Raw genomic sequence first — 51,689 nt, forward strand, 5'->3', positions numbered from 1 at the left:
TCCGACAGCGATTCCGACTCTGACAGCGATTCGGACTCCGACAGCGATTCGGATAGCGACAGCGATTCGGACTCTGACAGCGACTCGGATTCGGACAGCGATTCGGACTCCGACAGCGATGCCGATTCGGACAGCGACTCGGATATCCCGCAAGCCAACGCGGATACCAATACCGCTCTGATCTTCGAGAATCATGACAACCTCGAGGGCCTGAACGGTACGATTACCCAACTGACAGGCGTGAACTTGCTTGGCGTGGTCGATGTTTCGTTGCTTAGCGGGAACAACTTTGATTTTACGGTTGCGAGTGGAACGACTCAGGATGTGGCGCTGGATATCTCCGGCGGTACAACGCTGAGCTCGGCGGCGCTGATCAATACGCTACTGCTTCTGCTGGGTGGGACGGATACCTTCAAGGCCGATCTCGCGGTGATTAATACGGTGACCGGAGAAGTGGTTGCGCTAGCATCGAATGCGGTGACTATTACGGCGGGAGGCGTCAGCCTGGATTACAGCGGCAGCGCCAGCTTCAGCGACCTGCCGGAGGGGAACTACACGGTAGTGATATCGTCGCCGACGAATACTGGCCTGCTGCCGACGTTGGTAAACTTCCTGGCGAATATCAGCGTAGCGACAGCGGTCGATGTGGCGGTAACCGACTCTGTAGGATACGAATCCGCGATCATCAGCGGTAACGTACTGCAGACGGATGCTGGCGGAGACGTAGGTGATATCGGTACGGGTATTACTGTGACCAGCATCGTTGCATCCTCGGTTTCGGGGGCATCGGCGCAGCAGGTTAGCTCAGGAGGAACGATCGTTGAGGGCGCCTACGGTAAGCTGGTGATCTATGCCGATGGTACTTATACCTATCAGGCGACCGGAGATGCTGATTCAGTCGGGCAAACGGAGGTATTTACCTACACCATCACGGATGCGGATGGCGATACGGCTACCACAACGCTGACCATTAATATCGGCCTGGCTGATGATACGGATAGCGATGCCGATTCTGACTCCGACAGCGATTCGGATTCTGACAGCGATTCGGATTCCGACAGCGATTCCGACTCTGACAGCGACTCGGATTCGGACAGCGACTCGGACTCTGACAGCGATTCTGACTCCGACAGCGACTCGGACTCTGACAGCGACTCCGATTCCGACAGCGACTCGGATTCAGACAGCGATTCTGACTCCGACAGCGATTCGGATTCAGACAGCGATTCTGACTCCGACAGCGACTCGGACTCTGACAGCGATTCGGATTCAGACAGCGATTCGGATTCCGACAGCGACTCGGATGCTGACAGCGATTCTGATTCGGACAGCGACTCGGATTCGGACAGCGATTCGGATTCGGACAGCGATTCGGATTCTGACAGCGACTCGGATGCTGACAGCGATTCTGATTCGGACAGCGACTCGGATTCGGACAGCGATTCGGATTCTGACAGCGACTCGGATAGCGACAGCGATTCCGACAGTGACTCGGACTCTGACAGTGATTCGGATTCCGACGGCGATTCGGATTCCGACAGCGATTCGGACTCGGACAGCGACTCGGATTCGGACAGCGACTCGGATTCGGACAGCGACTCGGACTCTGACAGTGACTCGGATTCCGACAGCGACTCCGATTCCGACAGCGATTCGGACTCTGACAGCGATTCGGATTCCGACAGCGATTCGGATTCTGACAGTGATTCGGATTCTGACAGCGACTCTGACTCCGACAGCGACTCTGACTCCGACAGCGATTCCGACTCCGACAGTGACTCGGATTCGGACAGCGACTCGGATTCTGACAGCGATTCCGACTCTGACAGCGACTCCGATTCCGACAGTGACTCGGACTCCGACAGCGACTCGGACTCGGACAGCGATTCTGACTCTGACAGCGACTCGGATTCGGACAGTGACTCGGACTCTGACAGCGATTCGGATTCCGACAGCGACTCGGATTCCGACAGCGACTCGGACTCTGACAGCGATTCGGATTCTGACAGCGACTCGGATTCTGACAGCGACTCGGATTCTGACAGTGATTCGGATTCCGACAGTGACTCCGACTCCGACAGCGACTCCGATTCCGACAGCGACTCGGATTCTGACAGCGATTCGGATTCAGACAGTGACTCGGACTCTGACAGCGATTCTGACTCCGACAGCGACTCGGACTCTGACAGCGATTCGGATTCCGACAGCGATTCCGACTCCGACAGCGATTCCGACTCCGACAGCGATTCCGACTCTGACAGCGACTCGGATTCCGACAGCGATTCCGACTCTGACAGCGACTCGGACTCTGACAGCGATATTGAGGCCAACCCCGATAGCAACAGCCCGGACGTTGTCGCGCTGGAAGGTAACCTGAACAACGTCAGCGGTACCAGCGGTCAACTGGTTGGCCTGACCTTGCTCAGCACCGTCGATGTCTCGCTGCTGGCGGGCAATAATCTGCGCTTTAGCGTGGGATCCGGCACCGTGGAGGATATGACGGTATCGGTGAACGGCAACTCGCTGCTGACGGCGAGCGGATTGCTGACCACTATCGTCAATCTGCTGGGGGCAGGAAATACCCTGAAGGCCGATCTGTCGGTGGTGAATACGGTCACCGGTGAAGTTGTGGCGATAGCGGAAAACAGCGTCTCTATCTCGGCGAGCCTGCTTGGCGGGCTCTCCTACAACGGCACGGTCTCCTTCGCCAATCTGCCGGCCGGTGACTACACCATGGTTATCTCTGCGCCGGAAAGTAACGGCACCCTGGTATCGTTGATCAACGCGCTGGCAGCGGCACAGGTGGCAAGCTTCGTCAACGTGGATGTGACGGATTCGGTTGGCTACAGCGTCGACGCCATTGAAGGTAACGTGCTGGATACAACCGCCAGCGGCGATATGCAGGATAGCGGTCAGGGCATCTCGGTCACCAGTGCGGTATCGGATTCCGTCGACGGATCGACCCCGGTCAATGTGACCAGCGCTGGCGTCGATATCACCGGAGCTTATGGGGTGCTGACGATTCACTCTGATGGCAGCTATAGCTACCAGTTGACCAAAGGCGGGGCCGCTATCGGTAAATCGGATGTCTTTAGCTATACCATTACCGATGAAGCGGGTAATACATCGACGACGAACCTGACGATTAATATCGGCGGCAATATCGAACCGGCGCAGGCCAATCCGGATGCTCAGGAAACGGATCTGACCGCGACGTTCGATACCCTCAACGGAGAAAGCGGTACTGTCGGGCAGCTCGTCGGCGTCTCGTTACTCGGTAACGTCAATGTTGGGTTACTTAACGGTAATAGCTTTGACTTTGATGTGGCCGCCGGCGCGAACGAAAAAGTGCTGCTGACGGTCTCAGGGAGCACCGGACTGAGTCTGGGCGCGGCACTGACGACGCTGCTGAGCCTGTTGGGCGGCGCATCGTCCTTCACGGCGGATCTCTCTATCATCGATAAGGCTACCGGAGAAGTCGTGCAGGTCCTGACAAACGCCGTCAACATTAACGTTAACGGCATCGGGCTCAGCCTCGGCTATAGCGGAGGCGGCTGGTCCTCGATGTTACCTTCAGGATCGTATACGGCGGTGGTCTCCTCACCGAATACCGGAGGCCTGCTGGGGGCCCTGCTGGACCTGAACCTGGGGACCTTTGTCAACGTCTCGGTCACCGATTCTGAGGGCTATCACACCGACAGCCTGACGGGCAACGTGCTGCAAAGCGATGGTGCAGGCGACGTAGCGGATACAGGAGTCAATATTAAGGTGACCAGCGTCACCGCCACCTCGGTTAACGGCGCTGAACCTAAGGAGGTCAGCGGCAGCGGAACGACGATAGAGGGCGCATGGGGATCGTTGACCATCCACAGCGACGGTAGCTATACCTATCAGCCTTATGGCGGAGTGAATAGCGTCGGTCAATCGGAAGTCTTTACTTACACCATTACTGACAGCCTCGGCCACACGGCGAGCACCACGCTGACGATCGATATCGATAGCCCGGCTTCGCTGGCGGTCAATGACCAGGTCACGCTGAACGTAGCAACGGCGCTGGCAACGGTGAATGTTCCGGCGATTGACACTGCGGGGCTGAACACAAGCGGTAAATCAACCACGGGAGGCGTATCAGCAACCAGGACCATCAACTTCAGCGTTGGGGCCGATCGCGAAATGGATACGCTCTCGGTGAAAGTGAACTACACCGCGAGTGGCTCGGTGGTCAATACCGTCAAAATAGACAGCACGGTCAGCATTTATCACGTGCTCAGCGATGGCAGTAAGGTTCTGGTATGGCAGGGCACGCCGACAGAGAGCTTGACCACCGTTATCGGCACTACAACAAACGCTGCGGATACGTTAACGCTGACGAATGTGGCATTGAGCGAAGGTAATTACGAGATGGTTCTGGTGTCTAAGGCAACCGCCACTCTTGATACTTTCTTAACGCCGGCACCGAATTATACCGTCGGGGCTTCGATAACCGGTACGACCATTGACACCGCGACGCACTACACGGTAGCGGGAACTAACGTCAGTGGAAATATACAGAACGGAAATAACTCAGGCGGTACGGAAGATTTCCATGGCGTACTGTACTCGTCTTACAGCGTCTCCGGACACACTTCCAGCGGCGCTGCGGAAACCTGGACTTTCCACAGCAATGGCAGTATCACGACCAGCAACGGGACTAACGTAAGCGCAACCAGCGTCACAATTTACGGTGACTATGGCACCCTGACGATGGCGAATAATGGTTCTTACACCTACAGTCTGAAGGCAGGAATGGATGTGTCGACCATCACGCATAAGGAAGTCTTTGCCTACTCGGTAAACGACAGCAATGGCGCTTCTTCCGCGGCGACGCTGACTATCGATCTGCATCCGCAGATTACCGGCAGCGTGAACGGCGACGACATCCACAGTACCGCTTACGACGATACCTTCACCCTGGGCATCGGGGCCGACACGGTAATCTACAACCTGCTGGCCGATGATAATACCGGCGGCAACGGAAGCGATACCTGGAAGGACTTCTCGGTTGCGCAAGGGGATCATATCGACGTATCGGCGCTGCTGGTCGGCTGGGATGGTAACAGCAGTAGCCTGGGCAATTATGTCACCTTGAGCTACGTGGGCAGTAATACGGTGGTATCTATCGACCGCGACGGTGGCGCAGGCGGCCATCAATCGACAACCTTAATCACGCTGGAAGGGGTGCATATCAATTCGCTCAACGAGCTGCTTGATACCAATAACTCCAATTAACTAGCTTAAATCGATGACGGCACAGGGAAGCGCCGTACAGATTATTTTATCGCGGAGGAATCATTCAGGTCAGTGAAGCGGGAGATCGCCGACTATCATTTAATAAAAATAATGATGCGGAAATTATTATATCCGTTTTTTCAGTGCGTGTTTTCTGAAGGGTAAATTTGATGCGTCTATTTATACAAAAAAGGAATGTCATAACCTGTGGCTATACAGCTCTATTAATCACGTTAAATCCGTCGCTTTCAGCTCATGCGGAAAATTCATATTTGCTACCGAATGATATTAGCAGCCAGCGTTTAACCGATAATCAGCAGGTCGCGGGGTATAACGACGAGATTATTAACAGTCAAACCCGAATATCCAGTCCGCTGGATATTAAAAAGGCGGTAAAAAACGCGGTGAACTGGCATCCCTCTATTACGCAGGAGGTCAGTAAGCTTCAGGAGATGGCGCAAAAAGTTGATGTGGCGAAAGCAAAATATTACCCGCAAATAAGTGCGGGTATGAATAATGGTTATACAAACACTTATTCTGATGCCGGATATACGCCATCGCTGGTCGTCTCAGTGTCGCAAATGCTTTACGACTTCGGCAAAGTGTCCAGTTCGGTGAGAGCAGCAGACTCCGGCGTGGCTCAGCAGCAGGCCACCGTGATGCTGAATATCGATCAGGTCGCTCACGATACCGCCGCGGCGGTAGTCCAGGTGCAGGGCTATCAAAAGCTGGTTGAAATCGCCAAAGCGCAGGTTAACTCGCTACAGCAGATCGGCGATCTTATTCGCCAGCGCAACGATGCGGGGGCATCTTCATTATCGGACGTTGTGCAGACCGATACCCGCGTGGAAGGCGCGCAATCCACGCTCCTGCAATATCAGGCGGCCCTTGAACGCTGGAAAGCCACGCTCGCGACCTATATCGGCATCGGCGGAATCGCGACGGTAACGGATGATGTCCCGCAGGGAATGGATGCCGCCTGCGCGGTATCCAAAATCGATTACCGTTCCGTTCCAGCGGTACTGGCGGCGCTGGCCCAGGCCGGTCAGGCGCAGGCGCAGCTGGATAACGCCAACGCGCAAATGCTGCCGACGATTTCCCTGGAACCGGAGGTGACCCATTACCTTAACGATAACTACGCCAACAGCGCGGTGCTGAATAAAACGCAATATTCCGCTTGGGTAAAAGTGCAAATGCCTATCTACCAGGGCGGGGCGATGACCGCCTCCCGAGACGCCGCCCAACAAAGTCTGGCGGCGGCGAATGCGGCGATCAAAACCGCCCAGCTGGACGCCAGCCAGAAGCTGAACGCCTCTCGCGATGAAGCGGTCAATCTTGCCCAGTCGCTGGGGATTCAGAAACGACAGCAGCAGCTGGGCGAGCAAACCCGGGCGCTGTACCAGGATCAGTATCTCCAGCTCGGTTCACGGCCGCTGCTGGATCTGCTCAACGTCGATCAGGAAATTTACCAGGCCAGATTTAGCCAGGTCCTGACGGAATCACAACTGCGCTCGCTGGAGCTGGACTGCCTGTTCAGCACCGGCAAGATGCGCACGGTGTTCGCGCTGGAAAATCAAAATATCCAGGGCGTGGAGATCCGCCCATGACCCCACAAGATGAACGTGCCGGAATACCGCACTTGTCCGATTGGTCGAATGCGATTGCCTTTATTGCCAACCACTATCGACAAAGTTTTTCTCCCGGAACGCTACATGCGGCTGCCGAATGGGCGACGCAGAAAACGCTGCCCGAAGCGCTCCGGCACCTGGCGCGCCACGCCGGATTACACTGCCAGTTTTTATCCGCCACCGATCAGAAAATGTCGGCCTGGCGGCTACCGCTCGTTATCCAGCTGCGCGATGGCCAGGTGGCGATAGTTGAAAGCTTTGACGTCAATAATGCCGTCGGGGTGCGGTTCGTGAAGGAGCTGTCGCTGCTCAGCTACTGCCCGCTGGAAACTCTGCTGCCGGAAATTGACAAGACCGTTGCTTTTCGCCCGTCGGCTCCGGAAAGGGATATTCGCACAGAAAGCTATCTGACCCGCTTTCAGCCGGACTGGCTGCGTAAAATTGTGCTGAAAGATCTTCGCCCCTATATGCACGTCATGCTGGCTTCGTTCGCCATTAACGTTCTGGCGCTGAGCGGGATTCTGTTTTCGATGCAGGTATACGATCGGGTGATCCCGGCCCAGTCTTATCCCACTCTTTATGTCCTGTTCAGCGGCGTATTGCTGGCGGCGGTATTTGCTTTTGCGCTGAAAATTATGCGCGGACACGTCACGGATCTGCTCGGCAAACGTGGGGATATTCGGGTCTCGGACCGGGTTTTCGGCCACGCGTTGCGCCTGAAAAACAGCGCAGTGCCGCGCTCAACGGGGAGCTTTATTTCGCAAATCCGCGAGCTGGAGCAGGTGCGCGAAATGATGACCTCAACGATGATGACCATCGTGGCGGATTTACCGTTCTTTTTGCTGTTCCAGGTGGTGCTGTTTATCGTCTCGCCGTGGCTAAGCTGGATAGCGCCGGTGGCGACGGTTCTGATGATCCTGCCCGGCCTGCTATTGCAGCGCAAGCTCGCGGCGCTGGCCAACAAAAATCAGCACGAAAATACCTTACGAAACGCCATTCTGGTGGAGAGTATTCAGGGTTTGCAGGACATCAAAATGATGCAGGCGGAAAGCCGCTTTTTGCATCAGTGGAATAGCTATATTGCGATTACCGCCGAGTCGGGGGTCAGAACGCGCAGGCTCACTCACGGCCTGGTCAGCTGGGGAATGTCGGTACAAAACCTGCTATACGCCACGGTAGTGGTGGTCGGCGCGCCGCTGGTGATTAATGGCGACATCACCACCGGGGCCATGGTGGCGGCATCGATGCTTTCAACCCGCATGGTCGCGCCGATGACCGCGCTGTGCGGCGTGCTTGCTCGCTGGCAGCAGGTGAAAACGGCGAAGGCCAGCCTCGATAATCTGATGGCGCTACCGGTCGAAGGCGGCCAGGACGAACCCCGGGTTCACCGCGCCGTGCTGCACGGTAACTATGAGTTCCGCCAGGCGGAATTCCGCTACGGCCTTAACGACGCCGCGATTCCGCTGCGAATTAACCAGCTATCGATTAAAGCCGGTGAGAGAATCGCCATCCTTGGGCGAATCGGCGCCGGTAAATCGACCCTATTGCAGGCGATGATGGGCAACGTCGAGCTGGTCGCCGGCGAACTGCGGCTGGATGATTTAAGCCTGCCGCAGATCGACCTTGCGGATATTCGCCGCAACGCCACTTTGCTCACCCAGGAGGCGCGGCTGTTTCACGGCACCCTGCGCGAGAATTTAATCCTTGGGCGGCCAGCGGCGACGGATGATGAAATCTTCTCGGTGCTTACCCTGTGCGGCGCTCTGGAGTTTGTACGCAAACTGCCCCTCGGCCTCGAACATATTGTCATGGAAGGCGGGGTGGGGCTTTCAGGCGGCCAGCGCCAGTCGCTGCTGCTGGCCAGAACCCTGCTGCGCGATCCGAACATCGTCCTGCTTGATGAACCGACCTCTTATTTCGACGAGCGAACGGAAAAGGCCTTTGTGGAACAGCTGGCGCTGTGGGCCGGCGAGCGAACGATGATTATCGCCACGCATAAAGCGGCGGTGCTCAATATCGTTGACCGGATTCTGGTCATCCAGGATGGACAGCTGGCGCTGGATAAACCTAAAGCCACCGTCTTTGAACAAGAGAAAGCCCGCGGCCAGGTGGTGAATATATGAATAAGCTTCCCCTGATGGCGGATCATGACCCGGTGGCGCTGCTGCCGGATAACGAACAAGACGAAGCGAAGATCGTAAAATCGCGGCGGCTGATACTGCTGCTGGCCGGTATGCTGCTGGTGGGCGCTGTCTGGGCCTGGTTCGCCGTGCTGGATGAAGTCTCTACGGGCACCGGAAAAGTGATCCCCAGCTCCCGGGAGCAGGTGATTCAGACCCTCGATGGCGGCATCTTAACCGAGCTGAACGTGCAGGAGGGCAGCAAAGTGCAAGCCGGACAGGTCGTGGCGCGCCTCGACCCCACCCGCAGCGAATCTAACGTGGGGGAAAGCCAGGCGAAGTATCGCGCCTCTCTGGCGGCGAGCATTCGCTTAACTGCTGAGGTCAACAATCAGCCGCTGGTGTTTCCCGACACCCTGAAAGCCTGGCCCGCGCTGTTGGCGGAGGAGACCCGCCTTTACCATAGCCGCAAGGAGCAACTGAGCAAATCGACGCGTCAGCTGGATGAGTCGTTAAAGCTGGTCAATAGCGAACTGGCCATTACTGAAAAACTGGCGAAAACCGGGGCGGCGAGCAACGTCGAAGTGCTGCGTCTTCGTCAGCAGGTCGCGGATATTAGTTTTAAAAAAATCGATCTCAATACGCGTTATTTTGTTGACGCGCGTGAACAGCTGTCAAAAGCCAATGCCGATGTAGCCAGCCTGGCGGAAGTGATTAAAGGGCGCGCCGATTCGGTGACGCGTTTAACCGTCCGCTCGCCGGTACAGGGAATTGTTAAAAATATTAAGGTCAATACTATTGGTGGGGTTATTGCGCCCAATGGCGAATTGATGGAAATCGTGCCTGTAGACGGCCGTTTATTAATCGAAGCGCGGATCTCCCCTCGCGATATTGCTTTTATCCATCCCGACCAGCAGGCGCTGGTCAAAATTACCGCCTATGATTATGCCATCTATGGTGCACTTAACGGCGTGGTGGAAACCATATCGCCGGATACCACTCAGGATGAAGCTAAACCCGATATTTACTACTACCGGGTATTTATCCGTACTGATAATGATTACCTGGAGAATAAGAGCGGCAAGCGCTATTTAATTGGCCCGGGGATGATCGCTACCGTTGATATTAAGACTGGTGAAAAAACGGTTATGGATTATCTGGTAAAACCATTTAATCGGGCCAAAGAAGCATTACGGGAGCGCTAATCAAAGTGCGAACATCTTGTCGGCTACGGGTTCTCCGCCGTTTGCGGTCCGGGAGATGTGCCGGGGCTGATACCCCGGCGCGGTATACGGGAATGACAGGTCGGATAAGGCGTCATACGCCACCCGATAATAATGTGGCGCAATCTCTAAAACGAGTTTGTTTGCAGTCTCTGATAATAATTTTTAAACATCCAACGCATTCTTGAATAAATGGAGAGGGAAAGATGGCGCTAAGTGACTTACTGCAACAAGCTTGCTTTCAGGCCAAAAAATTGAAATCCACCGTGTTGCCCTCTGACTATCCGGCATGGGTGATCTTCTTTAGCGTCAGCGATGGCAAAGAGCGGGCGCATATGCATATCGCCAGCGGAACCAGCTTCGATCTCGCCTGGCTGGCGGGGGCCAGAGCGCTGCAGGAGTGGCGTAAAAAGCAGGCCAATGAACCGCAGTGGCTGCGTATCGACGTTGTGGACAGCGTGGAAAAGCTCAGCTGGCACTCCCTCAATGAGAAATTCAGAGTCACCAAGCGCAACTATTTTCGCTTTGGACTCGCGTTTGACCCGCAGTTTAGCTGTGCGATGCTAGAACAGGAAATCGCCGGCAACGCGCTGCTCTACGACGGCGATAATGGCGTCGTCGCGCCGAATAGCATCAATTTGCAAAACTACGGCCAGCGGCGGTTTAAGCAGACGCTTAGCTGGCCGGAGGATCCGCAGCAGCCTCTGTGGCGTTTTAAAACCCAGGCGGTCTTTTGCGATCGCTTTGGCGTAAAAGTCATTGAACATGCCGGGAGGGGCTCCGGCTATCGCGCCATTGGGGAAAACTGGCAGGAAGCGTGCCTGGCTGAGGTGATTAAAAAAGGCAGCGATTATCTGGCCCGTCAGGTCAGGAAAGACGGGCTGTATCATTATGGCTGGTTCCCCTGTTTCGATCGCCCGGTCCGTTCCTATAACGCGCTGCGCCACGCCAGCTCAACCTATTCGCTGATCGAAGGCTGGGAAGCGACGCGCCAGCCGTCGGTTCGCCAGGCCATAGACCGGGCGATTGCGTATCTGGTAAGCACGCTGATTGAGGTGCGGACGTTGGATGATGGGCGCGAGGCAGCGTTCCTCTGCGACGTTGGCGAGGAGATCAAGCTTGGCGGTAATGCCGTCAGCATCCTGGCGCTGGTAAAATATACCGAAACGACCGGAGACCGGCAGTACCTGCCGCTGATGGCGCAGCTGGCGACCGGTATTGCCTGGATGCAGGATCCGCAAAGCGGCCAATTTGTTCATGTATTAAATAGCCACGATCTGTCGTTGAAGGCCAAATTCCGCATTATCTACTACGATGGCGAAGCGGCGTTTGCCTTGATGCGCCTGTACGGCCTGACCAAAGAGCCGTTGTGGCTGGACGTGGTGGAAAAAGCCTTCGCCTATTTCATTCAAAACAAACACTGGCAGCATCACGACCACTGGCTGAGCTACTGCGTAAATGAATTAACCCGCTTCCGCCCGGAGGAGAAGTACTTTCGTTTTGGTCTCAATAATGTGCGCGATCATCTTGATTTCGTACTGCATCGTGTGACGACCTATCCCACGCTGCTGGAGCTAATGATGGCGGCGTCGGAAATGGTCACCCGGCTGGGCGCCTCGCCCGAGCACCGCCACCTGCTGGATGATTTTGACCAGCAAAAATTCTGGCAGGCGCTGGAAACCCGCGCCCGCTATTTGCTGAACGGCTTCTTCTGGCCCGAGCTGGCGATGTTCTTTAAAAATCCCGCGCGGATCGTTAACAGCTTCTTTATACGCCACCACAGCTACCGCGTACGTATCGATGACGTCGAACACTATCTCTCCGGCTTTATCGCCTATCAGAAATACCACTTAGCGGCAAAAAAGCCGTCGCTCCAGCAGGACAACGCGCCGTCGTCGATTGATGCGACGCCCGTTTTTCTGCTGGAGACGCTACGCGATGTCGGTAACGGTATCGAGGTGGCCGCCATGCGGCGGGCGAAGCTGTTCACCGAACATCTGCGCGCCGTACCCTGGCTGATTACCGCGACGTGGAATCCCGAATTACCCACGGTGGTCAAGGCGCTGAAGGCGCGGGGGGCACTGCCCAAAGAGGTACCGGTTTATAACCTTTACCAGTGGTTAAGCGACTGCCTGGAGATGAACGCGATTGCGACGCTGGAGCCGCTGGTGGGGAGTATTGAACTCAGGCATGTCGTCAATCCCGACGCGGACCTGCCGGTGGGAAAACAGAACTTCCTGCTACGCCCGCAGGGGAAAATTATCGAAGATTATATCGATAGCGCCGGCAATATTCTGCTGCGTAAAAGCTTTGATGAGAAGAAAGGCAACCTGCGGCTCAGCGCTCTGGAAATTGCCCTCGCCGGGGGCGACGTCAAACGCTTTACTCTGGAGGAGGACTTTTTTTCGTGGATGCTGGAAACCATGCTGGCGGGGAAAGGGCGTTGGCACTTTATCGTGGATAAAAATAAAACGTGGAAAAACTTCGTCTGTTCACGGCCAGCTCAGCGTATGGCCTGCTCATTAAGCGCCATTATTCACTCCCATCATCAGCTCTCTAACGGCGCGCTGAAAAGCTCATATCGACACCTCCTGGAGCAGCCGGATCTCGTCGACCAGTTGATTATCCTCACCGATGAGCAGTGGCAGGATTTGCAGCAGGAGGGATTCCCGGCTACGCAGATGGCGGTGATCCCCAACCATCTCGATAACGGCAATATTCCGGCAAACCCGCAGAAAGTGCCGTCACAAACGGTTATCTACCTCGCGCGTTACTCGGAGGAGAAGCAGCACGCCTTACTGCTGAGCGCCTTTCGTAAAGTGCTGGCGGTTATCCCCGATGCGCAGCTGCACACTTATGGCGTAGGGCCGCTGCGGCGCAGCCTGAGCGTGCAGGTGGCGGAGTGGGGGCTGGCGCAGGCGATCCATATCAATGGCTTCACGTCCGATATCGCCCAGGCGCATAAAACGGCCTGCTGTACCGTGCTTTGTTCGACTCAGGAAGGGCAGTCTATTTCCGCCGTGGAGGCGATGGCCTACGGTACCCCGCTGATTAGCTTTGCTATCAAATACGGTCCGCGCGACATCCTGCAGGACAGGCAAGCGGGGATGCTGGTTCCCTGCGGCGATGAAGAAGCTCTGGCGGCGGCGTTGATCAAGGTTATCGCGGACAAAACGCTACAGCAAAGTATGCGGCAGGCCGCGCTGCGCAACGCTCAACGCTATTATGCCAGCGCCATCGCCGAACACTGGGCGGCGTGGCTGCAGGCCAGCGAGCGGCTGATGGCAGCGCAGGCGAAGGCGGATATCGGCCTGGCCAGCAAGAGTCCACAGGCGGCAAGCGTTGGGTAACCGTCCGTGTCCGTTTCCCCTGCGCTCGCCGCAGGAGAGGCCATGAGGCGAGTCGTCGCGCTGCTGCTGGCCTGCGGCGGCTGTGCGCCGCTGCTGGCCCGTGACGTGGTGCAGGTTGCCCGCTGCGTGCCAGGATCGCTGCTGCACAATCATCATCTGGAAAAAGCGCACGTTGTCGATGAGTTTCATATTTATTACAGCCTGCAGGGTAAGGACGCCCTGCAATATCCGCAGGATAGTACCGGCGATGGCGTGCCGGATGTCGTGAAAGACATCGCGAGCCAGCTCCAGGCTGCAAAATATCTTTACACCTCGCTGCTGGGTCTACGCCCGCCGCTGCAGCAGAAAATTTATACCCAGGCCCGACAAATTAATATCTACCTGCTGACGCTTCCCAAAGGTCACGGCCTGGCCTTTGACCGCGTGGCGGCGGAGACCATGAGCGATGGCGCGACGCTCCCCTGCGGTTTAAAAATTGTCCTCAATGCGGCCCGGCGGCCGGCGCGCAACGTTACGCCCGCCCATGAATTGTTCCATTTGTATCAGTACGGCTACGCGGTTTTTAAACAGAAATGGTATCTGGAAGGCATGGCGCGCTGGATGGAAAATGCATTCAGGCCCGCGGAGCAAAGCATCTTGCCGTTAGCCGCCCCGCCCGTTTGCGAAAATTATTTCTCGCGCGGCTACGGCGCGGCAAGCTTTTGGGCCAGCTACGCGCAGCAGTCGTTTGCCGCCACCATATTGCCGGACCACGCGCTGGTGTATCGCTACATCGACGGTGGTCCTGTGTTTAAAATTCAGGTTTTACCGGGTGGGGCGATGCTCGCGCCGTTTTTTCAACAGCTTGCGCTTAATAGCGAGGGCATTTCACGTGAGATGAAGCTGGCTAATACCCGCTGGAGTGAAAAACAGCAGCGTGACGGACGGTTCAATAACCAGATATGCCAGGCGCTGGCAGCGACTGCAAAATGATAGGGTAATAAAAAACCCGCAGCGCGGGTTTTAGATTAGTTGCGCAATCGCGGTGCCTGCAGCTGCTGGCGTATGGTTCTCGCCAGCTCGTCCAGAGACGGTTGCTCCGGATGCTCGTCGCTGGGCTCGCTGCTTAGCTGCGCTTCTGCAAGATAAGTGTGAATCGGCTGGCCATCGTCATCTTCCATCACCACGTGATACCAGGGCGCAAGACGCAAATCGTCGTTAGCGGCGATTTCGTCCACTTCCGGCTCCGTGAGCGAATATTCTGGATCGACATCGACGATTACGCCCAGGTAGCCCAGAAGCGTGTGGCGAACTTGTTGGCCGATACCGAATTTGCTGGCTATCATAAGCACCTCCCGGGTTACATGATTACCTGCTATATGCGGGCCGATTCTCCATTTTCAAGTTACATAATGCGACAAGCAAACCCTTTCAGATATAGCCCTTCCGGATAGGTTGCAATCACCGGGTGATCGGCAGCCTGACGGAACTGTTCTATAAATTGTACATCACGTCCGGCATCCAGGGCGGCATCGGCGATGATTTTCTGAAATAAATCGGTGGTCATCAGGCCGGAGCAGGAGAAGGTCAACAGAATGCCGCCGGGGTTCAGGAGCTGGATCGCCAGCATATTGATATCTTTATAGCCGCGGCAGGCGCCCATCAGCTGGCTTTTGTTTTCGACAAACTTTGGCGGGTCCATCACGATGACATCAAACTTTTCGCCTGAATCGCGATATTTACGCAACAGCTTGAACACATCGTCACGGACGAATTCCGCTTTCGATAAATCCAGCTTATTCAGCTCAACGTTCTGTCTGGCGACGTCCAGCGCTTCCTGCGACGTATCGACGCTGACAACCTGACGGCAGCCGCCCATCAGCGCAGAGATGGCAAAACCGCCGGTATAGGAGAAGCAGTTCAGCACACGTTTATCCGCAACATAGCGACGCGTCGCCAGGCGGCTGTCGCGCTGGTCAAGGTAATAGCCGGTTTTGTGGCCGCCCTGAATGTCGACCAGCAGCTGCATACCGTGCTCGGTAATCGGCAGCAGGGCAGGCGGCAGTTCACCGATCACCGGCCCTTGCGCCAGCTCCAGGCCCTCTTTTTTACGTACCGCGACATCGCTACGATCGTAGATGGCGCAGTTCGGGAACAGCGTTTGCAGCGCGCTGACAATTGACGCGCGCTGATATTCAGCGCCGGCGCTCAGCAGCTGCAGCACAAAAAAGTCGCCAAAACGATCGATGGTAACGCCCGGCAGGCCGTCGGATTCTCCGGCAATCAGGCGGTAGCTATCGAGCCCGTCGCGGGCCGCCAGCCACTCACGCCAGGTGTGCGCCTGCTGCAGGCGACGCTCGAAAAAGGCGTTATCAATGGCTTCAGTGCGATCGAAGCTCCAGACGCGGGCGCGGATCTGCGACGAAGGCGAATAGGCGCCGCGGGCCAGCCATTTTCCCTGTGAATCCACAATATCGATGGTTTCACCTGAACGGGCTTTACCTTCCATCCGGGCGACGGCGCCGGAGAAAATCCACGGATGGCGACGCAGCAGGGATTTCTCGCGTCCTTTGGTTAACACTAAGCGGGGGAAAATGGAGTCTGTCATGGAGCTACCTTTAAGCAACGGGAATATCGGCACCGAAAAATGGCGCGTAGATTAGCACAAGTGGCTGTGGCAAGCACCATTCCACCGCTATCGGCAGGTGAGCGTTTCGGCACAAAATGCAGGCGCTTTGGCACAATAAAAATCTCGCCGCGATCTTACAGTATTTCCTCAACCGACGGAGGAGAATACGATGAAAACAGGATTGAAATGGGCTGTCGCAATAATGGTTATTATGAGCGGAACGGCGAATGCCGCAGCGTTTAGCATCAGCAGCGTAGATATGCGCGATGGCGAGTCTCTGGCGCAGAATCACTGGTTTGGCGGCTTTGGCTGCACCGGCGGCAATGTATCACCGCAGATCGCCTGGCAAAATGCCCCCGCGGGTACCCGTAGTTTCGCGGTGACCGCTTATGACCCGGATGCGCCGACCGGGAGCGGCTGGTGGCACTGGACGGTGGTGAATATTGCCCAACAGGTGACAAGTTTAGCCGCTGGCGCCGGAGACAAAAATAACGCTAAACTGCCTGCCGGGGCGGTACAGGGGCGCAATGACTTTGGCTATGCGGGTTTTGGCGGCGCGTGCCCGCCGGCCGGAGATAAACCTCATCGCTACCGCTTTACGGTCTGGGCGCTTGATACCCCGACGCTGCCCATTGATAGCGCGGCCAGCGGGGCGTTAGTCGGATTTATGTTACACAGCCACGCCATCGCCAGCGCGCAGTTAACGGCGCTGGCCGTAAGATAACAAAAAGGGCGGCATGATGCGGAATATCAATTTTCACCATAATGCGCTAACGGCGGCGGAAATTACCACCCGCCGTCTATGCAAACTGCACCGCGTCACGCTGTTCTCGCCCGCGATCTGCCGGGTAAACCGCGGCAGTAAGGTCATTGTGCAGGGAGCCAGCGAGATGCTGGCAACGCCGCAGCAGCTGATCATTTTGCCCGCCGAGGTGGAACTGGAGGTCATAAATCAGCCGGAAAACGGGCTGTTTTGCTCCGATCTGCTGTCACTAACGCCCGAGCTGTTGGCCGATTTTAAGCATCGCTATATGAGCGAACCGCAGGTCGGTCGTTTGACTTCGCTTTGCGCGCCGCTGGCGCCGGAACTGTCGTTTATGTGGCAGAGCGTTCTGCAGGCGGTGCGGGAAGGGCTTTCGGCGGAGTTACAGCATCATCAGGCGATGGGGTTGCTGCTGGCGTTGTATCAGGCCGGATACGCCGGACCGCTGCTTAACGAACGGCGCGACGACATAACCGGTCAGGTCAGGCAGATTATTATGCTGTCGCCTGCCGAAGCGTGGAGCGTGGCGAAAGTCGCAAAAATGCTGTTTCTTGGCGAATCGACGCTGCGCCGCCGTTTGCAGCAGGAGTCCCGGAGCTTTCGCCAGATCGTGGAAGAGGTGCGGATGGCCTACGCGCTGGGGCAATTACAGTCGACGTCGCGGCCCATTGGCGACATTGCGCAAAGCAGCGGCTATCTGTCAGGCTCGCGCTTTACCGCCCGTTTTCGTCAGCACTATGGATTATTACCAAAGCATGTACGCTGAAAGAATTTGCTATCCTCTGTCATTGAGTCAATGTCCGGAAAGGAGAGAAAGCATGGCAACGGTTTGCACGATGGCGTGGGTATACGGTTCCGTTCAGGGCGTCGGATTTCGCTATTCTACCCAGCGCGAGGCGCTACAGCTTGGGCTAACGGGATACGCGCGCAACCTAGACGACGGCGGCGTGGAGGTGCTTGCCTGCGGAGAGCCGGAGCAGGTGGAGAAACTTATCGCCTGGCTGAAAGCCGGTGGGCCGCGCAGCGCGCGGGTGGACAGGGTTCTGACCGAGCCGCATCAACCCACCAGAGAGTGGCAGAAATTCGCCATTTTGTATTAGATACACTTTACCGGTTTAGGCAGACCGGCGATTTTTGTCGCCTGCTTAGCCGGGCCTTTCGGAAACAGGCGGTAAAGATAGCGGCTGTTGCCTTTCTCTTCGCCGAACTTGTTCGCCATGGCTTTCACCAGCATGCGTATTGCCGGTGAGGTGTTGAATTCCAGATAAAAATCGCGCACGAAGCGCACGACTTCCCAGTGTTCAACGGACAGGGCGATGCCCTCCTGTTCAGCAATAACGGTCGCCATCGCCTCGCTCCACAGGGTCGTATCCTTCAGATAGCCTTCGCTATCGGTCTCTATTTCGTTGCCTTCAAAGATAAACATGATTCTTCACATACCGCTGAAAATGGCGGCAGTGTAGCAAAAAATAAGGCCCCGCATAAGCGGGGCCTGAGTTGAGCCGGGGAGAGGATTAGTCTCTGCTGGCGAAGCCAAGGATGCTCAGCAGGCTGACGAAGATGTTGTACAGCGAGACGTACAGGCTTACGGTCGCGCGGATGTAGTTGGTTTCACCGCCGCGGATGATGTTGCTGGTCTCAAACAGGATGGCGCCTGAAGAAATCAGGATAAACACCGCGCTGATCGCCAGATGCAGAGCCGGCAGCTGCAGGAAAATATTGGCAACCATACCGATAAGCACCACAACCACGCCCGCCATCAGCATGCCGCCGAGGAAGGACATATCTTTACGGGTCGTCAGCACGTAGGCCGAGCAGCAGAAAAACACCAGCGCGGTTCCGCCCAGCGCCAGGCCAATCAGATCGCCCATGCCCGCAGACAGGTAGGCATTGAGCATCGGCCCCAGGATATAGCCAAGGAAGCCGGTAAAGGCAAACGCGGAAATAATGCCGGTAGGTTTATTTGCCGTTTTATAGGTCAGGAACATCAGGCCATACATGCCGACCAGCGTCAGAATCAGACCCGGCGAAGGCAGCATCAGTACCGTGCTGGCCGTCGCCGTAATGGCGGAAAATGCCAGCGTCAGGCTAAGCAAAAAATAGGTGTTCCGCAGAACTTTATGCGTGCTAAGCAGCGATGAACGGTCACGCGACGATGTAATTATACGATCCATGAGTCACTCTCTTATGACAGATGTAATTAATAATGAAGCATAAAAAAAACGAGGCCGAAGCCCTAATGCTTTTACCCATCTTTACTCAAAGTAAACGGGCTGGATTCAGCATTTTATTCCAGTAAAAGACGAATAAGTGGAATTTTTATTCATTTGCTTTCTGTGGCCAGATCGAAATCTGATAACTAACTGAAAAATATTGCGTTATAGCCATTCTGCGACTAACTCTGGAGAGGGTACAAACGAAGCGTAACAAAGGCAAGGGATATGAAATCACAAAAATATAATCACATCACGCGGGTACTGCTGGCTGTCGGTCTGTTCTCAATCACTCTCCCGGCGCTGGCCGCGCAGGTGCCGCCGGGAACGGTGCTGGCAGAGAAGCAGGAGCTGGTCAGAAATAACGGCAGCGAGCCGTCGTCGCTGGATCCGCATAAAGTCGAAAGCGACGTTGAAAACAATATCATTAGCGATCTTTTCGAAGGGCTGGTCAGCGTTTCGCCAGCAGGCGACATTCAGCCCCGGCTGGCGGAGAAGTGGGAGAATAAAGATAACACCGTCTGGACCTTCCACCTGCGTCCAGGTGCGACCTGGTCTGACGGGACGGCGATTACGGCGCAGGATATCGTCTGGAGCTGGCAGCGTCTGGTGTCGCCGCTCACGGCGTCCCCTTACGCGAGTTATCCCGGCAATATGCATATCGTCAACGGTGCGGAGATAGCGCGGGGGCAAAAAGCGCCCGAGACGCTGGGCGTCAGAGCGGTTGATGATGCGACCTTTGAGGTGACCTTAACCCAGCCGAATGCGGCGTTTTTGGCCATGCTGGCGCACCCGTCTCTGGTTCCGCTCGATAAAGTCCTCATTTCGCGCTACGGCGACAAGTGGACCAAACCGGAACATATGGTAACCAGCGGGCCCTACAAGCTGTCGCAGTGGGTGGTGAACGAGCGTATCGTCGCAGAGCGCAATCCGCGTTACTGGGATAACGCGCATACCGTCATCAATAAGGTGACCTATCTGCCGATAAGCTCTGAAGCCGCCGATATCAACCGTTACAAAGCGGGGGAGATCGACATCGTCTATACCGTGCCGATTAACCAGTTCGCCCAGCTTAAGAAAACTCTGGGCGAACAGCTGAATGTTTCGCCGCAGCTGGCGACCTACTATTACCAGTTCAATACGACCCGGCCGCCGTTTAATGACCCGCGCGTACGGCGGGCGCTGAATATGGCCCTCGATAAAGAGATTATCGCGGAGAAGGTACTGGGGCAGGGGCAGCGTCCTGCCTGGCTTGTCAGCCAGCCTGATATCGGAGGGGTGAAGCTGCACAATCCCGAATATGCCAGCTGGCCGCGCGATAAACGTATCGCCGAGGCGAAAAAACTGTTGAGCGAGGCCGGGTATAACGAGACCCATCCGCTGGTATTTAATTTGCTCTATAACACTTCGGAATCGCACCAGCGAATTGCCATCGCCGCAAGCTCAATGTGGAAAAAGAATCTTGGCGTCGAGGCGAAGCTGCAAAATCAGGAGTGGAAGACCATGCTCGACACCATGCACACGCATAATTTTGACGCCGTGCGCTACGCGTGGATTGCCGACTATGACGATGCCGCGACTTTTCTCAATACCTTCCGTACCGGCGATAGTGAAAATACCACTCAGTACAGTAATCCAGCCTACGATGAGGCGTTGCGCAATGCGGCAAAAGCGTCTGATACCGCGGCGCGGGGTCAGTTCTACCAGCAGGCGGAGGATTTACTAGGCCAGGATGTCCCGGCTATTCCGGTCTATCACTATGTGCGTACCCATCTGGTGAAGCCATGGGTCGGGGGTTTTACGCCGGATAAACTGGGGTATTACTACACCAAAGATATGTACATCAAAAAACATTAGGTCGGCGCGGGTAGTTTGCGCTGAATTTCTGCGCAAACTGCCTGAATTTCAGACGAATAACACGTTTTTGCTTATTTTTAAGCCGATTGAACAAATTGATGCTTTACAGCCTCAACAGAGGTGTTTATAGTGCGCCCCATACCGGAAGCGTGGCCGAGCGGTTGAAGGCACCGGTCTTGAAAACCGGCGACCCGAAAGGGTTCTAGAGTTCGAATCTCTACGCTTCCGCCAAATAAAACAAGGGGTTACCGAAAGGTAACCCCTTGTTGCTTTGGGGTGTTGGAATACTGTTGGAATATTCTGTTGGAATATTTTGAGGTTCAAGCCTAAAAAAAAGCCCGCCTGAGCGGGTTTTTTTATGCCTGTTTTTCAAGAAGTGGGGCATCGAGAGAAGGGGTGATCTTTACCTTCCTGTCGTACACCAACACCTGGCTTTCTGTTTTGTGACCGGAGAAAAGTTGCTTGTCACGACTGCTCCCTTCATAGTCAGAAATTCCTTTGGCTTTGATGTCGTGAAAATTGCATCCAAACGGCATACCTGCTTTTTGTTCTGCTGCTCGTTTAGCATCATTCCACCAGTTATTCAGGGTTTTTGTGATTACCTTGCTTCCCTTGCTGGTGGTTATCACAAAATCAGAGCCTGAGGTGCTAGTGTTGCGGGCTAACTGGATAGCCGAACGGAGACGCGGCGACCATTCTTTAATCTGTTTTGCGCCTGTTTTGTTTTGCTCTATGTATAGGCCGGCATCCATAACTTCATTCCAGCGTAGATCCAGGACGTCCCCAAGACGGGCAGCACATAAATAGGATATCTCCATTGCTATCCGCAACGCAGGGATCGCTTCATGATAAATTGCTGCATATTGCTCGTCGGTAATATACACAGTGCGCGCCTTTGTAGTGAATTTCCTCACTCCCTTACAAGGATTGCTCTTTACATATCCTCGCTCAAACCCCCAGCCGTAAACGCGGCTTAAGCTTGCTAATTCGTGATTCGCCTGTGTTTTACTTTCAAGGCCTCGTTTGTCCATAAAAATCCTTACCTGCTCAATTTTTATTGAGTCAGCCCGCATTTTGCCAAATACATTTAATAATGCTCTCTGATGTTGACGATAATCTTTTTGAGTTCGCGGAGCCAACTCAGTAAAAACAGGACTCTCCAGAAAAAGATTCCAAAGTTTAGATAACGTCATGACGTCAGAACGCTTTGCTATTTCAGCTTCATACTTTGCCCATAACATAGACATGCTAGTCCCAGCCACTGGAGCGAGAGTTACACTAGATCCTGTTTCTTTGGGTTTCCAGACATAACTATATTTATACTTATATACGCGTGGTGGAAGGCGATTATCTTTATTATTTAAACGAGGTCTTCCCATTTTCTATTGCTCCAAAATCAGGCTCATCAGAAACATACTCGGAAAGCTTTTGAAGAGGCTCCCTAATTTCCTGAACATGACGACGCAAAACAATAGGCTCATTTTTTGGTCCTCTTGTAAAAGGGATACCGTGACAGCGCAACTGGTGTTGCTGCTGTGTATATCGCTTATAACGAGTAAGATCCTGAATTTCTTGTGGTGATAAAGTTAACTCGTACATGGCCTTACCTCTGGCCGACCAACAATTTAACGCTGGTCGGATATTAAAACTGAATATTGAAAATCACTTACGCAATCTTGCTCTTTCAAGCGCCTGTTTCGCCTGAATAGGTGCATAGTTCATAGCTAAAATAGTTTCTGCGTCAAAAAAGGAAGCACTGTGATTCGTTTGTTTCATCACTCTTTGATGCATATCCAGCATTGCTTCTATCGCTAACTTCATATCATTCTGTATAGCATTACTAATTTTTCGGTTGTACTGTAACTCTTGCATCGCTGCAGCTATGTCGGCGTAATCGGTTAAAACTGAGTCGTCACAAGTTTCAGCGCGAAGTAGTATTTCTGCGATGCGATTGTCAGTTAACAGGTTATTTTTCGTCATTTTCTTCTCCAATCTTTGTAATGAGTTCAATCTCTACTTTGTCGCATTTGGTTATTTTAAATAACAGCGCCTGACAGAACGGGCAGGTAGAGAAAGTGTCCCAATATTCGCCAGGCTGTGGCTGTACTGTTTTTAATTTCTCAAGGCAAGCGGGGCAGTTATACGCAATAAGTTTTGTTCCGTTTTGTTCTGCTACCGCAAGCCATGTTTTATATGAATGGGTTAATGAGTTAATTAACTTATTCATTATTCCTCCCGCTTTCATTTTTCTGCTTTTCCTGATTCCAGGCTTTTTCCATAAATTCATTACTGAAATCCATTTCAGGGGCTTGAACAAAAGCGATATAAGCCTCTTCCTGGCAGTTCGTGCAGTAGCCCGATACTTTTCTGCACCCACAACTTTCACAGTAATTGCTCATGCTGCGGCCCTGCTGCGCTGTGCTTCTATATCGCGCTGTTCAGTGATGATTTCCTGCACTTCGTTTAATAGCTCGCCTGAGAGCGAAATAGTGCCGCTCTCGTCGATTCCTGCAAGAGTGATAAGCTCAACCAAGCGGCGGACTTTCTTAACACTGATTTCAGGTGCTATAACGCTACGGGTAACTTTCTTTTTGCCAATGGCAGCAGCTTTGGCTTTATCTTTTTCCAGCACTTCCCCGGCCTTCTCACCGTGTTCTTTAACACGATCAACGGCAACAGCTATGGATACCTCCCCAGATTTAACCGCTTCCTGGACGTCATGATTTGCAACGCTTAGTGTCAAAAGGTTTTCAACCGTTGGGATTGCCTTGTGGACCAGCTTTGCGATTTCCGCCGTCGTCAGGTTGAATGCGGCAAGGTCACGAACAACCGCTGCTTGCTCAATCGTCGTGAGTGGTAGCTGATTATTCGACGTCATGATGCGTGCAATACGCTGCACGTCGTTTCCGGTGAATGGCACGATGTGGATACGGTCTACAGGCTTCCCGGCCTCACGGCAACGCAGAAAGCAGCGCTGGCGGCGATGGCCTTCAACAATCCACACTCCGCCCTCGTCACGGGGTATCACCTCAAGCGCCGGAACAACCCCGCCCGCCATCATGAAGGCAAAGGTGTCATCGTCAGCGTTACGAGTACGTTCGTTATCTTCGCGGCGGTTGAAGTTAGGCCGAACGTGAATATCGTCGATAGAAATAAACATGCCAGTGTCAGAGCGTTTGATGATGCCGCCCTTGATCATTTTCTTAAATGAATTAGCCATATCATAGCCCTCTTAATTTATTAACATACTTCATGCATTTAGTCGGACTGCATTCCTGCCATTTATTTTTGTGCTGCATTTTTTGGCTTGGAGTGTAATAACAGACCGTTCCTAATGGTGTTCGGAATACCAGAGTGTTGCTTCCTTCTTCAAAAGTGATACCGTTTTTGATAAAGAAGGCCTTGATTCTTTCGTGAGCACCATCCCTTGCTTTTTTTCTACCTTCTTTCAGATAGGGAGCAATATCACGATAATAATCACCTACATCACCCATTCTTATTATTCCTTTTCTTTCTCAGATTACGACGATTAGATAATTCAGCGACGATTTTTCTCGTATAGTCGATTGCAGGATTCAAAGGCTGCTTGCGCGGATATCTCAAGTCATCGTTTTTTTCTTCGAGAATTTCATTTTCAAATACAAACATATCACCCTCCTGTCAGGCCGCCTGAGCGGCCCACAGCGTTACCGAACTGACAGAGTGTCTTCTCCGCGAACTACGCGAGCACCAGGAATAAGGTTCAGTTGCTCTGGTGTTGGTTCTTCGCCTTTTGCTCGCATAGCTTCAATAGCTTTCAAGTTTTCAGTAAGGATTTTTTTAATTGCTTCCTTATCAATTTCATTAACTATCTCTGTATGAGACGTTACATAATCATCGGGCAATAATGTTTCATCAATAATATCAAGTGAGATACTTCCCTTTCTCACCGAATAAGTATTGACTGCCGTTTTGAAGGATGTGCGACCAGTAGCAATTAAACAATCAAGTAGATATTTTTTAAGGTTAAAGCTCTGACGATCCCAATGCTTTGAGCGTTCAGTGAGTCTTGCAGCTTCTTCTTTGCATTTCTTTTTGTTTGCTTCAAAGTCGCGAATAACTGACATAGTGGCATCGAATTTATCTTCCATCATGCCTTCGATGCCTTCCAGTGTATCCGCAATAGTTTGTGGGTCCATTTCGCCACTTTCAGCAAGTGAAAGGATTTTGCTAATCTCGTTTGCTAAATCTATTGTGCGAGTACTCATGCTTTTTCCTCCAGATTTTTAAGACATTCAGCCTTAACTTCTTCAAGACGGCGCAAGCGGCCTTCTAAATATTTTGCATATTCATTATCAGCAGTATCTTTTGCAGATTTTAAATGCACAGCAATTGTGCGTGTCAGGCTACTGGCAATTTTAGATACTTCATTCTGAGTAACAGCTTTGCGCATGGTTTCAACGTTGCCTTTAAAACGCTCGTCCAGTTCTTCACGAATACGCGCAGTATCATCGGCTTTATCACTGGCGTCTTTAATTTCAAACTCAAGTTTACTTTCTGCTTTATAAACAGCGTCATCATAAAGCCCAAGCCAGATATCAGCAGAAAAGCCGAGGGTCGATAATGCTTTTTTGATTGCATCTGTTAGCGATTTTTTATGAACTTCGCTATCGCAATAAATCCCATGTTTAGTTGTTTGCCGATAAACAGTTGAGCCATAACTTTCAACAGTGGCACGTTCACCCTCAGCTAAATACCAAAGTTCAATTTTGAGATAATGGTTTAATTCATAAATTAAAGAACCATCAGAATCACGAAGAGTTCTTTTTCCGATGAACTTATTACCTTCAAATATTTTTTCTGATAATGGGGAGCCTTCTAGCATTTTATCTTCGATAACTTTCCAGCCCCAGCCTAAACCCACAGGGCCAAACATTTCTGTTGCACGCATAATCATGTATTCGGCATTAATACTTGTTCCTCCGAATCCAAGATCGCTCATGTCTTTTGTATAACGAGGGTTTGTGCGCATGACGTTACGCCACAGCTTCAGGTTCTCGCTATCTCCCAGCTCCTTATCCAGTTCATCGGCACGTACAATAAAACTGGTGTCTGGTTCTGTGACGATGGTCGGGGCTGGTACTTCTTTCGGTTTGCCTTCAACCCAGCGGGGATCATCCTTGTCGCTGATTCCTTCTACATACTCGCCACGTTGTGCTGCAAGTTGCTTGTCAACTTCTTCGGAAGAAGGGGGATTATTTTCCGGTTCGGCCTTTACCCCGTTTTTTAGTTGCTGATGTTCTTCTTTGCTGATTTCGATAAAACCATCTTCACTGAGGATCTCAACCAGTCTTTCGTATTTATTTACTCGTCCCCAGCGATCACCGTTCACCTCCTTGTAATAGAACGGGCCAGTACGCTCTACATGTGGCGCAGTTTCCAGCGTCCCCGCTGTTGAGTCATCGTCGTGCTGATCCGGTTCCACTGTGCCAGTCGTTGACGCTGTCGAGTCCAGAGAGCTATCTGCGTACGACGTGTCCTGTTTGGTTTCATCTTCAAATACCCCGTGAGATAATAGAAACGCATTTATGTAATCATTCAAATGCACCGCGTCTTTGTGAATATCGTCAGGGCGCATCTGAACCAGATCACGGATGGTCAGCAGGTCATATTCGAGCACACGTTTAATGGTGCGCAATGCTGCGGAGAATCGCTTCCAGTCGTCCCTGTCCTTGTCGATAATTTCCTTTTTAGCCCAACGATAAATCTCACCGTCAACGCTGCCAGGATTAACGTCACCCGGCCAAAACGCGTTAGCGAGTTCCTGATCCAGAGTTTGATATGTATGCTTGTACGTCCGCTTAGGACGTTCGCCAGCATCATTTGCAGGACTCATGTTTACTGCGTTATTTGCCGCCTTATCTCGTACGATACTGGCAACTGATTTTGAAGGGCCGCCAGGTTTGCGCTCACCCTCAAGGCGCTTCTTCCAGTTCACTAATTCTGCTTTAATTTCAAGCCATTTAGCAGTAGGGGCGCATTTAGCCATAACCCATCCAATTGCGTTTAAAATACGCTCTGAGTGCATGGCGGAAATTTCTGGCGTCTTAGTGATTGCTTCTACAATATGCCCCTCAAATGAAGGCGTTTCTTCTTGTAGAAGCGTGCGAGCAGCAGGGATGAGATCCTTGGTTAACTCATCATGTCCATACATTACCAGCGCCGCAATCTTGGTATCAGCCGATAAGGTATTAATATCTACTGCCTCTTTTAGTTCGGCTTTAATTACGGGGTGCCCGACCTCTTCATCCCAATCATGTTCGTACATGAAATTTTCATCCCAGCAATCAATAGACGGACAGGGGATCTCTGGTGCAGCTTCGCAAATGAGGAATTTATAAGCAGCATCCTGCGCACCTGGATAATCTTCCACAAAACTTAAAGAGCATTTGGCTCGAGCATGGCGCTCGTCTTTAGCTTCGAATGCACGTGCAACTTTACTCGCTCCGCTTTCTTCAATAGATTTTTCATCTGGTATCGCTGCACAGATAAAAGTTTTTAAGTCAGACATGATTTTCTCCATCTTTCACAGTTTCAAATGTTTCATTTAATTTTTTTAAGACTATTTCTGGTAAAACATGATCGAGGTGCTTCTTGTCAGAAAGTTTTATCTGACCAATAGCCAGAATTATTAGTTCTTCAGTAGTTAGATAACCGTTTGCTACAAGTCCCATCACCATTTTTTTCATTGCACTATGTGTGATGCTCAGTGTGATTTCTTCACCGTTATTGAGAACCATTTTTTTAAAATCAAGATTAATTTCCAAATCGATACCCTCATTTATCAAGCTGAAAACTTGATTAAATTTTCATGTTGATAAATGCCCCGCGAACGGGGCGTTCTGAATCAGTCTTCACCGCCGAGTTGCTCATATATTTGTTGAGCATCATCGCCGTTTTGATCACATAAGGCTTCCCACGCCTCCCAATTGTCGGACAGGAACTCTCGAACCCGCATTAATTCGTATTCCATTTATTTACCCTTTGTTAGTATGTTTAAGAAATTTTCAATGTTCACTTTCATGATTCTATTTTTATAATTTTTGTACGAGCCATTAATAATATTGTGTTGAATTAAAAGTTCTCCTGTATTGTTAATGGCCTCCATAGCATCAAGCGGATTATCGAATTTGCCGAGCACGTCACCGCCATCAAAAGCAACGGTGTAACCCTCATCATCGCTGGTCTGAATAAAGCCAGAAAGATTACCCGCCGTTTTGAACGCCGCGAGATTTTTGTTGATTGCCTTGAGTGTGGTGATGCTAATGTTTAAATTAAACATAGTGCGCTCCTGAATTTTATGTGTAAAATTCCCCGCCAGATGATGGCGTGTTAATTAATATTTGAAACTAGTCGCTATCTTGTTCGTCAAATACCCTCAATATAAATATCACCAACAAATAAAAAAGAATTGTTGCTAATGAAAATATTTTTAATCCGGTTTTAAAGGTTTGCCAATCAATCATAACCCCGCTGGTGTTTCTCCATTATTCCGAATAATGCCTTCTACCGGATAACATTCGCCAGTAATGTGTTGTTCAACCGCAACCGCTTTACATTCTGAAAAGCTGTCATAAACACCGATTACCTGATCCTGTACTTCTCCGGTAGTTAAATAAACAGTCATTACAAGTGCGAACAGAGTATTCATTTTTAACCTTTTTACCTGTGGCAATGGCATGTTGAATAATTGCTTGTTGAAACATCACTTCATCCTGAAGATAAACAGCAATTGCGAATTTACTTTGAGCCGCTTCTATCGGTGTTATCATTATATTTGCCTTCATTTTTATCAGCGTTATAAAAGGTGAGGGCGGTTGGCAAACTCCAGTAATTATTCTCAAGATATCTTTTTGCAGTTTCCTTTGCCTCACCAGTGCGAATCATGAATAAATCGATCAATTCTCTTTTATTCATATGGCATCCTTAGAACGTTATTTTTAACTCCTGAGCCATTGCTCATATGTTTTGAGGGGTTTGCCAGTCATAAACTCGTTGCCTTTCCCATCGTCGGCGCATGAACGGTATATCTGATATTCCTGGTCGTTGTTTCCACGTCCTCTGGTTTGCCAGATGTCGCTGGCTACCAGCTTCTGGTGTTGCTGATTGGAATTCATCTCAGCATTTATTGCCATAGCTTCCGCGTACATAGCATCCCATGCTTCCACATCCGTAGCTGAGTTACCTGATTTTGATTTCAACCAGTAGGCGCGGAATGCACGATTTTTTGTCGCGTAGTCGATGAATGTATTTGTTTCCAGCGCATCAGCGTGGCACTGTTCGATTGCTGCATTAATGTCAGCCTTCAACTGGCGGGCCACAATCAGATCTCTGTCGCTGATTGCGTCATTGAACTCTTCAATCATGTTCTCTATGGCAATGCGCGACTGGTCGAAAATCTTCATCACGCCATCAACAAAACAGAGAACCCGTGTAGGCAGGCGGGAACAATTAACGAATTCTTCGCCTACCAGCTCGTAATCGTCATCGATGACAATGTTAAATTCTGCTGTACACCATAAAGCTGATTTGTACGGGCGAGCCAGAAATTCCATACCATTTTCGAGGCGAGTACCGGTAGCTTCTTCTGCAATTTGAAAACCGTCGCGGCGCTGATAAACCATGAATTTTCTTTCCATAACCTATCTCCTTTGTCGTTGCCCTTAAGCCAGGCGGGCTGAACGTTTTTGCTGAGAACACTGTGCGTGTTTCGATGGTTGAAGATTAGCTTTAGCTAACACTTAGATCAAGAGAAAAATGTAAGCTATGGCTAACATTTTTAATGTGGGAGGTTAACAGTATGAAAATTAATGGATTATTTTTTTATAGTTCGCTTACGTGCCTGGAGGAGTTCTTCGAATAGGATATTGAAGCTTTCTACTCGGGCGCGCATTTCGCTAAGCTGAGCTTCCTGTTCTGACTCTGGGAGAGCATTAAACAGGTCTAATAACTCTTGCTGACGTTCATCAAGAGGAGGGGTTTGTTCAACAGGAGCGCCCGGCGAAACCTCTTCATCACCGTACATTATCCAAGTTGGTGAGCACTGGAGCACTTTACTGAGGGCGAAAAGATTCTTCCCTGAAGGCTCGCTGTCATCACGTTCCCACTGAGAAACAGATACATGCGATATCTTCAGAGCCTTCGCTAGCGTTCGTTGGGTAAACTTCAGATCTTTTCTGCGCGATCTGATTCGTTCACCGATTGTTAGTTTTGACATATCCATAGTTAGCTAATGCTAAATCTAATTGACTCTGTTATTGTTACCTTCTATTGTGTTAGCTAAAGCTAACAAATAGAGGTCGAAAAATGCTTACAAAGGATGCATTGGGTTACTTCGGTAGTAAAAGCAAATTAGCCAGCGCTGCTGGAGTAAAAATCCAATCAATTTATAACTGGGGAGAACTAGTTCCAGAGGCTCGGGCGTCAAGATTACAGATTGCTTCAGGCGGTGAGCTTGTCTATGACTCCGCTGTATACGACGCACATGCTAAAGCAAAGCACGCAAAGGGACTGAATCATGAAAATCACCCCAACGATTGAGCAAATCGCCTCTGGTGTTGAATCATGGGCGCAAGCAGATGGCTGGAAAACAGTAGCCGTCCGTTTTGCTGACGAGTATCAGCAGAAAGTTGGGGGAGAGTTAATCCCTCCTGCTGTCGATGAACACGGGATCAGGAACGCCACGCAACGTGTAAAACGTATCTTTAGCTTAAGTGGTCCTCGCTACGTCAAAATGGCATCGAGTTTGTCTGATATCGCGCTTGACGCAATGCCCACACGCCGACGCATGGAAATTGAAGAACCTGATTCTCCAGCTCTGCTAACTGCTAAAGCAATGGAGGCGTATAGCGCTGCAATTGCTGCACTAACAATCAGGTGTCCTACCGCCACTATCAAACTGAATAAGGCGATGGAACACCTTCAGGCTTTGATACCAGTAGCGGATATGCTGATTCATTAAATTGGTGGCTGTATGAGTATGTCTTTGATGGTTCAGGCAATGAAAGCGAGGGTGGGAAATCCTCTGCGGAAATTAGTGCTGATAAAGCTTGCTGATAATGCCAGTGATAGCGGGGAATGTTGGCCCGCCGTGGCGACAATAGCATTTGAATGCGAAATTTCAGAACGCTCAGTTCAGAACCATATTAAACAGCTTGTGGCTGATGGTTTTGTACGCGTTGAAGAGCGTAGAGGGGAAAACGGCGTTAATCGTTCCAACATCTACCATTTGTCCTTTAATAATGACGGTGCAAATCCTGCACCCTATCAGAACGGGAGCATTTCAGAGGGTGCAAATGCTGCACCCTATGGTGCATATCCTGCACCCCAGGGTGCAAATGGTGCAGGGGGGGAGGGTGCAGGAGCTTCACCCAGAATCAGTCAGTTATTAGATCCAGTCATTGAACCTAAAGATCCCCCTTTATCCCCCAAGGGGAAATCAGCCGGTAAAAAATTTGACCCGTTGCTCGTGGATCTTCCCGAATGGTTACCACGACAAGTTTGGTCTGAGTGGGTCACGTACCGCCGTCAACTCCAGAAGCCAATTAAAACGCAATACGGTGTAACAGGCGCAATCAACAAACTGGAAGAATTCAGACGACAAGGTTACGCGCCTATGGCGGTAATCTCTCACAGCATGGCGAATGAATATCGCGGATTATTTGCGCCACCAGTTGCTCCTGCGATGTTGAAAAAAACAGTAACTGGTATTTCGACACCTGATTCCGAAATACCAACCGGCTTCAAGGGGTAGCCATGAAGAATATTTCTGATGCCATGAAAAGATTGCAGCGGATTATTCCAGCGGGCATATCACCGAAATTTTCCACTGCGCAGGAGCTGATGGACTGGCAGCAGGAAGAGGGCCGTAAACATTCACAGCAACTAAACCGAGAAAACCAGCGTACCAGAATTGAAAAAAAATTCGGTCGTTCTGGCATTCGTGATCGATATCAGAACTGCACATTCAAAAACTACACAGTAGGGAATGAAGGTCAGAAAAAGGCGCTTACAATGGCTAAATCCTGGCTAAATAATTTTGGTTCAGGCTGTGCGTGCTTCGTGTTTAGCGGCTCTCCTGGAACCGGGAAAAATCACCTCGCTGCTGCGATAGGAAATGCATTACTCGCACAACAAAAAAGCGTGTTAATCATTACGGTTGCAGACCTGATGACTGAATTTAAGGCCAGCTTCAATGGGGGAAAATCTGAGGCAGAGCTTATGGACGACATTTGCCGTGTTGATCTGCTGATTCTTGACGAAGTTGGTGTCCAAATGGACTCGAAGTACGAGAAGGTAATTCTTCACCAGATCATTGATCGCAGAACTTCAATGTTTAAGCCGGTAGGTATCCTTACAAATCTGAATTTTGCAGAACTCAGCCATGCCGTCGGAGAGCGTGCGATTGATAGATTACAAATGGAAGGAGGGGTTTGGGTGATTTTTAACTGGGACAGCTACAGATCGAGAGCGAAATGATACGTGATTTGTCGATAAATTGATAAGCATTCCCTATTAAATCTAAAAACAAAAAAACAGTTGTTGTCAGTACAAAAACCATTCAACTCATTGAAAATATTTTCTTTTAACAAAAAATGTATGTTTAAGCTGGAAACAATTACTGTATGAATGTACAGTAAAAGGCGTAACACAAAGTTAAGGTACTCAGTGATCACTTAGAGCTGGGAAACTGTAACGAACAGACTCGCGATGGAGACGGTAGGGACAAATCCATGCAGCAGACAGAGGGCAATCACTGTGTATATACCTGATGATCTGGTTAGAGGTTTACACGACAGTACACGACCGCTTCTCATTTTTCGCAATGATGATGGTTCGTTCAAATGTGGATTTGTTCTACGTCCTGACGAGTTCGTTACAAGCCTAATCAAATTAAACGAGGCAAGAAAAGCTGCGGGATTGCCGATTGTAGACGTGCTGGGTAATCCTCTATAATGTTTTAAGGGTCTGAACAACCCGCTGAAACACTGTGCCACCGGAGATAACGATGGCGCAGATTATACAACTCTTTAAATCTTCACCCACCACCCTGACCACGGCTACGCCCGAGGCCAGCGATTTTTTGCAACGTATCAAAATCGGCGTGTGGCTTAACTGCGACGTTAAGCAAGCCAGAAACTACCTCTTCCATAAGCGCTTCTTCGCTCTGCTCAATCTTGGGTTCGAATACTGGACACCAACCGGAGGGGCGATCTCAGCTGTAGAAAAAGAATATCTTCATGGTTACGTCCGATTCCTCATTTCCCTGGTTGGTAATGAAGACACACTGATGGACAGTGAGCAGTATTATCACGAACGTCAGGGTAGATGGCGTACCAAAGAAGTTGCTATCACCAAATCCTTCGAGGCTTTCAGGAAATGGGCAATCGTAGAAGCTGGCTTTTACGACGAGTACATTCTCCCCGGCAATATCCGCCGCCGAGAGGCGAAATCAATTTCCTTCGCCAACATGAGCGAGGCCGAATTCTTCCAGGTTTACAAGGCTGTTTTTAACGTCTTGTGGAACAACATTCTTTTTGAAAAATTCCGTAATTATCAGGAAGCCGACAGCGTGGCGATGCAGTTTCTGGAGTTCGCCGCATGAAGAGAAAACCAGACCTCCGCAAAGCTGCACGCGGGCGCGAATGCACAGTTCGCATCCCTGGCATCTGCAACCACGATCCAGAAACCTCATGCCTGGCACATTACCGGCTCGCGGGTACGTGTGGTACCGGATGCAAACCTGACGATGAACAAGGTGCTATTTCTTGCAACGCCTGTCATGACGTGATCGACGGTCGCGTAAAAACCAAAGAATACACCTACGAGGAACTTCGGCTTATGCACGCTGAAGGAATTCTTCTCACACAAAAAATCTGGCGGGATGAGGGGTTACGATGAACGCGCAGCAACTGGAATATGTCCGCATACAACTACGCGCTGCACTGGTTGATGACTCAGGTGGCACTAAAGGGCAACTGGAGGCGTTCGCAGAGCATCCACCAGCAGAAAAGAATCTGAACCCACGCAAAATGATTCACGTTGTTGAACTCGATAATGGGCGTGGCGGTGTTCGTAGAGTAAAAGCTGAAAATAGCGCGCTCTACGTCCTCGAAACGCGCAGCCGCCGCCGCCCAATGCCTCCAATGAAAGATGGGGCTTTCTCATCGTGTGAATGGCGTAGAGCCGTTCTGTTACTACCTAAACAGCAACAGGCGTGGATTCGATACTGTTACGGATTTGATTTGAAATATTCCCTTCAGGTAACTATCTGCGAATATGTCTGGAATAGCTTTCAGGATTACCATGTCAAAAGACCTCTCCAGTCACGCATCATAAAAGACATGATCAGGCTGGTCTGGATCTCTGTGCAAGATGTAGCGGCCAAGAGAAAAAACGAGACTTACAAAGAATACGCGGGTAGTGCGCTGGCAAATATGATTAATGTTTCAAGACAAACGTGGAGCAAGTCCAGGGCTAAAAAATGGGAAAATTTAAAACTGGTTTCAGAACGACTTGATAAAGCGGCAATAAAAGCTGTCTGGGAAAATTACAGGTCGCTCATGCTTGATGACACCCAAGACTGAAAGGTTGACAAAAAAGGCCTAATTTCGTCTAATATTGATATACTACCAGAGTTATAAACACCCGCCAAAGCGCGGGTTTTTTTATAGATAATTTCAGGAAAGCACATTACGCCGTCCAACTAACCTGGGGTGGTTTGTTGGGTAGTGTGCTCTCCTGTTTTCGTAAAGTTATATGATTTTGTATGTTACCCCCCCCCACGTAGAGGACATTCCTAAAACCATTTTCTTGGTGTGGCTTCTCCAGGTCTGTTTGTGCTTCGTTTAACTTTTGCTCTTTAACCTCCCTGATGTTATTTTGAGTGTCCGGACACCTTTGCAAGGTGTGCGCTCCCTTGAAAACACAGCAATTTTTAATGCTTAGTATTTGCTAAGGTTATCAATAATAACATTTAGGGATTGTATGTTATGGAAGCAAATGTTTTGATTTGTCCCGCCTGCGGGAGAGAAAACCGTAAAGAAGATGGTGTCTGTGAGTGCGGTTATGATGAGGAGCTGGAGCAGGGAGTAGTTACATTTGCTCCTCAGAACGCCCTGACAGCAACTCTAACTGTAGTGCCTGGAGAAGCGGGACCAGTCTTTGAGGCTGTGACAGGTAATCCTTGGACGCTTGATGTTGATGATGTAAAGGCTTTCATTACACAGATTGAACGAAAGTTCAAACTTAAGCGTAAAAACCACAGTTACATTGCTGAAAATAGACTTCCTTTTAGTACTGCCTCTCTTTTAAATAGATACAATAAAGGAGAAATTGAGTTTCCTCAATTGGTAGAGTCCTTTATGGGTAACCTTAAAAATGAGGCTACTTTAAATAAAAGAAGACCAGCAGGTGGTTCTGTTATTTTTATTCATTACCATAAAGATAATGAACATGATAGCTTGGGCAGAATGTTTGTTATCATGGTTGATAACAACAGCGTCTTCAACTTCGATAAAGATTTAGTGCCTCAAAAATTACCTTCAATAGATATAGATGCATTAAGGCAGGCTGCTCTTATTGATCTGACTCTTTTTGATACACTTTATCCTGAAAGAAATGGTGAACCTTATGTCCAGTTTATAACTGGCAAATCAAGCAGTAATTTCTTCAAGATTGCTTTAGGATGCACTGACGAATTAGATAATAATAAAAGCATCGAAGAGGTGAGGGTTGCACTTACTGATTTTTCCAAACATTTAAAGCTTCCGACCAGTGCAAGGGTTAAACTCTTGGAGTCTTTCTCTCAGTTAATGACCGATAAGAATAAAAGCGTCACCAATAAAACAATCACTCTAAAGGAGTTAGAGCAGGTTGTAGATAAAATCTTGCCAGAAGACTCAAAGGGTAAAGGTAAATTTGAGCAGTTTGCTTTGCTGGGTGATTATAAAATTAACGAATTTTTCGAGCCTAGCAGAGTTTCTTCAGGTCAATTTGAGAAGGTTACACTGAAAGATACCGAAAATGATTACACATGTAATATCTCGGTCGGAATTATTAGTGATGATGTGAATTCAGGCTCGAAAGTTATTTATGATAAGCAGGAAGAACGTCTTATTATTCGTTTGTCTGAAGCTGATAAAGCAAAAATGAACGGTGTGTTTGGTTCATGAAAATAAGGATTGGATATGTCTAAGAAAAGTGATTTTTCATTTTTTGTTGATATGTTCTTTTCAGGTTCATATGAATTGCAGGATGGCGTGGTGTCTTATGACATCACTGATTTGCCAATTCCAGTTTCTGATCTTGTTGATATGCTTAAGGAAAATGGCCTTAAGTCTCAAATTCATACTAATGTGAATGAAATAGCTTTCTCAGTCTCAAGCGGTTCACTATCTTCAACATCTACGATTTTTCCTCGCCTCGATGATCTTTGGAGAATAGTCACTTCAGGAAATAAGATTCCGGAAGAATTTTTAATAATAAATGAAAAAATAGCTTCTACAAAACAATCTGATGTAATAGAAAAAATAAAATTATATCTTAAGTGGAGGGCTGTAATATTATCTTTGTCAGTACATGATATTCCCAAAAAAGCTATTTGGTATCTTCCTGATGAAAATGGTGGAAAAGAGATAGTTATTACAATTCCTGAGTCTCTTAGCAGAGTTAAGGAGTATGAAGTTGATCTGAAATCTCTTGAAAGTGCAGTAAAGCTAGAGAATGTTCTTTTACTTGATGATGCACAGTCAAGTGAAAGAGTGTCCATTCTTAAGAAAGCTATCAGTGATTTTATTGGTGTTGGCTCTTCATTTGAAAATATAATATTTGCGGGTGAGCGAGTCTTAAATAGATATAACGATCTTTTGGATTTATATACTAAAAGGTTTTCTGTTGATAAAATTTTAAATGAAATAGAGTCGAAGAATCTAGAGTACACTACAAAAATAAATGATTATATCTCTACGAGTCAATCAAAGGCATTTACAATACCTGGTGCATTAATTGCAGTTGGGGCGTTGGTAAAAGTTGGCGGGTTTCTTGAGGGTCTCCTAATTTTGATTGGTTTGTATATGATTTTCTTTATTGCGAAAACAGCGAATGATGCTCAAAGAGAGTCATATGAAAATTTAGAGAGAGGCTTAACTGAATCATTTGAAAGATATCATCAATTCGACGAAGGCACAGAAGTAAGAAAGGCTGCAAAGAATACACTCCGAGCACTTCATGACAAGATTAGTAAGGCGACTGAAAGGCTTGATGATATAGACAGCCTGGGTAGATGGATGGTTTGGCTGGCTTTGATTTACATGCTTCTTCAATGGTTGTTCAGCTAGACCACATTTAAATTTTAAACCGCCTAACGGCGGTTTTTTTATGCCTGCAATTTGGGAGGAATCATGCAGAACTACACCCCGCCAGGGGGCTGGGGTCCGGTACTTCATTTTTTACACGAGAATAGCTTGGCAATCAAAGGGGCTTTAACTGCGTTTTTAACAGCACTGTTATTTTCATTATGGGATGGTGAGGGCTGGCGGCGGTCGATAAATGCAGGGCTTATCTGCTTCATTGTTAGTGCTGCGGTAGTAAGTGCTATGCACCAACTCGGAATGAGTGAACAGGATTGGTCATTCATTATTGGGGCAACAGTGGGCGGAATAGGTGTAGATCGGTGCAGAGCGTTTGCTGTCTCAATAGTGAATTATATTGCCGACCAGCGGGGGATTAAACGTAATGACAAAAGATGAAATATTTAACATTATCCTCGAAAAAGAGGGAGGCTATGTTAACAACCCAAACGATAAAGGCGGCCCAACAAATTGGGGAATTACTCAGGCAGTCGCCAATGCTCATGGTTATACCGGCGATATGCGCAATCTTACACGTGCGCAGGCACTGGATATATATGAGGCTGACTACTGGTACGGTCCGAGGTTTGATCAAGTAGCTGCTCTCTCGCCGGATATTGCCGCTGAGCTTTGCGATACTGGCGTGAATATGGGGCCAGTAGTTGCAGCGAAATTTCTCCAGCGCACTCTCAACGTGATGAACAATCAGGGGAGTCTTTATCCCGATATTATCGCTGATGGTCAGATAGGCCCACGCACGATTGCTGCACTGAAGAGCTATTTAACCACCAGAGGTTCCACCGCTACTAGGGTAATGCTGAAAGCGCTAAACAGCTTACAGGGCGCCCGTTATATCGATCTCTCAGAGCAGCGATCTGCAAATGAAGCATTTACTTTTGGATGGTTTGAGCGGGTAGAAATATGAATAAGATTAAAGCCTTTCTCTCAGCAATTGCCTCCATCTTTCTTCTTATCATCACCTCATTCGGTTTAGGCAGGATACGCGGTCGCGAGAAAGCGCAAGCGAAATACGAGAGAAAGCGATCAGCAGAGAAAGTCAACGCCAGCATCGCAGTAGCAGAGAGACTGGCAATGGCAACAAAAGGGGCCAATGATGTTCAGGAAGCTGTTAAGCGTATGGGCGATGACGATGTTGATAGGGAGCTGCGCGAAAACTTTACCCGCCCCGGTGGTGGTTGATACCGCCTGCTACTGGGTTCGCATTATCTATCTGACAGAGCATGATATCGATGTTCTCGACCGTCAGACCAAACGCGACATTCTGGCGCACAACAAATCAATTATGGCAAATTGCCAACAAACATCGGAAATTAAAAGGTCAATTGTCGTTAATAAGTGAGCCAGTAGCCAGCCTGCCATGATAAAATCATTACTAACTATGGGACCATTATAAGGAACGAATGAAGTGGACGTGCTGATTGACAGTTCTCTTGAAGGCTATCTCTTTCTCTTACTGGGTATGTGGCCCGTTTTAATTATTGCTTTCGTCGGGTTGGCTCTATCATTTTATGGCGTGTTTATGCCTAAAACAGCGGTCACCTTTTTGTTACTTGCTATGGTGATAGGGACTACAGGATGGATTTATACCTAATCTCGCTTCATTAAGCTATTGAAAATACGTAATAGTATAAAAAGGAGAACTCCAGGGCCGTACACCGTCATCATTAATATAACTATCCAGAACGTTGGGATGACATACATTGCGTTGACAACCTGAGCGCGGTTACGGCAGACGCTGCGGAAAATAAATCCTAGCCTCAGTTCATACCAGCAGGTGATAACGGGATGCATTTTTTATCCTGACACATTTGTACTGCTTAAACACAATGTAAGAGTCTTGTTGATATCAAGTCTGCTGAATTTTATTATACGATACATCAATCTGATTAGTTTCAGTCACGCTCTCTATCGTTTTTAATTGTAGAAATTTTAGCTTTAGAAGTGGCTATGTTTTTTGTTTTCTGAAGCCTAAACATGTACTTAAGCTTCAGAAGAGTAGTTAGTCATTTACTTTATAGGCTTACTCTCTGAGGGAAGGAAAATATTACCGCAGTAAGGGCAGATCAGTGTTATATCATTTTTAATTCTCGACAGGCTATGCGTTGACTGGCGAGAGCAGTGAGGACAGGTGCTTTTTACAGGCCTGAGTGTACGTATCTTGTCTTTGAGCGTCGACATGGTTTTTATCCTCGTGAGTGATTGCTAACCATACACCACAGGGCAGGAAATAGCTCACTTTATAACCTTTATGTTTTTGTGACTACTTTGTTTGTGTGGTAGATGACAACGAACGACTAAAGCTAATTTCGTTAGGGCAAGGCCGCTGCACCTGTTCGATGGCGAGTAAACCAGCTAATGACATTTTCAAAGATTTTCATTGAGTGTGACAATGCTCTCAGAGCAATCATCTGCATATATAGGCTATTTGAATGGTATTTGTCGGTTAAAAAGACGAACTGCCATTATTATATGTTTATTAGTATGAAGAAAAATAAAACACACTACTATCATTGCACCTCCGTCCCAACACCAGTCTGTCGGAGGTCAGTTACTCGTTTTTAGGTAATCTCTCCCGGATGGCTCCTGAGAGTTTATTTAATTGAGAACTGCGCATGACAAAAGGCCGCATCTTTTTGCGGCCTTTTTCATAGCCATCAGAAAGGCCATCCCCGGTTTTTTTATGGTATTGCGAAGCCACTTTAGTCAGGGAGTCATCCCGGAAACAGCAAACGTAAGCGCTGAGTTGATTAAAAAATGCTCTATTGGTGATATGATAAGACCCATTTATTGAAAGGATAATCATCATGTCATTTTTCGATTACGCATTAAAACGTATAAATATTGCGTCAAAAATAACAGTGACTTGTCCTGTTTGCGGGCATAAATCCAATCATCCTACTACAAAGGTACGCAAGGAACAGGCGTTACTCTGCCCGAGATGCAAATCACTGTTTGTCATTCACAGGTAACATACCGCCAGACTGAAACTAACCGCCTCAGGGCGGTTTTTATTGCCTGAATTAGAGGGCCTCTTTGCGGGATGGCTCTGTAATGCTAAGTCGAATGGTTGTTACTTTCTCTTTCGAAAGGATAAAAGCAGACCAAGCGCGACATTCTGGCGCATAACAAATCAGTGCAGGCTAACTGTCCAAGGGAACCTATCAATAATAAGTAAGCTCATGAAGGTCGATTAACGGATCATGTGAGGGTTGTTCGTGATAAAATTCAAGCGGTATTGTTGCTTAAAGGAATTCGTGATGTGGGCGTGCTAATTGACAGTGCCCTCAAAGGCTATCTCTTTCTTTTATTGGATATGTGGCCGGTGCTGCTTGTTGCTTTCATAGGGCTAGCTTTCTCCTTTTATGGTGTTTTAATGCCGAAAACAGCAATCACTTTACTGTTACTTGCTGTAGTAATCGGAATTGCCGGAGGGATTTATGCATAGGGCATGGCACGATACTTTCTGACTACCTGTGCTTCGCAAAATCAAGTTATTAGTCCATAGCCTCGCAATAGCGGGGCTTTTTATTACCAGAAGAAGAAGGAAATACCATGTTTACAGTTAAGGCTATTATCAACGGCGTGACCCACATCTGCGAACAGCCGAGCGTGACCATTGCCCGCGCGGGGTGTGAGCGTTTCGACGATATTCTCTTGCAGACAAACGACCACTCAAACCCTGATTTCGCTATCTGGCTGCCAGCGGTCTATTCAGACCCACAATGCACAGATGCGCTTCAGGAAGAAGAGTTAATCGTCAGCGAGCGCGAGGGTGTTCTGGATGAGGATGCCATTGCCATTCTGGTAGAAGACTTCGAAAGCCCTGAGCACGCAAAGCGCAAGGCATTCGATGGTGTTCGATACCAGTTCATCTATCCCAGCGACCAGGTATATGTGATGAATTCCCACGGCTCAACCATCGAAACGGTTAAGTAAGGCATTACAGCAGGCATTCACTGAGTGTCTGTGATAATGGTAAAATATGAAACCGTATAGCTCTTTGTGAGGTGACAATGACTTCAGAACAGATTCAATTCTGGACAATGATGGCTACATTTCTATCTGCTGTTGTTGCGGCCCTATCGGCTTTCTTTACTTTCAAGACGGTAAATTCTTGGAAAAAAGAGGCAAAACATGAAGCTCAAAGAGAATTCAAAAAAGCTGTTTATCATTACAATGAGATAGCAAGAATACTTCCTCATGAAGCTTTGATGCACTTGAGACAAGAAAAAGAAGAAGAATTTTTAGCTTTCAAAAAGGCTAAAAGTGATTGTTCTTATGCATGGGCCATGACGGAAGGATCAATTAGAAATCAGTCGGTTATTCAGTCATGGTCCGAATTGGAAAGAGCACATCATGATTACATGTTAATCCGTCAAAATATAACGGTTGTGCAGGATAGAGCAGCAGAAATAATCGAATCACGCTTCTTGAATTAACTCAGAAACCTAATGACAGAGCCTCGCAATAGCGGGGCTTTTTATTTTCAAAAAAACTAACATGTTTTCAATTAAGACCATCATCACCAATGTTAGTCATTACAACAGGCATTCACAGAGTCCCTGTGATAATGATGAACTGAAGAACCCGCCGCCCACCCTGGGCATTGTCTGAAGAACGTCTGAGAGAGAAATGGGCGACCGCTGGCAGCTTAGACCCTACCAGCGATCATCATACCCACGCAAGGAGTCATGAGTACAACCGAGGCCCACCCGCTCTCGAGAGCCGGGCCAGTTTACGCAGGTTTAAGCCGTGACTGAACAAAAAATTTCTATTCGTTATCTTGAGCGCTCAAAATTAAAACCGTTTGAGCGCAACGCTATGATCCATTCCGATGCTCAGGTGGCACAGATTGCAGCCAGTATTGAAGAGTTTGGATGGACAAACCCGGTTTTGATTGATGAGAACAGCGAAGTGATTGCTGGGCATGGTCGGCTGGCTGCAGCCGAGTTGCTGGAGATATTTTCGATACCAACAATCACCCTTCGTGGCCTGACTGACGCACAAAAGCGTGCGTATCGCATTGCAGATAATAAATTGCCGCAGGGCGCAGTATGGGACGATGCGTTACTGAAGGCTGAGCTTGAATCATTGAGTGCGGAAGGATTCGATCTGAATCTGACGGGCTTCAACGATTTTGAAATCGGTTCTATGAAAGGGGATGCAGGGGATATTCCTGGCGAGCACTGGATCGGAATGCCCGAGTTTGAGCAGGAAGAAAAGCAGGGAGTTAAACAGCTTATCGTGCACTTCGAAACAGAAAGTGATGTTCACGCGTTTGCTGAACTGGTAGAGCAGACCATCACTGATAAAACGAAGTATATCTGGTACCCGGCTAAGGCTAGGGAACGTCTCAAAGATAAGGTGTATCTCAGCGATGAATCCTAAGTTCCCCCTCTACATCGTCAGCAAAGGGCGCTGGGAAAGCCGATTGACGGCTAAAACACTTGAGCGCCTGCAGGTACCGTATTTTATCGTTATTGAAGAACAGGAATACGCGCAGTATTCAGCGGTTATCGATAAAGAAAAAATACTGGTTCTGGATAAAAAATATCAACGTGATTACGACACATTTGATGAGCTGGGACTGACTAAAAGTGTCGGCCCTGGCGCAGCGCGTAACTTTGTATGGGACCACTCAATCGCTGGTGGTTATCCGTGGCATTGGGTGATGGACGATAACATTCGTGCGTTCTACCGGTTGCACAAAAACAAGCGTTTGAGGGTTGGTGACGGGACGATATTCCGCTGTATGGAAGATTTCGTTTTGCGTTATGAAAATGTCGCCATGGCGGGACCGAATTACTACATGTTCGCGCCTGACCGACAAAAATGTCCCCCATTCATCACGAATACACGGATATATTCCTGCAATCTGATTCGAAATGACACGCCGTTCCGCTGGCGTGGTCGTTACAACGAAGATACGGACTTATCACTGCGTATGTTGAAGGCTGGCTGGTGCACGATTCAGTTCAACGCTTTTTTGCAGAATAAAGTTGCGACTCAAAAAATCAAAGGTGGGAACACTGCTGAGTTTTATGCTCAGGAAGGGACCTATAACAAATCCCGAATGCAGGTCGAAATGCATCCTGATGTGTCGAGGATGGTTTTTAAATTCGGGCGGGTACATCACCATGTCGACTATTCGCGGTTTAAATCTCTCCGGCTACGTTTACGTTCTGATGTTCTAGTCACCAATGGAGCAGATAACTACGGAATGGTTCTGAAAGAGAACTATACGGAGTAATCATGTTCGATCGGCAAAAGGTGCAGGTTTTAGCTGCTCGCCGTCTAACCGAGCAGCAAATTGCGGATGTTCTGGAAATCGACCTTCAGGAACTGAAACAAAACAGGGATGAGCTTTCCAGTTTCCGGAAAGAAATCAGGATAGGCAGAGCGAAAAGCGAGGCTGAGTTACGAGGGGCTTTGTATAAAAAAGCGAAAAGTGGCGATGCTGGTGCTTACCATGAATTACTGAGGCGTGAGAAACAACAGGACGGTGACTGATGAGAAAGACGGACTGGGAGGCCATCAGACGCGAGTATGAAACTGATGGCGTATCAGCCCGTAAGTTAGCGGAAAAGTACGGAATCAGTCATACAGCGATAAACCAGAGGGCAAAAGCTGAGAGCTGGCAAAAGCCGGAAAAAAAAACTCCAGAAAAAAAAGTTTCCACGAAAAAGATTTCCGCCGAAAAAGTGGAAAGAAAAAAAGTGGAAACTCGGAAACTGAAAACAGAAAAAAAACTGGAAGAGGCGGGTGAGCGGGTATCAAAACCCGGAAAGATAAAAAAAGGAACGGATGATGATTTTTATTCTTTTGATCCCGCTGAATTCGGGCTTTCGGAAAAGCAGGGAATTTTTGCAGAAAACGTAGCGGCAGGAAAAAAACTTGTCGAAGCGTATCGGATTGCAGGATATGACGGTGAGGGAGCATCAGCACATTCTTGCGCTTCAAAGATGTTGAGAAATGCAAAGGTTTATCGTGCAGTCAGTTTTCTACGCGACAAACGTCAGCAACGCCTTTCGCTTACTGAAGATGAAATTATTCATCAGCTTTCAGCCATTGCCAGCGCAAACCCCAACGAACTGGTTCAGTACAGGCGTGTTAACTGTCGGTATTGTTGGGGTGAGCGTCATCTTTATCAGTGGCGGGACATTGAAGAATTCGACAAGGCTGCGGAGAAAGCTAGTCAGGACGGAAAGGAACAACCTGAATATGGCGGTCTGGGATTTGTCGAAACGGGTTTTCCAAATGAGGATTGCCCAAAGTGTAACGGTGAGGGAGAGACACAACTTTTTGTAGCTGATACCACTCAGTTAGATGGTGACGCTCGCTGGCTGTATGCAGGTATAAAGCAGACTCAACATGGCCTGGAAGTTCGCATGGCTAATCAGGAGGCGGCACGCCGTGACCTCCTGAAAATAATTGAGGCCAGGAAAAATTGGGCGGCGAAAAAAGAGGGTGAGGATCCGGAGCCGGAGGAAAACGACATCACTGATGAACAGTTGAACGATGCTTTGCGGAGTTTAGGTTATGGCAGATTTAGCGATCAACTCTCAGACAGGGAAGCACCACCAGACGACCAGGAATAAGCGGGAGCTGACGAACAGGCAGATCCTGGAGGGATTTAAAAAAAGGGCAGTAGAAAAAGCGCGGGAGTCGATGCTGGATTTCACGCTCTACACCCACCCGACCTATGAAACGGGCTGGTTTAACGAATTAATTTGCCTTGAGCTGGATAAATTTCTGGAGGATGTGGAAAAAGGCCTAATGCCGCGCCTGATGATTTTCGCTCCTCCGCGTTCTGGCAAAAGTGAACTTGCCTCTCGTCGATTCCCTGCAAAGGTGCTGGGGAAACATCCCGACTGGAACGTGATTTCGTGTTCGTACTCTTCGGACCTGGCAAACCGTATGTCACGCGACACGCAGCGCATCATTGAAGGTGAGCGCTATCGTGACGTGTACCCGCAAACAAGGCTGGGAGGAGGGCGTAACGGCGCTATCAGGACGGCTGAACTGTGGGAGACTGTTGACGAAAGAGGCCAGCTTGCTGGTGGCTCATACCGTGCTGCTGGCGTTAACGGTGGTATCACTGGTCAGGGTATGCAGATCGGCATCATCGATGACCCTGCAAAGGATTACAAAACCGCGTCCTCTCCGGTGTACCAGGAAACAGTCATAGACTGGTACGACACGACATTTTTCACGCGTGCTGATCCGAAATTAAACGGCGTCATCATCATCCTGACCCGCTGGCATAAGGACGATCTGGCGGGGCAGCTCCTGAAGAAAGCGAAGGAGGGCGGCGAAGAGTGGCGAGTGGTCAGTTTCCCTATGGAAGCCGAAAAGGACGAATACCACGAGCTGAACGGAAAAAAATATGCGCTGAGAAAAAAAGGCGAAATTCTTTTTCCTGAGCGTATGCCTCAGGCCTTTGTGGAGAAGTGCAAACAGCGCGGCTCACTGGTCTGGAATGCGTTGTACCAGCAACGGCCAGCGGCGAAAGGTGGTGGCCTGATTAAATCGGCGTGGTTCGGGGAATATACGCAGCTTCCGAAACTGAAGTGGCGAGCCATTTACGCTGATACGGCGCAAAAAATAAAAGAAGTTAATGACTTCTCTGTTTTCGAGCATTGGGGGCTGGGCGTTGACGGTTATCTCTATTTGATAGACCTGATACGCGGGAAATGGGAATCCGACGAGCTGAAGAGGCGAGCAATCGCGTTCTGGAACAAGTGCAAGCCGATGCAGAACGGGCCGCTGCGCTTCATGGCCGTTGAGGATAAATCTTCCGGCACTGGCCTGATTCAGTCTATCCGCAAGGGCGCTCTCTGCCCTATACGCGCGATACAGCGCGATCAGGATAAATACACCCGCCTCATGGATACGCAGGGCTGGATCGAGTCTGGTTACATCAGGCTTCCGGCTTCCGCTCCCTGGGTAAGTGATTTCCTTCAGGAAATGGAGGGTATCAACGCCGCGTTTAACACTCACGATGACCAGCTTGATCCGATGATGGATGCCATTAAAGAGGCGTTTGACAGCGGAGTTACCCCATACAACGAATGGTAAATTATGGCCGAGAAAGAAACCAAAGCGGCTAAGCCCCGCTTTAAATTAACCAACAGCGGCGGGGTGATGCCTGTCTTTGACAGTCTTTCTAATGTCATCACAGGCATGGGAACGAATCGCGACCGTCGCTCTTATAACCGCTTCACCATTACCCAGCTTAATGATTATCTGGAAATGGAAGCCGCTTATTTCGATAACTGGATAGCGGGGGCAGTAGTCGATCACCCTGTAGAGGATGCCACGCGAGAATGGCGAACCTTTACGGGGAAAGAGGCGGCAAAAATTCATGAGGCTGAAAAATTATTCGAGCTTCAGGAAAAAACACAGGCCGCTTTTACCTGGGCTGGTGTTTATGGTGGTGCTGGCGTTTTGCTGATTACCGATCAGGAACTGGGCCAGAAGCTTGAGCTGGACAAAATAAAAAAGGGTTCGCTTAAACGTCTGGTAAATCTCGACAGAACGATGATTTCCCCCTCCACCTATAACTATTCGGATCCGACCGCAGAAAACTACATGCGAGCGGAAACCTACCGGATAAACGGCGGGGTGCAGAACGTCCACCACAGCCATTTCATCATCGCGCCTGGCGAAGCCTTACCGCCGCGCTTGCGATTGCTCAATAACGGATGGGATGACAGCGCGTTAAGGCGATGCATGGAGGATTTAAAGGACTCAGCCGCAGCGAAGGCCGGTATTGCGTCACTCATTCTCGAAGCCAACATTGATGTGATTTCCCGCGATAACCTGGCTACAGACCTTTCATCGGGTGATATGGACCAGTCGATTATGAACCGCTTCCTGAATTTTGGAATGCTGAAATCCATGTTCAGGCTGGCTCTGATGGATTCAACGGAAAATTTCGACCGCAAGCCGATTTCATTCGGTGGGCTGGGGGAAATCCTCTCCGTTCTCATGGAGTGGACAGCAGGAGCCGCTAAACAGCCCATGACGCGCTTGTTTGGCGTGCAGTCTAAAGGCCTGGGTGATTCTGGTCAGGGGGATGCAAAGAACTACTACAACCGCGTTCGTGGCGATCAGGAAATGAAATACCGGAAATTCCTGAACCAGATCGACGAGGTTTTAATTCGCTCCACGCTGGGCGTTGCGCCCGACGACCTGAACTATGAATTCAACCCTCTCGAAATTCCGACTGAATCCGAAGTGAAGGATCGCAATCTGGCAGAAGCCCAGACCGATGACCTGCGCATTCAGCAAAAAGTCATTCCGCGATCTGCAGTGGTTCGAAAACTCAAAGAGAGTGGCCAGTATGTTATCAACGAAGAATTCCTTAAACGCGTTGAAGAGGACGAGCGAGCAGAAGCCGCTGGGGAGTTCCGCTTCAATATCGGAGAAACTGAAAAGGAGAATTCAGGAACAGGCAACCCGCCGCCGTCCGATTCAGTTGATGACGGTTAACGGCGACCTGGAGAAGTATTACAACGGCCAGCTCAGGACAATGATTAACCTGATGGCCCGAAGCGTTCAGGAAGCTCTGATCCCCGTCCTCAAACGAAGTTATACCGCCGACAGTTTTCTCACCGACCTGATAAAAGCCGCGTTAAACCATGCCGCAGAACGTTTCTATTCTGATGCCTATCACGGGCAACAGAACAGGCTGGCGCAGCGCGTAGTTAGCCTGGCGGAGTCGGAAACATCGGCGGCGTTCGTCGAACAAATTAACAGGGCGCTGGGCGTGGATATCGAGGGGCTTTTGACGCGTGAAAGCCTGGGTGATTTTTTCGATGCTGCGGTAGAAGAAAACGTGGCCCTGATTCGCTCTCTGTCGTCTGATTATTTTGACAATATCCAGCGGCAGGTGATGGACAGCATTTTGAGGGGAGACAGCGTTACCACCCTGACGCGCAACCTTCAGGCGGTGACAGGGGCAACGTATCGCAGAGCGGCGCTGATAGCGCGTGACCAGACGCTGAAAGTAACCAGTGACATTAACCGCAAGCGGCAGACTTCATCCGGTATCAGCCGTTTCAGGTGGTCTGATTCGAAAGATGCCAGGGTGTCAGGCAATCCCGCAGGGAAATATCCTCGCGCAAAAATAAAATGTTTCTACATCGCCAGAAATGACGTGGGCTACGGTCCAGGCGTTTATCTCTGGTCACGCGGTGCGATGTACAACGGGGAAACAGGGCTTTACCCGGGACGTGCGCACATAAACTGCCGCTGTACTGGCGTTCCTCAGATACAGGGGCTGGATTACAAGTAAACCAACTCAGGGAAAAAACATGCGGATCACGGTAACGGATCGGCTGTCTTTCCGCGTCGATTCTCAGCGAAAAATTCTTGATAACGGATATCTCTCCGTTCCTGGAAGAGTGGCGCGTACTGGCGTGCAGCAGTACACCGCGCAGGAGCTGGGATTAACGGACAGGCCACCGAACGAGTTAGTAAACGTCTATCGCCCACCGGAAGAGGTTTTTAAACCGGAAAGCCTCGCCAGCTACGACAACGCCGATATCACCCTTCAGCACCCCGACGATTTTGTTGATTCGAAAACCTTCAAAGAGGTTTCTGTCGGCCATGCCACGACCGCAGGGCGCCGATTTGGTGATTTCGTCGTTGTTGATCACCTGATTAAAGATCAGGCCGCGATAGACGCCATAAACGCTGGCACCGCCGAGCTATCAGCAGGATATAGCGCTGAATACCTCCGTCAGCCTGGTGTAGCCCCATGCGGCACGCCTTATGAATTTATTCAGACTGACATTCTCGTTAACCACATAGCGCTTTGTGACTCCGCTCGGGCGGGGCATCTGGCGCGACTGTTTGATTCACAAAAACCAAAGGAGAACCAACCCATGCCACAAATCACCCTCGATAGCGGCGCAAAAGTGGAAGTGGCAGATCAGGCCACCGCCACGCTGATTCAAACCACTCTGGACAGCCTGATGAAGCGCATCCGTACCGGTGATGAAAGTCAGGAAAAGCTGGAAGGGGAAATTGCACAGCTTGAAGTGAAGCTGGAAAAAAAAGAAGAAGAGCTGGAAGACCTGAAAACGCAGACTTCAGACAGCGCCATTCAACAGCGCGTGGATCAGGTCGTCGTTGCGCTGGGCGGCGCCCGCAAAATTGCAGGGAAAAGTTTCTCCTGTGATTCGATGGACCCGCTGACCATTAAACGCGTGGCGCTCGATGCGGCCGGTATCAAATGCAAAAAATACGCGACCTGGGATAAAGCGCCCGATGCGTATGTTTCAGCGTTCTTTGATGCGGCTGAAGAGCAAAAAGAAAATCAGGACGAAGACCCTGATGATCCGCAGAACAAGAGCACCAACGATTCACATCGCCTTTTCGCTAACGACATGACAAACGTTATGACCCGTCAGACGGGCGATGCGAACCAGCAGCGCGTAAGCGCGCGTAATAACTTCCTCGACCAGCGCTACGGTCGCAACCAAGAAGGTAAAAAATAATGGCTATTGCTCAGGACTCTTTCGGCTTGTTTAACGGCCTCGGCTACGAAGGCCAGGTATCCACCATCGAAGTAAACAAAATCGTGTCGCGCCTGACTGAAGAGCAATTTATTCCGTTCGGTCGCGCGGTCATCCGTGGTGCTGCACGTCGTTCTGTCGCTCCTGTCACGGCTGATACTGTCGCCGCTGACATTGTAGGGTTCACCGTTCGTAGCCAGGCACAGGCAAGCCCTACGCCGCCAAACAATGAAGGCGTATACGCAAGCGGCTACCGCATCAACGATGTGGCCTCTGTGCTGGAAGACGGCGCGATGTTCGCGCTGTGCGTAGATGGTGCTGAAGGTGGCGATCCTGTCGAAGTGATTGTTGATGATGAAGACAATCTCGGTCGCCTGACTGCTGGCGGGAACGGTGTAGCTCTGAATCTCGTTAAGTGGGTGGATGACGTGGAAGCCGGGAAAATCGGCGAGATCCGCGTTCATGGCATCCTCGCGGTAGATGCTGGTGCTTCAGGTTCCGACGCTGGCAACGGCTCCGGTAACGGCGAATAAATTTAATTCAGGGAAAATAATATGCGACGCAATATGTTTGATATGTCTCCAACCGCAGCGATGGGTTTTCTGATCCAACAGGCTGCACATCTGGAGCAAAAGGTTTACGAAAAGAAATACCCTCAATACAAATACACCCAACTGGTTCCGCTGGATGACTCAGCACCAGACTGGGTAGACGTTGTGGCGTTCCAGGCCGCTGACGCACGCGGCGAGCTGCAACTGCTGGGCCCGAACTCAACGGATATCCCAACCGTTGATGTGGCAACAAGCATCGGTTTCCATCAGATCAAAACGGCGGCGCTAGGTTACACCTACACGCTGGAGGAAATCGGCCGTGCGCAGCTGTACGATATGCCACTGGAGGCGCGTAAAGCACAGGCTGTGCGCGATGTTACAGAGCGTGGCCTGAACAAGATTTATCTCTGGGGCCAGAAAGTGGGTGAAGGCCTTTACACCAGCCCAAACGTGACCCGTGAAGTTGCGCCAGCCACGCTCAAAGCGCTGGTGGCTGATATTCCTGACAAGGGTACGCAGCCGATCATTGATTTCTTCGGCAATGCGTACAACCAGGTTTATCTGGACAATACCAACACGGTATTTCGTCCGACTGATTTTGTGCTTCCACCAGCTCAGATGCAGCTTTTGATGCGCACCATGCTTTCCACGCATAACGCGTCAAATTACACGCTGTTGCAGTTCCTGCGCGAAAACTTCCCCGACATGACGTTTACCGATGACATTCTGCTTTCAACGAATGTGAAGGACGATAACGGCCAGCCGGAAGAAACCCCGCTGGAAGAAGATCGTATGGTCGTTTACTGCAAAGATATGGAAGTGGTGAAAGGCCATGATGTTATGCCGCTTCAGTTCCTTGCTCCTGCCACCGCTGACAACGTGAATTTCAAAGTACCGGCTCTGACCCGTACTGGCGGTACTGAAATTCGAGTGCCTGGTGCTTTCCACTACATCGACGGGCTTTAATCTATGCAGACGTTAATTAACTGGACCAAAAATCCGATTGTGGTCGCTGATGAAAACGGCGAGCGCGTCACCCTTAAACCAGGTGAAGGGAAACCCGTTACGGGAGATTTTAAAAATCATCCGTGGGTGAAAAAAGGCCGCCTTGAAATTTCCAGCTCGGATGAGCGTGAAGCGTCAGGTGGTGCTGAAGTCGATGAAGAGCTGGCAGC

The 51,689-nt window shown here is 49.8% G+C and carries 62 protein-coding genes and 1 tRNA gene; 40 read left to right on the forward strand and 23 right to left on the reverse strand.

All coding sequences use genetic code 11. The features are described 5' to 3' along the window. From ACSIPU_RS27240 to ACSIPU_RS27265, 6 genes are all read left to right on the forward strand, one after another. Positions 1-5,268: beta strand repeat-containing protein (locus ACSIPU_RS27240; protein WP_435322443.1), on the forward strand; the 5,268-nt coding region annotated here is incomplete at its 5' end. Between the two features lie 170 nt (positions 5,269-5,438). After that, complete coding sequence (locus ACSIPU_RS27245) at positions 5,439-6,875, forward strand: TolC family outer membrane protein (protein WP_023320665.1); 1,437 nt, start codon at positions 5,439-5,441, stop codon at positions 6,873-6,875. Then, positions 6,872-9,019, forward strand: coding sequence for a type I secretion system permease/ATPase (locus ACSIPU_RS27250; protein ID WP_004100811.1), 2,148 nt, complete (start codon positions 6,872-6,874; stop codon positions 9,017-9,019). The genes ACSIPU_RS27245 and ACSIPU_RS27250 overlap by 4 nt, the downstream gene beginning before the upstream one ends. Further along, positions 9,016-10,221 carry an HlyD family efflux transporter periplasmic adaptor subunit gene (locus ACSIPU_RS27255; protein WP_196558048.1) on the forward strand — a complete coding sequence of 402 codons (1,206 nt, stop codon included), beginning with the start codon at positions 9,016-9,018 and terminating at the stop codon, positions 10,219-10,221. Before ACSIPU_RS27250 ends, ACSIPU_RS27255 begins: the two co-directional genes overlap by 4 nt. Before the next feature lie 224 nt (positions 10,222-10,445). Beyond that, on the forward strand, positions 10,446-13,589 hold the full coding sequence (locus ACSIPU_RS27260; protein ID WP_196558047.1) for a glycosyltransferase: 3,144 nt from the start codon (positions 10,446-10,448) through the stop codon (positions 13,587-13,589). 42 nt (positions 13,590-13,631) lie between these two features. Beyond that, positions 13,632-14,561, forward strand: coding sequence for a peptidase (locus tag ACSIPU_RS27265; protein ID WP_105890013.1), 930 nt, complete (start codon positions 13,632-13,634; stop codon positions 14,559-14,561). Between the two features lie 35 nt (positions 14,562-14,596). Here the strand turns inward: ACSIPU_RS27265 and hspQ are convergent, their stop codons facing one another. Next, positions 14,597-14,914: a heat shock protein HspQ gene (gene hspQ / locus ACSIPU_RS27270; RefSeq protein WP_004100817.1), complete on the reverse strand. Its 318-nt coding sequence runs from the start codon at positions 14,912-14,914 to the stop codon at positions 14,597-14,599. Between the two features lie 59 nt (positions 14,915-14,973). Further along, entirely contained in the window at positions 14,974-16,176 is a 1,203-nt protein-coding gene (rlmI, locus tag ACSIPU_RS27275; RefSeq protein WP_004100820.1) for a 23S rRNA (cytosine(1962)-C(5))-methyltransferase RlmI, read from the reverse strand. A 190-nt stretch (positions 16,177-16,366) separates the two neighbouring features. Here rlmI and ACSIPU_RS27280 point away from each other — a divergent pair, with 190 nt between their 5' ends. From ACSIPU_RS27280 to yccX, 3 genes are read left to right on the forward strand one after another with little or no spacing between them, the layout of a single operon-like run. Beyond that, complete coding sequence (locus tag ACSIPU_RS27280; RefSeq protein ID WP_004100822.1) at positions 16,367-16,921, forward strand: YbhB/YbcL family Raf kinase inhibitor-like protein; 555 nt, start codon at positions 16,367-16,369, stop codon at positions 16,919-16,921. Between the two features lie 16 nt (positions 16,922-16,937). Continuing rightward, entirely contained in the window at positions 16,938-17,726 is a 789-nt protein-coding gene (locus ACSIPU_RS27285) for a helix-turn-helix domain-containing protein (protein WP_004100823.1), read from the forward strand. Positions 17,727-17,778: 52 nt separating this feature from the next. Continuing rightward, a complete protein-coding gene (gene yccX, locus ACSIPU_RS27290) occupies positions 17,779-18,060 on the forward strand; it encodes an acylphosphatase (RefSeq protein WP_004100825.1) in 282 nt (93 codons plus the stop codon). Here yccX and tusE read toward each other — a convergent pair. Next, positions 18,057-18,386, reverse strand: a complete 330-nt coding sequence (tusE, locus tag ACSIPU_RS27295; RefSeq protein WP_004100828.1) for a sulfurtransferase TusE — start codon at positions 18,384-18,386, stop codon at positions 18,057-18,059. The genes yccX and tusE overlap by 4 nt on opposite strands. Positions 18,387-18,474: 88 nt before the next feature. Further along, positions 18,475-19,134: an FtsH protease modulator YccA gene (yccA, locus tag ACSIPU_RS27300; RefSeq protein ID WP_004100829.1), complete on the reverse strand. Its 660-nt coding sequence runs from the start codon at positions 19,132-19,134 to the stop codon at positions 18,475-18,477. Between the two features lie 267 nt (positions 19,135-19,401). Between yccA and ACSIPU_RS27305 the strand changes: the two genes are divergently transcribed. Both ACSIPU_RS27305 and ACSIPU_RS27310 read left to right on the forward strand, forming a co-directional pair. Next, positions 19,402-21,030 (forward strand): ABC transporter substrate-binding protein, encoded by a 1,629-nt coding sequence (locus ACSIPU_RS27305; RefSeq protein WP_064373894.1) that lies wholly within the window; start codon positions 19,402-19,404, stop codon positions 21,028-21,030. Positions 21,031-21,173: 143 nt separating this feature from the next. Beyond that, a tRNA-Ser gene (locus ACSIPU_RS27310) sits at positions 21,174-21,261 on the forward strand. A 125-nt stretch (positions 21,262-21,386) separates the two neighbouring features. Here ACSIPU_RS27310 and ACSIPU_RS27315 read toward each other — a convergent pair. The 17 genes from ACSIPU_RS27315 to ACSIPU_RS27395 form a co-directional block, all read right to left on the reverse strand. Beyond that, entirely contained in the window at positions 21,387-22,409 is a 1,023-nt protein-coding gene (locus ACSIPU_RS27315) for a tyrosine-type recombinase/integrase (protein ID WP_435322444.1), read from the reverse strand. Next, complete coding sequence (locus tag ACSIPU_RS27320; RefSeq protein ID WP_265785910.1) at positions 22,387-22,629, reverse strand: DUF4224 domain-containing protein; 243 nt, start codon at positions 22,627-22,629, stop codon at positions 22,387-22,389. The genes ACSIPU_RS27315 and ACSIPU_RS27320 overlap by 23 nt, the downstream gene beginning before the upstream one ends. 63 nt (positions 22,630-22,692) lie before the next feature. Continuing rightward, positions 22,693-23,010, reverse strand: a complete 318-nt coding sequence (locus ACSIPU_RS27325; protein WP_154902574.1) for a hypothetical protein — start codon at positions 23,008-23,010, stop codon at positions 22,693-22,695. Continuing rightward, positions 22,997-23,257 (reverse strand): hypothetical protein, encoded by a 261-nt coding sequence (locus tag ACSIPU_RS27330; RefSeq protein WP_435322445.1) that lies wholly within the window; start codon positions 23,255-23,257, stop codon positions 22,997-22,999. Before ACSIPU_RS27330 ends, ACSIPU_RS27325 begins: the two co-directional genes overlap by 14 nt. Then, positions 23,250-23,429 (reverse strand): hypothetical protein, encoded by a 180-nt coding sequence (locus tag ACSIPU_RS27335; RefSeq protein ID WP_154902572.1) that lies wholly within the window; start codon positions 23,427-23,429, stop codon positions 23,250-23,252. The genes ACSIPU_RS27330 and ACSIPU_RS27335 overlap by 8 nt, the downstream gene beginning before the upstream one ends. Next, a complete protein-coding gene (locus tag ACSIPU_RS27340; protein WP_435322446.1) occupies positions 23,426-24,250 on the reverse strand; it encodes a ParB/RepB/Spo0J family partition protein in 825 nt (274 codons plus the stop codon). The genes ACSIPU_RS27335 and ACSIPU_RS27340 overlap by 4 nt, the downstream gene beginning before the upstream one ends. A 1-nt stretch (position 24,251) precedes the next feature. Further along, positions 24,252-24,524, reverse strand: a complete 273-nt coding sequence (locus tag ACSIPU_RS27345) for a hypothetical protein (protein ID WP_154902570.1) — start codon at positions 24,522-24,524, stop codon at positions 24,252-24,254. Then, positions 24,517-24,678 (reverse strand): hypothetical protein, encoded by a 162-nt coding sequence (locus tag ACSIPU_RS27350; RefSeq protein ID WP_158414384.1) that lies wholly within the window; start codon positions 24,676-24,678, stop codon positions 24,517-24,519. Before ACSIPU_RS27350 ends, ACSIPU_RS27345 begins: the two co-directional genes overlap by 8 nt. A 38-nt stretch (positions 24,679-24,716) precedes the next feature. Then, positions 24,717-25,277, reverse strand: a complete 561-nt coding sequence (locus ACSIPU_RS27355) for a siphovirus Gp157 family protein (protein WP_154902569.1) — start codon at positions 25,275-25,277, stop codon at positions 24,717-24,719. Continuing rightward, a complete protein-coding gene (locus tag ACSIPU_RS27360) occupies positions 25,274-27,580 on the reverse strand; it encodes an exodeoxyribonuclease VIII (protein WP_435322447.1) in 2,307 nt (768 codons plus the stop codon). The genes ACSIPU_RS27355 and ACSIPU_RS27360 overlap by 4 nt, the downstream gene beginning before the upstream one ends. Continuing rightward, positions 27,573-27,836, reverse strand: a complete 264-nt coding sequence (locus ACSIPU_RS27365) for a hypothetical protein (protein WP_064355793.1) — start codon at positions 27,834-27,836, stop codon at positions 27,573-27,575. The genes ACSIPU_RS27360 and ACSIPU_RS27365 overlap by 8 nt, the downstream gene beginning before the upstream one ends. 80 nt (positions 27,837-27,916) lie before the next feature. After that, positions 27,917-28,042, reverse strand: coding sequence for a hypothetical protein (locus ACSIPU_RS27370; protein ID WP_256682149.1), 126 nt, complete (start codon positions 28,040-28,042; stop codon positions 27,917-27,919). Next, positions 28,043-28,351 carry a hypothetical protein gene (locus ACSIPU_RS27375; RefSeq protein ID WP_064355796.1) on the reverse strand — a complete coding sequence of 103 codons (309 nt, stop codon included), beginning with the start codon at positions 28,349-28,351 and terminating at the stop codon, positions 28,043-28,045. A gap of 180 nt (positions 28,352-28,531) precedes the next feature. After that, positions 28,532-28,720: a DUF1482 family protein gene (locus ACSIPU_RS27380; RefSeq protein ID WP_074184715.1), complete on the reverse strand. Its 189-nt coding sequence runs from the start codon at positions 28,718-28,720 to the stop codon at positions 28,532-28,534. A gap of 89 nt (positions 28,721-28,809) precedes the next feature. After that, positions 28,810-28,986, reverse strand: a complete 177-nt coding sequence (locus ACSIPU_RS27385) for a hypothetical protein (protein WP_177952625.1) — start codon at positions 28,984-28,986, stop codon at positions 28,810-28,812. Between the two features lie 23 nt (positions 28,987-29,009). Continuing rightward, entirely contained in the window at positions 29,010-29,708 is a 699-nt protein-coding gene (locus ACSIPU_RS27390; protein WP_196558038.1) for a hypothetical protein, read from the reverse strand. A gap of 176 nt (positions 29,709-29,884) precedes the next feature. Continuing rightward, positions 29,885-30,286, reverse strand: a complete 402-nt coding sequence (locus ACSIPU_RS27395) for a helix-turn-helix domain-containing protein (RefSeq protein WP_049101654.1) — start codon at positions 30,284-30,286, stop codon at positions 29,885-29,887. Positions 30,287-30,375: 89 nt separating this feature from the next. On the opposite strand from ACSIPU_RS27395, the gene ACSIPU_RS27400 reads away from it, so the two are divergent. From ACSIPU_RS27400 to ACSIPU_RS27465, 14 genes are all read left to right on the forward strand, one after another. Continuing rightward, positions 30,376-30,609 (forward strand): Cro/CI family transcriptional regulator, encoded by a 234-nt coding sequence (locus tag ACSIPU_RS27400; RefSeq protein ID WP_075212228.1) that lies wholly within the window; start codon positions 30,376-30,378, stop codon positions 30,607-30,609. Continuing rightward, positions 30,587-31,030 carry a hypothetical protein gene (locus ACSIPU_RS27405; protein ID WP_049101657.1) on the forward strand — a complete coding sequence of 148 codons (444 nt, stop codon included), beginning with the start codon at positions 30,587-30,589 and terminating at the stop codon, positions 31,028-31,030. Before ACSIPU_RS27400 ends, ACSIPU_RS27405 begins: the two co-directional genes overlap by 23 nt. 12 nt (positions 31,031-31,042) lie before the next feature. After that, positions 31,043-31,822, forward strand: a complete 780-nt coding sequence (locus tag ACSIPU_RS27410) for a helix-turn-helix domain-containing protein (protein ID WP_435322448.1) — start codon at positions 31,043-31,045, stop codon at positions 31,820-31,822. Between the two features lie 2 nt (positions 31,823-31,824). Further along, positions 31,825-32,547, forward strand: a complete 723-nt coding sequence (locus tag ACSIPU_RS27415) for an ATP-binding protein (protein ID WP_196558036.1) — start codon at positions 31,825-31,827, stop codon at positions 32,545-32,547. Positions 32,548-33,076: 529 nt separating this feature from the next. Further along, positions 33,077-33,673, forward strand: a complete 597-nt coding sequence (locus ACSIPU_RS27420; RefSeq protein WP_196558035.1) for a DUF1367 family protein — start codon at positions 33,077-33,079, stop codon at positions 33,671-33,673. Continuing rightward, positions 33,670-33,969: a DUF1364 domain-containing protein gene (locus tag ACSIPU_RS27425; protein WP_196558034.1), complete on the forward strand. Its 300-nt coding sequence runs from the start codon at positions 33,670-33,672 to the stop codon at positions 33,967-33,969. Before ACSIPU_RS27420 ends, ACSIPU_RS27425 begins: the two co-directional genes overlap by 4 nt. Further along, positions 33,966-34,655, forward strand: a complete 690-nt coding sequence (locus ACSIPU_RS27430; protein ID WP_435322449.1) for a bacteriophage antitermination protein Q — start codon at positions 33,966-33,968, stop codon at positions 34,653-34,655. The genes ACSIPU_RS27425 and ACSIPU_RS27430 overlap by 4 nt, the downstream gene beginning before the upstream one ends. Before the next feature lie 405 nt (positions 34,656-35,060). Then, complete coding sequence (locus ACSIPU_RS27435) at positions 35,061-36,242, forward strand: nucleoid-associated protein (protein WP_196558032.1); 1,182 nt, start codon at positions 35,061-35,063, stop codon at positions 36,240-36,242. A gap of 15 nt (positions 36,243-36,257) precedes the next feature. Beyond that, positions 36,258-37,406 carry a hypothetical protein gene (locus ACSIPU_RS27440; protein WP_196558031.1) on the forward strand — a complete coding sequence of 383 codons (1,149 nt, stop codon included), beginning with the start codon at positions 36,258-36,260 and terminating at the stop codon, positions 37,404-37,406. Positions 37,407-37,469: 63 nt separating this feature from the next. Further along, positions 37,470-37,817, forward strand: coding sequence for a phage holin family protein (locus ACSIPU_RS27445; protein WP_196558030.1), 348 nt, complete (start codon positions 37,470-37,472; stop codon positions 37,815-37,817). Continuing rightward, positions 37,804-38,343 (forward strand): glycoside hydrolase family 108 protein, encoded by a 540-nt coding sequence (locus tag ACSIPU_RS27450; protein WP_196558029.1) that lies wholly within the window; start codon positions 37,804-37,806, stop codon positions 38,341-38,343. Before ACSIPU_RS27445 ends, ACSIPU_RS27450 begins: the two co-directional genes overlap by 14 nt. Next, positions 38,340-38,618, forward strand: a complete 279-nt coding sequence (locus tag ACSIPU_RS27455) for a hypothetical protein (protein WP_064373927.1) — start codon at positions 38,340-38,342, stop codon at positions 38,616-38,618. The genes ACSIPU_RS27450 and ACSIPU_RS27455 overlap by 4 nt, the downstream gene beginning before the upstream one ends. After that, complete coding sequence (locus tag ACSIPU_RS27460; RefSeq protein ID WP_224257448.1) at positions 38,569-38,778, forward strand: hypothetical protein; 210 nt, start codon at positions 38,569-38,571, stop codon at positions 38,776-38,778. The genes ACSIPU_RS27455 and ACSIPU_RS27460 overlap by 50 nt, the downstream gene beginning before the upstream one ends. Positions 38,779-38,844: 66 nt before the next feature. Further along, entirely contained in the window at positions 38,845-39,030 is a 186-nt protein-coding gene (locus ACSIPU_RS27465; RefSeq protein ID WP_064374019.1) for a hypothetical protein, read from the forward strand. 416 nt (positions 39,031-39,446) lie between these two features. Here ACSIPU_RS27465 and ACSIPU_RS27470 read toward each other — a convergent pair whose 3' ends face one another. Further along, on the reverse strand, positions 39,447-39,617 hold the full coding sequence (locus ACSIPU_RS27470) for a YnfU family zinc-binding protein (RefSeq protein ID WP_222859448.1): 171 nt from the start codon (positions 39,615-39,617) through the stop codon (positions 39,447-39,449). A 370-nt stretch (positions 39,618-39,987) separates the two neighbouring features. Further along, positions 39,988-40,245: a hypothetical protein gene (locus ACSIPU_RS27475; RefSeq protein WP_286050784.1), complete on the reverse strand. Its 258-nt coding sequence runs from the start codon at positions 40,243-40,245 to the stop codon at positions 39,988-39,990. Here ACSIPU_RS27475 and ACSIPU_RS27480 point away from each other — a divergent pair. From ACSIPU_RS27480 to ACSIPU_RS27550, 15 genes are all read left to right on the forward strand, one after another. Further along, on the forward strand, positions 40,244-40,408 hold the full coding sequence (locus tag ACSIPU_RS27480) for a YnfU family zinc-binding protein (RefSeq protein ID WP_217290983.1): 165 nt from the start codon (positions 40,244-40,246) through the stop codon (positions 40,406-40,408). The genes ACSIPU_RS27475 and ACSIPU_RS27480 overlap by 2 nt on opposite strands. A gap of 233 nt (positions 40,409-40,641) precedes the next feature. After that, positions 40,642-40,884: a hypothetical protein gene (locus ACSIPU_RS27485; protein ID WP_371318448.1), complete on the forward strand. Its 243-nt coding sequence runs from the start codon at positions 40,642-40,644 to the stop codon at positions 40,882-40,884. A 107-nt stretch (positions 40,885-40,991) separates the two neighbouring features. Further along, a complete protein-coding gene (locus ACSIPU_RS27490; RefSeq protein ID WP_196558028.1) occupies positions 40,992-41,375 on the forward strand; it encodes a hypothetical protein in 384 nt (127 codons plus the stop codon). 77 nt (positions 41,376-41,452) lie between these two features. Continuing rightward, positions 41,453-41,878 carry a hypothetical protein gene (locus tag ACSIPU_RS27495; protein WP_064374026.1) on the forward strand — a complete coding sequence of 142 codons (426 nt, stop codon included), beginning with the start codon at positions 41,453-41,455 and terminating at the stop codon, positions 41,876-41,878. A gap of 313 nt (positions 41,879-42,191) precedes the next feature. Beyond that, entirely contained in the window at positions 42,192-42,827 is a 636-nt protein-coding gene (locus ACSIPU_RS27500) for a ParB/Srx family N-terminal domain-containing protein (protein ID WP_053087342.1), read from the forward strand. Further along, on the forward strand, positions 42,817-43,689 hold the full coding sequence (locus tag ACSIPU_RS27505; protein WP_196558027.1) for a GREB1-related protein: 873 nt from the start codon (positions 42,817-42,819) through the stop codon (positions 43,687-43,689). The genes ACSIPU_RS27500 and ACSIPU_RS27505 overlap by 11 nt, the downstream gene beginning before the upstream one ends. Before the next feature lie 2 nt (positions 43,690-43,691). Then, complete coding sequence (locus ACSIPU_RS27510) at positions 43,692-43,949, forward strand: hypothetical protein (RefSeq protein ID WP_064355824.1); 258 nt, start codon at positions 43,692-43,694, stop codon at positions 43,947-43,949. Beyond that, positions 43,949-45,037, forward strand: a complete 1,089-nt coding sequence (locus ACSIPU_RS27515) for a terminase small subunit (protein WP_196558026.1) — start codon at positions 43,949-43,951, stop codon at positions 45,035-45,037. Before ACSIPU_RS27510 ends, ACSIPU_RS27515 begins: the two co-directional genes overlap by 1 nt. Then, the gene (gene terL, locus ACSIPU_RS27520; RefSeq protein ID WP_196558025.1) at positions 44,979-46,517 is read left to right on the forward strand and encodes a phage terminase large subunit; all 1,539 of its coding nucleotides are present in this window, start codon (positions 44,979-44,981) and stop codon (positions 46,515-46,517) included. Before ACSIPU_RS27515 ends, terL begins: the two co-directional genes overlap by 59 nt. 3 nt (positions 46,518-46,520) lie before the next feature. Then, entirely contained in the window at positions 46,521-47,933 is a 1,413-nt protein-coding gene (locus tag ACSIPU_RS27525) for a DUF1073 domain-containing protein (protein WP_407251617.1), read from the forward strand. Beyond that, positions 47,923-48,738: a phage minor head protein gene (locus tag ACSIPU_RS27530; RefSeq protein ID WP_224257446.1), complete on the forward strand. Its 816-nt coding sequence runs from the start codon at positions 47,923-47,925 to the stop codon at positions 48,736-48,738. The genes ACSIPU_RS27525 and ACSIPU_RS27530 overlap by 11 nt, the downstream gene beginning before the upstream one ends. 19 nt (positions 48,739-48,757) lie before the next feature. Continuing rightward, positions 48,758-49,945, forward strand: a complete 1,188-nt coding sequence (locus ACSIPU_RS27535) for a DUF2213 domain-containing protein (protein ID WP_064374035.1) — start codon at positions 48,758-48,760, stop codon at positions 49,943-49,945. Then, the gene (locus ACSIPU_RS27540; RefSeq protein ID WP_058646511.1) at positions 49,945-50,496 is read left to right on the forward strand and encodes a structural cement protein Gp24; all 552 of its coding nucleotides are present in this window, start codon (positions 49,945-49,947) and stop codon (positions 50,494-50,496) included. Before ACSIPU_RS27535 ends, ACSIPU_RS27540 begins: the two co-directional genes overlap by 1 nt. Before the next feature lie 21 nt (positions 50,497-50,517). Beyond that, complete coding sequence (locus ACSIPU_RS27545) at positions 50,518-51,480, forward strand: major capsid family protein (protein WP_064374037.1); 963 nt, start codon at positions 50,518-50,520, stop codon at positions 51,478-51,480. A 3-nt stretch (positions 51,481-51,483) separates the two neighbouring features. Further along, on the forward strand, positions 51,484-51,689 hold a 206-nt coding region (locus ACSIPU_RS27550), incomplete at its 3' end, for a hypothetical protein (protein WP_435322450.1).

Source organism: Klebsiella sp. HN106, from assembly GCF_051209435.1.
Lineage (GTDB): Bacteria > Pseudomonadota > Gammaproteobacteria > Enterobacterales > Enterobacteriaceae > Klebsiella > Klebsiella oxytoca.

Bases quoted from the DNA above. Each gene is read 5' to 3' on its own strand.
- ACSIPU_RS27430 (WP_435322449.1), top strand. From the start codon at position 33,966: ATGAACGCGCAGCAACTGGAATATGTCCGCATACAACTACGCGCTGCA.
- ACSIPU_RS27445 (WP_196558030.1), top strand. From the start codon at position 37,470: ATGCAGAACTACACCCCGCCAGGGGGCTGGGGTCCGGTACTTCATTTT.
- ACSIPU_RS27455 (WP_064373927.1), top strand. From the start codon at position 38,340: ATGAATAAGATTAAAGCCTTTCTCTCAGCAATTGCCTCCATCTTTCTT.
- ACSIPU_RS27540 (WP_058646511.1), top strand. From the start codon at position 49,945: ATGGCTATTGCTCAGGACTCTTTCGGCTTGTTTAACGGCCTCGGCTAC.
- ACSIPU_RS27315 (WP_435322444.1), bottom strand. From the start codon at position 22,409: ATGGGAAGACCTCGTTTAAATAATAAAGATAATCGCCTTCCACCACGC.
- ACSIPU_RS27405 (WP_049101657.1), top strand. From the start codon at position 30,587: ATGAAAATCACCCCAACGATTGAGCAAATCGCCTCTGGTGTTGAATCA.
- ACSIPU_RS27475 (WP_286050784.1), bottom strand. From the start codon at position 40,245: ATGATGATTATCCTTTCAATAAATGGGTCTTATCATATCACCAATAGA.
- ACSIPU_RS27370 (WP_256682149.1), bottom strand. From the start codon at position 28,042: ATGGAATACGAATTAATGCGGGTTCGAGAGTTCCTGTCCGACAATTGG.
- yccX (WP_004100825.1), top strand. From the start codon at position 17,779: ATGGCAACGGTTTGCACGATGGCGTGGGTATACGGTTCCGTTCAGGGC.
- ACSIPU_RS27385 (WP_177952625.1), bottom strand. From the start codon at position 28,986: ATGAATAAAAGAGAATTGATCGATTTATTCATGATTCGCACTGGTGAG.
- ACSIPU_RS27425 (WP_196558034.1), top strand. From the start codon at position 33,670: ATGAAGAGAAAACCAGACCTCCGCAAAGCTGCACGCGGGCGCGAATGC.
- ACSIPU_RS27505 (WP_196558027.1), top strand. From the start codon at position 42,817: ATGAATCCTAAGTTCCCCCTCTACATCGTCAGCAAAGGGCGCTGGGAA.
- ACSIPU_RS27355 (WP_154902569.1), bottom strand. From the start codon at position 25,277: ATGAGTACTCGCACAATAGATTTAGCAAACGAGATTAGCAAAATCCTT.
- ACSIPU_RS27265 (WP_105890013.1), top strand. From the start codon at position 13,632: ATGAGGCGAGTCGTCGCGCTGCTGCTGGCCTGCGGCGGCTGTGCGCCG.
- ACSIPU_RS27545 (WP_064374037.1), top strand. From the start codon at position 50,518: ATGCGACGCAATATGTTTGATATGTCTCCAACCGCAGCGATGGGTTTT.
- ACSIPU_RS27495 (WP_064374026.1), top strand. From the start codon at position 41,453: ATGACTTCAGAACAGATTCAATTCTGGACAATGATGGCTACATTTCTA.
- ACSIPU_RS27480 (WP_217290983.1), top strand. From the start codon at position 40,244: ATGTCATTTTTCGATTACGCATTAAAACGTATAAATATTGCGTCAAAA.
- ACSIPU_RS27470 (WP_222859448.1), bottom strand. From the start codon at position 39,617: ATGTCGACGCTCAAAGACAAGATACGTACACTCAGGCCTGTAAAAAGC.
- terL (WP_196558025.1), top strand. From the start codon at position 44,979: ATGGCAGATTTAGCGATCAACTCTCAGACAGGGAAGCACCACCAGACG.
- ACSIPU_RS27330 (WP_435322445.1), bottom strand. From the start codon at position 23,257: ATGAATAAGTTAATTAACTCATTAACCCATTCATATAAAACATGGCTT.
- ACSIPU_RS27345 (WP_154902570.1), bottom strand. From the start codon at position 24,524: ATGGGTGATGTAGGTGATTATTATCGTGATATTGCTCCCTATCTGAAA.
- tusE (WP_004100828.1), bottom strand. From the start codon at position 18,386: ATGTTTATCTTTGAAGGCAACGAAATAGAGACCGATAGCGAAGGCTAT.
- ACSIPU_RS27515 (WP_196558026.1), top strand. From the start codon at position 43,949: ATGAGAAAGACGGACTGGGAGGCCATCAGACGCGAGTATGAAACTGAT.
- ACSIPU_RS27410 (WP_435322448.1), top strand. From the start codon at position 31,043: ATGAGTATGTCTTTGATGGTTCAGGCAATGAAAGCGAGGGTGGGAAAT.
- ACSIPU_RS27530 (WP_224257446.1), top strand. From the start codon at position 47,923: ATGACGGTTAACGGCGACCTGGAGAAGTATTACAACGGCCAGCTCAGG.
- ACSIPU_RS27350 (WP_158414384.1), bottom strand. From the start codon at position 24,678: ATGTTTGTATTTGAAAATGAAATTCTCGAAGAAAAAAACGATGACTTG.
- ACSIPU_RS27325 (WP_154902574.1), bottom strand. From the start codon at position 23,010: ATGACGAAAAATAACCTGTTAACTGACAATCGCATCGCAGAAATACTA.
- ACSIPU_RS27360 (WP_435322447.1), bottom strand. From the start codon at position 27,580: ATGTCTGACTTAAAAACTTTTATCTGTGCAGCGATACCAGATGAAAAA.
- ACSIPU_RS27250 (WP_004100811.1), top strand. From the start codon at position 6,872: ATGACCCCACAAGATGAACGTGCCGGAATACCGCACTTGTCCGATTGG.
- ACSIPU_RS27460 (WP_224257448.1), top strand. From the start codon at position 38,569: ATGTTGATAGGGAGCTGCGCGAAAACTTTACCCGCCCCGGTGGTGGTT.
- ACSIPU_RS27400 (WP_075212228.1), top strand. From the start codon at position 30,376: ATGCTTACAAAGGATGCATTGGGTTACTTCGGTAGTAAAAGCAAATTA.
- yccA (WP_004100829.1), bottom strand. From the start codon at position 19,134: ATGGATCGTATAATTACATCGTCGCGTGACCGTTCATCGCTGCTTAGC.
- ACSIPU_RS27280 (WP_004100822.1), top strand. From the start codon at position 16,367: ATGAAAACAGGATTGAAATGGGCTGTCGCAATAATGGTTATTATGAGC.
- ACSIPU_RS27510 (WP_064355824.1), top strand. From the start codon at position 43,692: ATGTTCGATCGGCAAAAGGTGCAGGTTTTAGCTGCTCGCCGTCTAACC.
- ACSIPU_RS27380 (WP_074184715.1), bottom strand. From the start codon at position 28,720: ATGAATACTCTGTTCGCACTTGTAATGACTGTTTATTTAACTACCGGA.
- ACSIPU_RS27535 (WP_064374035.1), top strand. From the start codon at position 48,758: ATGCGGATCACGGTAACGGATCGGCTGTCTTTCCGCGTCGATTCTCAG.
- hspQ (WP_004100817.1), bottom strand. From the start codon at position 14,914: ATGATAGCCAGCAAATTCGGTATCGGCCAACAAGTTCGCCACACGCTT.
- ACSIPU_RS27525 (WP_407251617.1), top strand. From the start codon at position 46,521: ATGGCCGAGAAAGAAACCAAAGCGGCTAAGCCCCGCTTTAAATTAACC.
- ACSIPU_RS27255 (WP_196558048.1), top strand. From the start codon at position 9,016: ATGAATAAGCTTCCCCTGATGGCGGATCATGACCCGGTGGCGCTGCTG.
- rlmI (WP_004100820.1), bottom strand. From the start codon at position 16,176: ATGACAGACTCCATTTTCCCCCGCTTAGTGTTAACCAAAGGACGCGAG.
- ACSIPU_RS27420 (WP_196558035.1), top strand. From the start codon at position 33,077: ATGGCGCAGATTATACAACTCTTTAAATCTTCACCCACCACCCTGACC.
- ACSIPU_RS27415 (WP_196558036.1), top strand. From the start codon at position 31,825: ATGAAGAATATTTCTGATGCCATGAAAAGATTGCAGCGGATTATTCCA.
- ACSIPU_RS27335 (WP_154902572.1), bottom strand. From the start codon at position 23,429: ATGAGCAATTACTGTGAAAGTTGTGGGTGCAGAAAAGTATCGGGCTAC.
- ACSIPU_RS27390 (WP_196558038.1), bottom strand. From the start codon at position 29,708: ATGGAAAGAAAATTCATGGTTTATCAGCGCCGCGACGGTTTTCAAATT.
- ACSIPU_RS27260 (WP_196558047.1), top strand. From the start codon at position 10,446: ATGGCGCTAAGTGACTTACTGCAACAAGCTTGCTTTCAGGCCAAAAAA.
- ACSIPU_RS27245 (WP_023320665.1), top strand. From the start codon at position 5,439: ATGCGTCTATTTATACAAAAAAGGAATGTCATAACCTGTGGCTATACA.
- ACSIPU_RS27450 (WP_196558029.1), top strand. From the start codon at position 37,804: ATGACAAAAGATGAAATATTTAACATTATCCTCGAAAAAGAGGGAGGC.
- ACSIPU_RS27305 (WP_064373894.1), top strand. From the start codon at position 19,402: ATGAAATCACAAAAATATAATCACATCACGCGGGTACTGCTGGCTGTC.
- ACSIPU_RS27395 (WP_049101654.1), bottom strand. From the start codon at position 30,286: ATGTCAAAACTAACAATCGGTGAACGAATCAGATCGCGCAGAAAAGAT.
- ACSIPU_RS27440 (WP_196558031.1), top strand. From the start codon at position 36,258: ATGTCTAAGAAAAGTGATTTTTCATTTTTTGTTGATATGTTCTTTTCA.
- ACSIPU_RS27320 (WP_265785910.1), bottom strand. From the start codon at position 22,629: ATGTACGAGTTAACTTTATCACCACAAGAAATTCAGGATCTTACTCGT.
- ACSIPU_RS27285 (WP_004100823.1), top strand. From the start codon at position 16,938: ATGCGGAATATCAATTTTCACCATAATGCGCTAACGGCGGCGGAAATT.
- ACSIPU_RS27375 (WP_064355796.1), bottom strand. From the start codon at position 28,351: ATGTTTAATTTAAACATTAGCATCACCACACTCAAGGCAATCAACAAA.
- ACSIPU_RS27490 (WP_196558028.1), top strand. From the start codon at position 40,992: ATGTTTACAGTTAAGGCTATTATCAACGGCGTGACCCACATCTGCGAA.
- ACSIPU_RS27435 (WP_196558032.1), top strand. From the start codon at position 35,061: ATGGAAGCAAATGTTTTGATTTGTCCCGCCTGCGGGAGAGAAAACCGT.
- ACSIPU_RS27340 (WP_435322446.1), bottom strand. From the start codon at position 24,250: ATGGCTAATTCATTTAAGAAAATGATCAAGGGCGGCATCATCAAACGC.